Annotated in this window: 42 protein-coding genes and 6 pseudogenes; 30 read left to right on the top strand and 18 right to left on the bottom strand. The window is 69.3% G+C overall.

Annotated features, from left to right (window positions below; all coding sequences use genetic code 11):
- Positions 1-24: 24 nt before the first annotated feature.
- Complete coding sequence (locus FCI23_RS32380) at positions 25-906, bottom strand: ABC transporter ATP-binding protein (protein WP_136727587.1); 882 nt, start codon at positions 904-906, stop codon at positions 25-27.
- Positions 907-1,056: 150 nt separating this feature from the next.
- Between FCI23_RS32380 and FCI23_RS63970 the strand changes: the two are divergent.
- Positions 1,057-1,274, top strand: a pseudogene (locus FCI23_RS63970) (Tn3 family transposase); the annotation flags it as partial.
- 83 nt (positions 1,275-1,357) lie between these two features.
- Here FCI23_RS63970 and FCI23_RS32370 read toward each other — a convergent pair.
- Positions 1,358-1,681, bottom strand: a complete 324-nt coding sequence (locus FCI23_RS32370) for a helicase associated domain-containing protein (RefSeq protein WP_407646061.1) — start codon at positions 1,679-1,681, stop codon at positions 1,358-1,360.
- 209 nt (positions 1,682-1,890) lie between these two features.
- On the opposite strand from FCI23_RS32370, the gene FCI23_RS32365 reads away from it, so the two are divergent.
- Both FCI23_RS32365 and FCI23_RS32360 read left to right on the top strand, forming a co-directional pair.
- Positions 1,891-2,253, top strand: coding sequence for a hypothetical protein (locus tag FCI23_RS32365; RefSeq protein ID WP_136727586.1), 363 nt, complete (start codon positions 1,891-1,893; stop codon positions 2,251-2,253).
- A 146-nt stretch (positions 2,254-2,399) separates the two neighbouring features.
- Positions 2,400-2,942 (top strand): hypothetical protein, encoded by a 543-nt coding sequence (locus FCI23_RS32360; protein WP_136727585.1) that lies wholly within the window; start codon positions 2,400-2,402, stop codon positions 2,940-2,942.
- 378 nt (positions 2,943-3,320) lie between these two features.
- On the opposite strand, the gene FCI23_RS32355 is transcribed toward FCI23_RS32360, so the two are convergent.
- Entirely contained in the window at positions 3,321-3,965 is a 645-nt protein-coding gene (locus tag FCI23_RS32355; protein WP_136727584.1) for a dihydrofolate reductase family protein, read from the bottom strand.
- Between the two features lie 105 nt (positions 3,966-4,070).
- Here FCI23_RS32355 and FCI23_RS32350 point away from each other — a divergent pair, with 105 nt between their 5' ends.
- Positions 4,071-4,568: a winged helix-turn-helix transcriptional regulator gene (locus FCI23_RS32350; protein WP_136727583.1), complete on the top strand. Its 498-nt coding sequence runs from the start codon at positions 4,071-4,073 to the stop codon at positions 4,566-4,568.
- Between the two features lie 112 nt (positions 4,569-4,680).
- Here the strand turns inward: FCI23_RS32350 and FCI23_RS32345 are convergent, their stop codons facing one another.
- Positions 4,681-5,490: a hypothetical protein gene (locus FCI23_RS32345; RefSeq protein ID WP_246144264.1), complete on the bottom strand. Its 810-nt coding sequence runs from the start codon at positions 5,488-5,490 to the stop codon at positions 4,681-4,683.
- Between the two features lie 86 nt (positions 5,491-5,576).
- On the bottom strand, positions 5,577-6,131 hold the full coding sequence (locus FCI23_RS32340; protein ID WP_136727581.1) for a C40 family peptidase: 555 nt from the start codon (positions 6,129-6,131) through the stop codon (positions 5,577-5,579).
- A gap of 265 nt (positions 6,132-6,396) precedes the next feature.
- Between FCI23_RS32340 and FCI23_RS32335 the strand changes: the two genes are divergently transcribed.
- Positions 6,397-7,101 carry a GntR family transcriptional regulator gene (locus tag FCI23_RS32335; protein ID WP_246144263.1) on the top strand — a complete coding sequence of 235 codons (705 nt, stop codon included), beginning with the start codon at positions 6,397-6,399 and terminating at the stop codon, positions 7,099-7,101.
- Between the two features lie 115 nt (positions 7,102-7,216).
- On the top strand, positions 7,217-7,981 hold the full coding sequence (locus tag FCI23_RS32330; protein WP_136727579.1) for a sulfite exporter TauE/SafE family protein: 765 nt from the start codon (positions 7,217-7,219) through the stop codon (positions 7,979-7,981).
- A 134-nt stretch (positions 7,982-8,115) separates the two neighbouring features.
- On the opposite strand, the pseudogene FCI23_RS32325 reads toward FCI23_RS32330, so the two are convergent.
- A pseudogene (locus FCI23_RS32325) lies at positions 8,116-8,601 on the bottom strand (transposase); the annotation flags it as partial.
- Between the two features lie 429 nt (positions 8,602-9,030).
- Between FCI23_RS32325 and FCI23_RS32320 the strand changes: the two are divergent.
- The gene (locus FCI23_RS32320; protein ID WP_136727578.1) at positions 9,031-9,423 is read left to right on the top strand and encodes a hypothetical protein; all 393 of its coding nucleotides are present in this window, start codon (positions 9,031-9,033) and stop codon (positions 9,421-9,423) included.
- Between the two features lie 114 nt (positions 9,424-9,537).
- Here the strand turns inward: FCI23_RS32320 and FCI23_RS32315 are convergent.
- Positions 9,538-9,888: pseudogene (locus tag FCI23_RS32315) on the bottom strand (tyrosine-type recombinase/integrase); the annotation flags it as partial.
- 101 nt (positions 9,889-9,989) lie between these two features.
- Between FCI23_RS32315 and FCI23_RS60360 the strand changes: the two are divergent.
- The 4 genes from FCI23_RS60360 to FCI23_RS63185 all read left to right on the top strand — a co-directional run bounded on the left by FCI23_RS60360 (position 9,990) and on the right by FCI23_RS63185 (position 11,837).
- The gene (locus FCI23_RS60360) at positions 9,990-10,340 is read left to right on the top strand and encodes a hypothetical protein (RefSeq protein ID WP_246144262.1); all 351 of its coding nucleotides are present in this window, start codon (positions 9,990-9,992) and stop codon (positions 10,338-10,340) included.
- 290 nt (positions 10,341-10,630) lie between these two features.
- Positions 10,631-11,119: a hypothetical protein gene (locus FCI23_RS32305; protein WP_136727577.1), complete on the top strand. Its 489-nt coding sequence runs from the start codon at positions 10,631-10,633 to the stop codon at positions 11,117-11,119.
- A 28-nt stretch (positions 11,120-11,147) separates the two neighbouring features.
- Entirely contained in the window at positions 11,148-11,567 is a 420-nt protein-coding gene (locus FCI23_RS32300; protein WP_246144261.1) for a hypothetical protein, read from the top strand.
- A gap of 39 nt (positions 11,568-11,606) precedes the next feature.
- On the top strand, positions 11,607-11,837 hold the full coding sequence (locus FCI23_RS63185) for a hypothetical protein (protein ID WP_136727576.1): 231 nt from the start codon (positions 11,607-11,609) through the stop codon (positions 11,835-11,837).
- A 74-nt stretch (positions 11,838-11,911) separates the two neighbouring features.
- On the opposite strand, the gene FCI23_RS32290 is transcribed toward FCI23_RS63185, so the two are convergent.
- Entirely contained in the window at positions 11,912-13,009 is a 1,098-nt protein-coding gene (locus tag FCI23_RS32290; protein ID WP_136727575.1) for an integrase core domain-containing protein, read from the bottom strand.
- A 91-nt stretch (positions 13,010-13,100) separates the two neighbouring features.
- On the opposite strand from FCI23_RS32290, the gene FCI23_RS32285 reads away from it, so the two are divergent.
- Both FCI23_RS32285 and FCI23_RS56885 read left to right on the top strand, forming a co-directional pair.
- A complete protein-coding gene (locus FCI23_RS32285; protein ID WP_136727574.1) occupies positions 13,101-14,204 on the top strand; it encodes a tyrosine-type recombinase/integrase in 1,104 nt (367 codons plus the stop codon).
- Positions 14,205-14,438: 234 nt separating this feature from the next.
- Entirely contained in the window at positions 14,439-14,654 is a 216-nt protein-coding gene (locus FCI23_RS56885) for a hypothetical protein (protein WP_169317034.1), read from the top strand.
- Between the two features lie 103 nt (positions 14,655-14,757).
- Here the strand turns inward: FCI23_RS56885 and FCI23_RS32275 are convergent, their stop codons facing one another.
- From FCI23_RS32275 to rhaI (FCI23_RS32260), 4 genes are all read right to left on the bottom strand, one after another.
- The gene (locus tag FCI23_RS32275) at positions 14,758-18,222 is read right to left on the bottom strand and encodes a glycosyl hydrolase (RefSeq protein ID WP_136727572.1); all 3,465 of its coding nucleotides are present in this window, start codon (positions 18,220-18,222) and stop codon (positions 14,758-14,760) included.
- 430 nt (positions 18,223-18,652) lie between these two features.
- A complete protein-coding gene (locus FCI23_RS32270) occupies positions 18,653-20,182 on the bottom strand; it encodes a rhamnulokinase (protein WP_136727571.1) in 1,530 nt (509 codons plus the stop codon).
- A 251-nt stretch (positions 20,183-20,433) separates the two neighbouring features.
- Positions 20,434-22,479 (bottom strand): bifunctional aldolase/short-chain dehydrogenase, encoded by a 2,046-nt coding sequence (locus tag FCI23_RS32265; RefSeq protein ID WP_136727570.1) that lies wholly within the window; start codon positions 22,477-22,479, stop codon positions 20,434-20,436.
- Positions 22,480-22,597: 118 nt separating this feature from the next.
- Positions 22,598-23,764, bottom strand: a complete 1,167-nt coding sequence (rhaI, locus tag FCI23_RS32260) for an L-rhamnose isomerase (protein WP_136727569.1) — start codon at positions 23,762-23,764, stop codon at positions 22,598-22,600.
- A 911-nt stretch (positions 23,765-24,675) separates the two neighbouring features.
- On the opposite strand from rhaI (FCI23_RS32260), the gene FCI23_RS32255 reads away from it, so the two are divergent.
- The 9 genes and pseudogenes from FCI23_RS32255 to FCI23_RS32215 all read left to right on the top strand — a co-directional run bounded on the left by FCI23_RS32255 (position 24,676) and on the right by FCI23_RS32215 (position 35,630).
- Positions 24,676-25,695 (top strand): LacI family DNA-binding transcriptional regulator, encoded by a 1,020-nt coding sequence (locus tag FCI23_RS32255; protein WP_136727568.1) that lies wholly within the window; start codon positions 24,676-24,678, stop codon positions 25,693-25,695.
- A 921-nt stretch (positions 25,696-26,616) separates the two neighbouring features.
- Positions 26,617-28,134: a sugar ABC transporter ATP-binding protein gene (locus tag FCI23_RS32250; protein WP_136727567.1), complete on the top strand. Its 1,518-nt coding sequence runs from the start codon at positions 26,617-26,619 to the stop codon at positions 28,132-28,134.
- Complete coding sequence (locus tag FCI23_RS32245) at positions 28,131-29,165, top strand: ABC transporter permease (protein WP_136727566.1); 1,035 nt, start codon at positions 28,131-28,133, stop codon at positions 29,163-29,165. Before FCI23_RS32250 ends, FCI23_RS32245 begins: the two co-directional genes overlap by 4 nt.
- Positions 29,155-30,195, top strand: coding sequence for an ABC transporter permease (locus FCI23_RS32240; protein ID WP_211265534.1), 1,041 nt, complete (start codon positions 29,155-29,157; stop codon positions 30,193-30,195). Before FCI23_RS32245 ends, FCI23_RS32240 begins: the two co-directional genes overlap by 11 nt.
- A 58-nt stretch (positions 30,196-30,253) precedes the next feature.
- A complete protein-coding gene (locus tag FCI23_RS32235) occupies positions 30,254-31,333 on the top strand; it encodes a substrate-binding domain-containing protein (protein ID WP_246144260.1) in 1,080 nt (359 codons plus the stop codon).
- A 67-nt stretch (positions 31,334-31,400) separates the two neighbouring features.
- A complete protein-coding gene (locus FCI23_RS32230; protein WP_136727565.1) occupies positions 31,401-31,754 on the top strand; it encodes an L-rhamnose mutarotase in 354 nt (117 codons plus the stop codon).
- Positions 31,754-33,208: an L-fucose/L-arabinose isomerase family protein gene (locus tag FCI23_RS32225; RefSeq protein WP_136727564.1), complete on the top strand. Its 1,455-nt coding sequence runs from the start codon at positions 31,754-31,756 to the stop codon at positions 33,206-33,208. Before FCI23_RS32230 ends, FCI23_RS32225 begins: the two co-directional genes overlap by 1 nt.
- A gap of 66 nt (positions 33,209-33,274) precedes the next feature.
- The gene (rhaI, locus tag FCI23_RS32220; RefSeq protein ID WP_136727563.1) at positions 33,275-34,441 is read left to right on the top strand and encodes an L-rhamnose isomerase; all 1,167 of its coding nucleotides are present in this window, start codon (positions 33,275-33,277) and stop codon (positions 34,439-34,441) included.
- Between the two features lie 158 nt (positions 34,442-34,599).
- A pseudogene (locus FCI23_RS32215) lies at positions 34,600-35,630 on the top strand (LacI family DNA-binding transcriptional regulator).
- Between the two features lie 165 nt (positions 35,631-35,795).
- On the opposite strand, the gene FCI23_RS56880 reads toward FCI23_RS32215, so the two are convergent.
- Positions 35,796-35,936 carry a hypothetical protein gene (locus FCI23_RS56880; RefSeq protein ID WP_169317033.1) on the bottom strand — a complete coding sequence of 47 codons (141 nt, stop codon included), beginning with the start codon at positions 35,934-35,936 and terminating at the stop codon, positions 35,796-35,798.
- 515 nt (positions 35,937-36,451) lie between these two features.
- On the opposite strand from FCI23_RS56880, the gene FCI23_RS32210 reads away from it, so the two are divergent.
- Positions 36,452-39,091 carry an alpha-L-rhamnosidase-related protein gene (locus tag FCI23_RS32210; protein ID WP_136727562.1) on the top strand — a complete coding sequence of 880 codons (2,640 nt, stop codon included), beginning with the start codon at positions 36,452-36,454 and terminating at the stop codon, positions 39,089-39,091.
- A 165-nt stretch (positions 39,092-39,256) separates the two neighbouring features.
- Here FCI23_RS32210 and FCI23_RS32205 read toward each other — a convergent pair whose 3' ends face one another.
- Entirely contained in the window at positions 39,257-41,449 is a 2,193-nt protein-coding gene (locus FCI23_RS32205) for an alpha-L-rhamnosidase-related protein (protein WP_136727561.1), read from the bottom strand.
- 312 nt (positions 41,450-41,761) lie between these two features.
- Between FCI23_RS32205 and FCI23_RS32200 the strand changes: the two genes are divergently transcribed.
- Together FCI23_RS32200 and FCI23_RS64650 are read left to right on the top strand one after the other, a co-directional pair.
- Positions 41,762-45,748, top strand: coding sequence for a family 78 glycoside hydrolase catalytic domain (locus tag FCI23_RS32200; RefSeq protein ID WP_136727560.1), 3,987 nt, complete (start codon positions 41,762-41,764; stop codon positions 45,746-45,748).
- 355 nt (positions 45,749-46,103) lie between these two features.
- Positions 46,104-46,340, top strand: a pseudogene (locus FCI23_RS64650) (transposase); the annotation flags it as partial.
- Between the two features lie 88 nt (positions 46,341-46,428).
- On the opposite strand, the pseudogene FCI23_RS32190 reads toward FCI23_RS64650, so the two are convergent.
- Positions 46,429-47,229 (bottom strand): annotated as a pseudogene (locus FCI23_RS32190) (IS701 family transposase); the annotation flags it as partial.
- 880 nt (positions 47,230-48,109) lie between these two features.
- On the opposite strand from FCI23_RS32190, the gene FCI23_RS32180 reads away from it, so the two are divergent.
- From FCI23_RS32180 to FCI23_RS32170, 3 genes are all read left to right on the top strand, one after another.
- Positions 48,110-48,319 (top strand): hypothetical protein, encoded by a 210-nt coding sequence (locus tag FCI23_RS32180; RefSeq protein WP_136727557.1) that lies wholly within the window; start codon positions 48,110-48,112, stop codon positions 48,317-48,319.
- A 59-nt stretch (positions 48,320-48,378) separates the two neighbouring features.
- Positions 48,379-50,157 (top strand): SGNH/GDSL hydrolase family protein, encoded by a 1,779-nt coding sequence (locus FCI23_RS32175; RefSeq protein WP_136727556.1) that lies wholly within the window; start codon positions 48,379-48,381, stop codon positions 50,155-50,157.
- A gap of 474 nt (positions 50,158-50,631) precedes the next feature.
- Positions 50,632-53,685, top strand: coding sequence for an alpha-L-rhamnosidase-related protein (locus tag FCI23_RS32170; protein ID WP_136727555.1), 3,054 nt, complete (start codon positions 50,632-50,634; stop codon positions 53,683-53,685).
- Between the two features lie 106 nt (positions 53,686-53,791).
- On the opposite strand, the gene FCI23_RS56875 is transcribed toward FCI23_RS32170, so the two are convergent.
- The gene (locus FCI23_RS56875) at positions 53,792-53,959 is read right to left on the bottom strand and encodes a hypothetical protein (RefSeq protein ID WP_169317032.1); all 168 of its coding nucleotides are present in this window, start codon (positions 53,957-53,959) and stop codon (positions 53,792-53,794) included.
- A 66-nt stretch (positions 53,960-54,025) separates the two neighbouring features.
- A complete protein-coding gene (locus FCI23_RS62515) occupies positions 54,026-54,154 on the bottom strand; it encodes a hypothetical protein (protein ID WP_265737781.1) in 129 nt (42 codons plus the stop codon).
- A gap of 166 nt (positions 54,155-54,320) precedes the next feature.
- Between FCI23_RS62515 and FCI23_RS32165 the strand changes: the two genes are divergently transcribed.
- Positions 54,321-54,806: a hypothetical protein gene (locus tag FCI23_RS32165; protein ID WP_136727554.1), complete on the top strand. Its 486-nt coding sequence runs from the start codon at positions 54,321-54,323 to the stop codon at positions 54,804-54,806.
- 72 nt (positions 54,807-54,878) lie between these two features.
- Positions 54,879-56,954, top strand: coding sequence for an ISKra4 family transposase (locus tag FCI23_RS32160; RefSeq protein ID WP_136727553.1), 2,076 nt, complete (start codon positions 54,879-54,881; stop codon positions 56,952-56,954).
- On the opposite strand, the gene FCI23_RS32155 is transcribed toward FCI23_RS32160, so the two are convergent.
- Entirely contained in the window at positions 56,855-57,526 is a 672-nt protein-coding gene (locus tag FCI23_RS32155) for a heavy metal-binding domain-containing protein (protein ID WP_246144259.1), read from the bottom strand. The genes FCI23_RS32160 and FCI23_RS32155 overlap by 100 nt on opposite strands.
- Positions 57,527-57,671 lie beyond the last annotated feature (145 nt).

Here is a 57,671-nt window from a genome sequence, read left to right as displayed (position 1 = left end):
TCTCCTTCAGAGATGTGGGCGTGGTCAGCGGGTGAGGGCCAGCACGGCGTCTTCGAGGTCGGCGCCGCCAACCTCGAGATCGGGGACCTGGTCACGAGTGGCGAACAGGGCACGGACGGTGGCCTCGACGTCGGTGGTCCGCAGCGCCACCGTGCCACCGTGCACCTCCACGACCCTCACGCCGGGGAGCAGATCCAGGCCCGCGCACGATTCGCCGCCCAGGGTGAAGCGCACACTACGGCCGCCGGCTGCCGCCTTGATCTCGGTGGGGGTGCCGTCGGTGACGACCCGGCCGCCCGCGATCACGACGATGCGATCGGCGTTCTCGTCGGCCTCCTCCATATAGTGGGTCGCGAACAGCACCGTGCGACCACCCGCGGCGTAACCGCGGATGGTCGTCCAGAACGCGCGACGGGACTCCACGTCCATCGCGGCGGTCGGCTCATCGAGCACCAGCACCTGCGGGTTGCCCGCGATGGCGAGCGCGAAGCGCAGCCGCTGCGCCTGGCCACCCGACAGCCGGTCGGTCCGCCGACTGGCGATCGAGATGAGGTCGGCGTCGGCCAGCAGTTGCTTCACCGGCCGAGGGCTCGGGTAGATCCGGCACGCCAGACTTACCAGCGCGCCGACCGTGACGCCGGGCATCAGCCCGCCGTCCTGCAACATCGCCCCGATCCGGCCCTCGGCCACCGCCTGGTTCGGGCTGCCGCCGAGCACGCTCAACTGCCCTGCCGTGGGTTCCAGCAGCCCCAGCAACATGCTGATCGAGGTGCTCTTGCCGGCACCGTTCGCGCCCAGCAGCGCGACAGTCTCACCCCGGTCGAGGGTCAGATCCAGCCCGCCGACCGCCCGGACCGAACCGAAAGTCTTGGTGACGCACTGAAAGGAAACCGCGTGTTGTGTCATGCCGGCAACTCTAAAAAGCGGCAATGGCCACCGTTAGTCCCCACCGATCACAACATCCGTATGACAGAAGTCAGACCCACCCGATCCTGAAACCAGATCCCAAGCTCACGCCGGCAACGCGCACCCGGAGACATAGATCGGCGCTCTCGGCTTCGCCTCAACGCCCTGGCCCTGTTCAACACCCGGTACATGGACGCCGCGGTGACCCTGCGGCGCGCGGACGGGTTCGAGGTCCGCGACGAGGACGTGGCCCGTCTCTCGCCGTTCGTGCGGCACCACATCAACTGGGCCGCTACTCCTTCCAGCTCCCGGACCTGCCCGGCCGGATGCGGCCTCTTCGCGACGCGGGTGCCACCGAGGAGGAGTGAGCGGGTGCCGGCACGCCGCCGGGAGGCCTGCGCCCGCTGCTCGGCATCCCCGCTCCGCGGGGCGGGCTTGATGCCCAGCCGGGTCAGCCGCTCCTGCTGCTCAGTCGACAGCTGCGCCCAGAGTTACCCGATTGCCGCTCCACCCACCTCCCCAGATCATCACCCTCGAAGAGGACCCCGGGCTGGATGTCGGGCAGGGTGCCGTCGGCGTCGACCAGGTCGGCCAGGACGCGGAAGTGCCGCTGCCACTCCAGCGGCCAAGGGCAGTTCCAGTCCGGGTCGATGGCCGTCAGCTGCTTGACGCGGTCCTCTGCCCGCTCCGGGTCCTTGCCCAAGCCACCCTTCCTACGGAGATTGGCCATATGCTGCCCGACCGGCTGCTGGTCGGCCTCCGTCTCGCCCCACACGGCGTCCTGACGCGGGGCAAGATGCCCGCGCGCGCGGCGGTACGAGCGAGGGTGCGTTCGGCGACGGCCGCATCCAGTCCGCCACCTTCCGCGGCGGAACGCTGTGGGCGGCGGCAGGCGACTCCTGCCAGCCCAGCGGCCAGCCCACCCTGTCCTGCCTGCGGGTCATCCAGCTCACCAACGCCACCGCGTCCACGCCGACCAAGTCGGTGGACACCGACCTGTACGAGCCGAACACCTACCTGTTCTACCCGGCGGTCACCCTGGACGACAGCAACGACATCTTCCTGGTCGCCAGCGCGTCCTCCACCTCCATCAACCCCTCCCTCGGGCTGTTCTCCGCGCAGTCCGGCGGCACCAACATCTCCGGCAGCCTGATGCAGACCGGCCTGGGCCCGCTGTCCTGCACCAACTGCAACAACCTGGTCCGCTACGGCGACTACAGCGGCATCTCCCTGGACGGCTCCTCCCTGAGCAGCAGCGTCATATGGGTCGCCGGCGAGTACGGCAACGCCGTATCCACCTCGCCCTCCGACGTGTGGGGCACCGAGATCGGCGAGTACAACTACTGACCGGCCCCGCCCGCACCACCGAGTTCGGTGCCCGGCCCCGCCACCGCGCGGCCGGGCACCGGCATGGAGGGAACCACGGTGCACGTCGGCCCGTCATATCGGCGTGGAATCGGAGTGCGCCGCCCTGAGCGAGGAGAAGCGCCGCCATGCGTGAATTGATCCGCCGACCGGCACAGACCTGCGCAGTCCTCGCGGCGCTGATCGTGCTGTGCGGCTGCGGCGCAGCTCGGATCGCCACTGAGGGACGCTCGGGCGAGACACCGATCGCCACCGGCGTCATCATCCCTGACGGCACCACCGGGCCCTCCAACACACCGGCCGAAGCCCCCGCGGCGCCGGGAACCGCAATCCTGCTCCAGAACCGCAGCGTCAGCTACACCCCCGCCGTCGCCTCCCACCCGAGCGCCTACCGCCAGCTCGACCCCATCCACCCCACGCTCACCGTAGCCCGCGGAACCGTGCTGGAACTGCGCTTGTCCGCGACCTGGTTCACCCCGCCCACCAGCAGCGACCCCCAGGTGCTCCGCCCCACGCAGGCGAGGTGGAAGTCCACCACGGCCAACGCCCGCTTCCTCGCCGCGAGTCAAGGCCAAAGCATCCTGACGGCGCAAGCCTTGCCCTGCCCGAAGGCGCCCGTCGCCTGCCCCTCCAGCTACCGCCTGATCGTCGTGGTGACGCCCGGCGGCTGAAGACGACCATGAACACGCCGGGGCACTGATCCCCACTCATGCCCGCCTGACCGGCCGGGTATGTCCGCGAGCCCCGGCCGGCAACCGCCACCGAGCGCGCCGCCGCGGCCGAACGCGCCGCGGCCGCTGCCCGAAGTGACAGCCGACCTGCCCGCGGCACCGCCAGACCCTGGACGCCGCGAGCTGGGCACCGGATCGCACATCATCGGGCACCCATAGCCAGCCGCACGTCGCCGGACCAGAGTCGGCGGCCCACGATCAGCGTCCCGGCGCTGGACCTGCGGTGGTGAGTGCACGGAATCCCGAACTCACCACGGGTACGGGCGACTCACTACGGACTCACCACGGTCATCGCCGTGCGCTCTATCGCGCGGTGCCCTACGGCTTCGTGAAGGTCATGTGTGTGACACCGCTGGGGGTCGTCACGGACTCGATCTGGAAGCGCTTTTCGAGTCCTTCGAGACCGTCCCACAGTCGCTCGCCGCGGCCGAGGACGATCGGGACGATGGTGATGTGCAGGTGGTCGATCAGGTCCGCGGCCAGGAATTCGCGGATCGTGGTCGGCCCGCCGCCGATTCTCACGTCCAGGCCGCCTGCGGCCTCGCGCGCCTGGCGGAGTGCCTCTTGTGGGGTGGCATCGATGAAGTGGAACGTGGTGCCCCCCTCCATCTCAACGGAGGGGCGAGGGTGGTGGGTCAAGACGAACACCGATGTGTGGAATGGCGGGTTCGGGCCCCACCACCCGGCCCACGCGTGGTCCTCCCATGGGCCGCGTTGCGGCCCGAACTTGTTTCGCCCCATGATCTCCGCGCCGATATCGCCGCCCCACGCGCGGGCCACGGCGTCGTCGACTCCGGTGGCACCGCCGCTCTTCTCGTGCATGTCGTGGAAGGTCCGGGTCTGGAAGAACCAGTCGAGGAGCCGTTCGCCGGCGTGGCCGAACGGCGCATCGAGACTCTGTCCTTCACCGGTGCTGAAGCCGTCGAGGGAGACGGAGAAGTTGTGGACCCGCACACGGGACATAACGTGACCTCCTGCTTCTCACCAGAGAAGTGATTGCGTATTGCAATCACCCAGGTAGGCGAGCGTAGGCTAGGTGATGGCGGAATGCAATCACCGGGAGGTGGCATGCGAGACGGGCCACGGTCAGGGTGTCCGATCAACGCGGCGGTGGAGGCCCTTGGGGACCGGTGGAGTCTCATCGTCCTGCGCGACGTGATCTTTGGGGGGCGTCGGCACTTCCGTGAACTGCTCGTCCACTCCGAGGAGGGGATCGCGTCGAACATCCTCAGTAGCCGCCTCAAATCCCTCGTCGCGGGAGGTCTCCTCACGAACGAGGAAGCGGGGCGAGGGCGACGAGCGACCTACAGTCTCACCGAGGCAGGCATCCAGACAGTCCCGATCATGGTTGCGCTCGGCTCGTGGGGATTGCGGCATCGTCCGACGACACCCGAGTTGAGCGTCCGCGCACGACTGCTCGAAGAGGCCGGCCCGCCCTTGTGGCAAGACCTGATGGACGAACTGCGAGAGGTGCACCTGGGCATCCCCCGCCTTGACCCTGACCGCCCCCTGGCATCCGAGCTATTGCACGCGGCCTACGAACGCGCCATGGCGGAGCCATCCTGACCTGCCTCGAGGCCCCGAGTACGGCGGTCAACTGGCTCCCCGCCCATCACGCCTACGTGGTGGCCGTCGACGATGCGCATATCGCCATCGACATGTGAGAGGAGAGGGCGGCTCAGTCACAGTGCGCTCGGGGTGCGGTGGGCGTCCATGCGGGTGCGCACCTGGCGGGCCGGGGCTGGCCGAGGTGCAGGTGCTCCCGCAGGGCCCGGATGCTGATGGGCTGTCCGGTGCGGGAGAGGTGCTCGGTATCCAGGGCGAGTGCGCGGGTGAACAGGTCGCCGTCTACGGCCGGTCCGGCGCCGGGCTGGGGCGTGGGGGTGGTGGGCGGCGGCTGCGGGCCGTCGTCGGGCGTGTAGGGCCCGTAGGGCGCGGTGATGCTGCGGTTCTGGCCGCCGCTGTGCGGCACCATGCTGCCCGGCGATGGTTCGGCGGCGCACCTCGCACCTCGACAGCCGGGTTCTGCGGGAAGGTGCGCGGATCTGTCCGGTGAGGCGGTGCTTCCTGGTTGGGGTGCACCGGGGTGCGTGGTGTGGACCTCGGTGATGCGGCGGCGGTAGGCCGCGACGGTTTCGGTGAGGCCGATGAGGAGCAGGGGCGGGATGGCGTGCAGGAGCACCCCGGCCGGGTCCGCTCGGCGGGGCCAGCCGATCGGTCCGGTCGGCCAGAGGGAGGTCCACACGTTCATGGTGGTTGCGGCCAGGCCGGTGCCCCAGCGCAGGGCGGCCGACCAGCCCGGTGGGCGTACGCCCCAGGAGGCCAGGCGCGCGTCGGCCAGGAGTGCCGCAGCTAGGGCGAGCGCGACCATCGGGTCCAGGAGCAGGGCAATTGGCCAGATCACCCCGTGAGCTGTGGCGAACAGGGTGACGTTCACTGCGGTGAACACCAGCGCCAGCACGCCTACCGCGCACAGTGTCCGGGTCAACGACCGTAGGAGGGCCGCTGCCTCGCCCGCATGCGGTGCCTTCCCAGCCCGGACGTCGGTGGCTGTGGCGGGCGGGATGCTGTGCTTCATCGCACCGCGCCGGTGCTGGGCCGGGTTGCGCCGCGGTAGTTGGGGCTGGTGAGGCGGGCTGGTTCTTGGCGGACGCGGGTGTGGGGGCGGGGTGCGTTGATCATGTTGCCGCCTCCGGTGTAGATGCCGACGTGGGTGATGTGGTGTGGGCTGGTGCCGAAGAAGAGCAGGTTGCCGGGGAGGAGCGGGATTCCGGCGGGTACGTGGGGGCCCGCGTCGTACTGGTCCTGGGCGACGCGGGGGAGGCGGATGCGGGCGGCGGCGTAGGCGGCTTGGGTGAGGCCGGAGCAGTCGAAGCCGCCCTCGGCGGGTCCGTCGCCGCCCCAGAGCTGGCGGGCGTAGGCGTAGGCGACGGCGGTTGCAGCGGCCGGGTTCGGGGCCGGGTACCCGCCCGGGTCGGTGGCGGCGTACTGGGCAGCGGTGCGCAGGACGTGGTCCACGTAGGCGGTGGAGTGGTTGTAGGCGAAGACGGCCTTGCGCAGGTCCTTGCCGTGGCGGGCGCCGTTGGCGCACAGCAGGCGGGCGGCGGCGCACACGGCGCGAGTAATCACATGAGGGTTGCGTGGGCAGGGCGGGCTGTCGGGTGGCGGAGCGCGTGGTGACTGTAGTAGATCCGCAGGTCATGCGTTTCAGCATGTCAAAGCAGGTGGCGTAACTCTGGCGTAATACGTGCCCGGTAGCGTGAACGACATGAACCGCACCGCGGACGTCACATCAGGGAAAGGCGAGCGACCGGTGGTACCGGGCCCGTCGTCCGGTCGCAACGTTCCGGCCGACTGGGTCTCCTCACGGCCTCGCGCGGAGCGGGCACGGCGGGTGGCTGATGCGTTGCGGCAGCAGATCACGACCGGCGGGTTCGTCGACGGTGTACTACCGGACGAGCACAGTCTGGGCCGACAGTTCGGTGCTTCTCGTAACGCGGTGCGAGAAGCGTTGGGTCTGCTGCGTCAGGAGGGGTTGATCGCCCGGCGACGCGGGGTGGGCACCACGGTGGTGATGCCGAAGTACGGCCACGGGCTGGACCGGCTGGCGGGGTTGGCCGAGGCGCTGACCGGATATGGCACCGTCATCAACGAGGTCCGGGTGGCCGAGATCGTGCCTGAGCTGCCGGCCGCGATCGCCGAGCGGCTCCAGGTCCCCGCCACGGCGGGCGGGGTGCATCTGGAGCGGGTGCGGTGGCTGGACGGACTGCCGTTGTCGCTGGACACCACCTACCTCACTGCCGATGTCGGCGCCGGTGTGCTGGCCGGCGACCTGGCCGGCCGGGATGTGTTCACCCTCCTCGAGGAGACCACGGGCTGCCGGCTGGGGCGCGCCGACGTTGTGGTACACGCGGTCACCGCCGATCCGGATACCGCCGCGCTGCTGGGGATCGGGGTCGGGGCGGCGGTGTTCGCGCTGGAGCGCCTGACCCACCTGTCCGATGGACGTCCGGTGGATACCGAGTCGATTCGTATCCGCGCGGACCGGATGGCCCTACGCGCCACGATGCACCGCGGCCAACCGGCAGTGTCCGACTGATCCCGGGCGTCCGTCCTTGCGCCGTCGTTCTTTACTGCACTGTCTTCGTTTGGGAGATCGCTGTGTCGTCAACCTGTTCCGGACCGCGCCTGACGCGAGTGAGGGGAGGCCGGTGATGGCCGGGCTGACGATGCCTGTGCTGATCGCGCTGGGCCTGTTCGGGCTCGTCGGCGGGGTCGGCATCACCGCTGTCGGCCCTGGCGGGGTCCTCCCCACCATCGGGCTGTTCGCCCTGACCGGCCTGTCCCCGGCCGAGGTGGCCGGCACCGCCATCGTCACCCATATCGCCACCGGGGCGCTGGCCACTGCCGCCTACACCCGGTCGGGCCAGCTGCGCGAGCCCGAGACCCGGCGCACGGTGCTGATCCTCGCCGCGAGCGCCGTCGTCGGCACTCCGATCGGGGTGGTCATCAATACGTTTGTGTCCAAGCGGGCCTTCGGTCTGGTGCTCGGGGTGTTCGTGGCGGGTGTGGCAGCACTGGTGTGGTACCGCGAGCGGCACCGTCCGGCGGCCACGCAGGCTCACCCGCCCGCGCCGCTGCTGGCCGGGCTTGGCTTCGCTGTGGCCCTGGCTGCGGGCATCGTCGGCATCGGCGGACCGATGCTCACCGTCCCGCTGCTGGTCGCCCTCGGCGTGCCTGTGCTGGAGTCCCTCGCCTCGGCCCAGGCCCAGTCGATCGTCATCGCTGGCGTGGGCACCCTCGGCTATCTCGCCCACGGCACCATCAACTGGCCCCTGGCCGCCCTGGTTGGCATTCCGGAGCTGGCCGGGGTGCTTTTGGGCTGGAAGATCGCTCACGCGCTGCCCACCCGCAGCCTGAAGCTTGCTTTGATCATTACCCTGTTCGCCCTCGCGCCGTACCTCGCTTTGCATGGCTGAACAGTGAACAGTCGCACCGGGTCTATCCACCGTGCGGGTGCCGGAAACCCCATCCATGGCCTGTGACGTGCAGGTTCTTGTGAACGGCCTTTGATCGCCGGGTAGGCGTGTCAGACACCCCATGTCGTTTGAGGTCAAGCGGCATGGGTGTGTGCGTGCTGCGACCAGGCGGTCGCTTCGTCGTAGTGGGTGCGGGTTTTGAGGCAGCCGTGGAGGATGCCGACGAGGCGGTTGCCGAGCTGGCGGAGTGCGGGGTTGTAGCCGGCCTCGCGGGCTCGTTGTTTGTCGTAGTAGCGGCGGGCGCCGGGTGAGGCGCGCAGGGCGGCGAACGCATGGCGTTGGAGGGCGTCGGCGAGGCGGTTGTTGCGGACGTGGCGGGCCTGGACGGTGTGGCTCTTGCCGGAGGCCCGGGTGATCGGGCTGGTGCCGGTGTAGTTCTTGCGGGCCTTCGCGCTGGCGTATCGGGTGGGGTCGTCTCCGAACTCGGCGAGCACCCGAGCACCGGTGATCTCCGCGATGCCGGGCATCGAGAGGTAGATCTCAGCGTCCGGGTGCGCCAGAAAATGGGCCTTCACCTGCACTTCCATCGCGTCTATCTGCTCGTTCAGCGCGGTGATCAGGCGGGCGTGGGTCAGGGGAGCAGATTCCGAGATCGTTGCGTTCGACATTCCCTCTGATTACGCGGACAGGATCACCTCTTCCGTTGCCCCGCAGCGCAAGCCCCGTGGCTGGCCTGGATCTCAACGAGACTGGAATAGGTACGTATAGTCGAGCGTGCAGCAATTGGATGAGCCCGGCTTGTATGGAATACCCGGCAGCATGCTCGATGAGCTTCAGCGTATGATCACCCCTGGGTCCGGTCGAATAATTGGTGGAGGTGGATCGTGATGCCAGAGTCGGCCAGTAGCGAGTTGCGCCGCATCCGTGGTGGGGCGTCCGAGCAGGTGCCCCCCAGGGCCATCGCTGCGATTGAGGTAACGGTTGACCAGGGCATTAGTCCGTCCGAGTACCTGGCTAGGGTGAGGGGGGTACTTGCTGCCGCCGTGTCCATGGCGGAGACGAGCGACTTCGATAGCGAGGAGCTCCCTGAGGATTCGATTCCTGGATGGTTCACTGATGTTTCGCGCGAAGATGCGAACTTTGGAGCGCTTGCTGGCCAGGCGGCTATTCGCGGTGACCGCAGGTATCAGGACTCTCATAATGAAGACCCATGGGAACTGCAGGAATGGCTATTCTCGTTCGATCCTGAGCGGCGACCTTGGGCCTGGTGGGATGGCGTAGCCGCACAAGACAAGGTAGTTATTTGGGTTGACACCAATGGCGATCCTGTCATTGCCTCCCATAATCTTCGGTGGCTCGTCTATGTTCCAGGGGCAGTTTCGGCCAGTCGGTTGGATCTGCAGGACTCTATGAACTGGCGAATGCAGCACGATGATTTGTAGCGGGCTGCATGAAATGGGTATGTGAAGTAATCACCATGGCCCCACCGGAATGATGTTCCGGTGGGGCCATGGTGGCTTGCGGTGGGCGCTTGACGGCAGTAGTTGACGGCAACGTCAGCGGACGGGTGTTGCACGAAGCGGCGGGTGACCTCCGTCGTGGGGCTCGGTCATCGTCTCGGCGAGGTTGCTTAGGGCGTGGCCGAGGAGGTCGATGGCCTGGCGCTGGAGGCGGAGGCGGACGTGTGCGTACACCGTCGCGGTGACGCCGATGTGGGCGTGTCCGAGGAGTTCCTTGATGACGACGAGTTCGACACCCTGCTCCAGGAGCAGGGTCGCGGTCGAGTGTCGAAGGTCGTGAAAGCGGATCGGCCGTAGGCACGCGTCGCGGAGCAGGGCGTTGAAGTGCCGGGTGAGCGTGGCGGGCTCGATCGAGTGCCCGTCCGGCCGCGTGAACACGTAGCCGCTGGCCACCCTGTGGGTGCCGAAAACCCCATCCATAGCGTGTGACCTGCATGTTTTCTGATACGGCTGAGGAGCGCCGGATACGTACGCCCGGATGATCAGTCGTGCTGCTGCGACTGCCGTACCTGATGCTCACGAGCGTGTTCACGTTCATACGGTTGCTGCCGATGAGCGACATCGACAAGAACATCGAAATTCTGACGCTACGCCACCAGCTCGCCATCCTGCAGCGCCAGATCGACAAGCCCCGCCTCACCCAGTCCGATCGGGCCTTCCTCGCCGCCCTCCTCCACCGACTCTGCGCCTGCCGACAACCCCATCCATGCAGATCAAGAGTACCGATACGGTGCTTGAGTTGCAGCGATGACTTTCCGAGCCCCACCGTCTCCGTCAGTGCTGCTGCCTTCACAGGTCGTCCAGTTTACCGACCGCAGGAGCTCGAATACCGGCTCTGAACTGCGACGATTCATAGACTACATGTCCGTGACAGTTCCTCACCATCGCCTGTTGTCGTCCGTTGGAGTGGTTCTCGACCACCTCGCCTGAATCCGTCACTGAACTCCCTGCGCCGGACCTGCCGGAGCGAATCGACGGCGGCAGCCAAGCCGAGGGATCGGTCCAGGTCGCGACGTTGAGGAACGGGGGGAGAGACGCCGCCGCTACCACTACGCGGCGAGGGCAGTCATCGGCATGCCGGGCGGGCTCGGTAGATTGTGCGCCCTGGACCGTGGAGGACGGAGATGAGATGAAGACGGTCAGCGACTTCGTGCCGCTGCTGGGGGCGCCTGTCCGCCAGGAAGAAGGACATCTGATCGAGAAGATCGCGAGGTCCTGGTCCGTGACGCTTCCTGAGGACTTCGTCGAGGTCGCCGGGGCCTATGGCGACACGGCGATCTCGGAGTTCATCTTCCTCTGCGGTGCTCGCACGCTGCAGTCGTACTCGGACGGGATGGGGCGGAAGTTGGAGCAGTCGTCTTCTGTGCCCCACCTCGTGCTTCCGTCCGCTGACGGAGCACTGGTGTGGGGAAACACGATCGAGGGTGATCAGCTGTTCCTCGTGCCGCGCGGGGGCAGCACCTGGACGGTGTCAGCCTTCCGCCGTGGCTGGGGTGACTGGTATGACTCTGATCTCGGGTTCAGCGACTGGTTCCACCTCGCCCTCACCGGCGAGATTGCCACAGACTGGCTGCCCGAATGGGAGCCCTTGCCCCACCCCCTCGAACTGGTCGACTGACAGTGGTGGGGAACGGCGAGGAGTCCGGGTGATCACGCAGGGCGTGGAGATAACGTCGAGCTGCAGCGACTGCGGGGGCCTGTTGGTCCGTGATGTCGGGCAGTTCATCGTCGGCGGGCAGCTGTGCTGGGGCATCGAGGGCTCGTGTCGAGCCTGCCCCAACGGCTGGTGCGAGGAAGGCGGCGGGGAGACTCCGGAGGAGATCCGGCAGGCTTTGCTGACAGCGCATGGCCCCACCCGACTTCGCCTGCTCGACGCGCGAGCGAGCCTGGTCCCAGTGCTCAAGGCTCTGCGGGAAATCTGGGACCTGCCACTGCCTCAGGCCCGTGAGAGAGCTGGCGAGCTGATGGAGCACGGCCTGGTCGGCACGCTGGTCGAGATGGAGTTCGTGGCTTCACGACTGCGCGGCCGCCAGGTTGCCGTGGAGGTCCAGAGAGGATCCGGCTGACGGCCGGATGGCTCGCATGACAGCGAGCTCGACGACCACATGATTGATTTCCAGAACAGCCTGACCAACGCCGGTTCCGGAGGATCAGCGGGAACGTGCCCGGATCTGCTGGCGAGCGGCTGTCCAGACACCTTCGAACTCCTCGGCCCTCAGCCACTGGGGATCGTGGCCTTCCCACTCCGAGAAAAGCCCCTCTGCGGTCAACCCGTACTCGGCTTCGTACTCCGCCAGACGGCCGGCTTCCTGGGCGCGCTGCCACTCGTCGAGTGACGCTGCGGCCAGGGGGGTCCGCTCGGGTTCCTGCAGCTCGACCTTGTGCGTGCCGAAAACTACGTCCGTGCAGCTCAGGCGGCATGTTGGTACTCTTGGAGGATGCCGCGGAGGCGGTCGTGTCGGCGTATGTCGAGGTGGGTGATTTGCCCGGGTTCGTTGATCGGTTCGGGGAGGGCGCGCAGCGGGGCGGCTGCTTGCAGTGAGCGGTGGGTTCGGTGCTCGTTGTAGAACTGCTCGTACTCGCGCAGGGCATGTCGCAGGTGCTGCTCGTTCCAGACCAGGGTGCGGTCGAGGAGTTCGTAGCGGAGGCTGCGTACCCAGCGTTCCATGATCGAGTTCATGCGCGGGACGCGGATGCCGGTGAGGACGGTTTGGATGTCGGCGTCGGCGAGGACTTCGTCGATCAGGGCGGGGTATTTCGCGTCGCGGTCGCGGAGCAGGTACTTCACCTTGGCTCCGGTGTCTTCCAGGTCCATGGCGAGGTTCTTGATCGTCTGGGTGACCCAGGCCGCGGTGGGGTGTGCGGTGGTGCCGAGGACTCGGATGCGGGGGGTGGTGTGCTCGATGGCGGCGAGGATGTACTGGCGTTGTCCGGTCAGGGTGAGGGTCTCGATGAAGTCCATCGCGAGCAGCGCGTCGGCCTGGGAGCGCAGGAAGCCGGCCCAGGTGGTGTTGCCGCGTTCCGGTGCCGGATCGATGCCCTCCTGCTTGAGGATCTCCCAGATGGTGGAGGCGGCGATCTTGATCCCGAGCGTGGCGAGTTCGCCGTGTACGCGGCGGTATCCCCACGATGGGTTCTCGCGCACCAGGCGCAGGACGAGTTGCCGGATGGAACGGAGGGTTGGCGGTCGGCCGGGCCTTGTGGGCCGGGAGGCGTTCGCGTGCCGCTGTTTCATCAGATCGCGGTGCCAGCGGAGCACGGTGTCTGAGCGGACCAGAAGCCGTAGGCGGCGCAGCACCTCACGGGGCAGGGGCGTGAGGAGCGCTGCGAGGAAGGCCCGGTCCTCGACGGCGAACTGCACCTTTCCATGGCCGAGCTGCCGTTGCAGGACGGTGATCTGGTGGCGCAGGGCCAGGATCTCCACGTCCTTGTCCCGGTCGCTCACCGGCACCAGGCGCAGCGCGGCGAAGGCGTTGGTGACCGTGAGATAGGCAAGTCGAAGCAGCACGAGTGATCATCATGCCGCGCTTCGGGCTGGATGCCGCAACCGGGATGGGGAGGGCCCTCCGCAGGCGAGTGCAGAGCTGCAACCAGCATGGATGAGGTTTCCGGCACGCACAGGGCCGGGGGCCAAAGAGCGCCAGCCGAGCTTCGAGCTGAAGTCCCAAGCGGACGCGTTCGCCGCGAAGTTGCGCCACGACCGTTACGAGGGTGTGTTCCTGGACCCCAAACGCGGCGAGATCACCCTGCGTGCCTACGCCGCCGACTGGCTGGAGCGGCAGGTCGTCAGCGACGGCACCTACCGCAACTACGAGAGCTTCCTGCGCATCCACCTCCTCCCCGCGCTCGGCGGCAAGACGGTCGCGGGCGTGCAGCACAACGACATCGAAGCCTTCGTCGCCGCTCTCAGCAGGCGACTGGCGGCCAGCACCGTGTGCGACCGGATGAAGCTGGTCACGCACATCTTCCAAACCGCAGTCGAGGAGAAGCGGCGGGCCGAGGACCCCACCGAGGGAGTCAAACTCCCCCGCCGCGCGACGCACGCGGTCGACGAAGACGCGATCCCCACCCTCCACGAGGTCGACCTGATCGCCAAGCAGATCTCACCGCAGTACCGGCTGACCATCTACCTGCAGGCCGGAGCGGGGCTGCGCATCAGCGAGACCCTGGCCTTCACCGCCGACTGCCGCCGACCCGACTTCCTGCGGGTTCGCCGGCAAGTGAGCTCCAAGGCGAACCGCGAAGACTGCCAGACCCGCTTCATCCCGCTCAAGCACCGGGCCGAGGGGGAGTACCGGGACGTTCCCACGCCCGCGTTCCTCGCCGAGGAGATCGACGCACACCTGAGGGAGTGGGGCACGGTGACGGCGGCAGGCATGGAGGTCCTGTTCGCACCGCGCGACCGGGCCAAGGGCACCATGCCCACCGCGACGACCTACGCCTACCACTTCAGACAAGCGCTCAAGGCCGCGGGAATCGTCACACCCGACGGGAGCCCGAAGTACACGCCGCACTGCCTGCGCCACTTCTTCGCCTCGACCGCCCTCGCGTCCGGCATCCCGATCCACGAGGTCTCCCGATGGCTCGGCCACCGATCGATCAAGACCACCGTCGACGTATACGGCCACCTCGTCCCCGCCTCATGGGACCGCTGCCGCACCACGATGCAGGCCGCCCTACGCCCCGGTACGCCCTGGTCGTAGCCGGTAGGGACGGTGCCGGGCTGGTTACAGCCGGGCACCGGCGGCCGGTCGGCCCCGTTTGGATCACGCTGGATCCTGTCCGCAACGGGCGATGGACGCAGACCATAGCGGAGTCGTCGATGATCCGCTTCAACGTGTGAAGGGCCCCATGGCGTACTCCGGCTGGTCTGGCAAGCCAGTAGGCGGCCGCCCGAAGTGCGGTTCCTCCGCGAGGACCAGGAACAGCCGTAACTGATGGGTACTGGGTTCGCGCCGCGCGTCCGGATCGGGATCAGGCGCCTGCGGCCCGGTCTCGTCCTCGCGATCTCGATCCATGCCCAAGAGGGTATCGCCGCCGCGCACTTCGTCATCGCCGTGCGGCTGTCCCGGCCGGGCCAGGGGCCGCACAATCTACGGGTCAGGGCGACGGGCGCGGACGGGGGCGCGGTCCGGTGGGCGGGGGCGTCCTGACACTGCTGCCTCATGTTTCGGACGGACCTTCGCCCGCATCTCGAAGCCCGGCTCGGGGCACGGCGACATCCGCGTGCCCCGAGCCGGGGTCACGGCTGCGGGTTCAGTGCCGCACGGGGGACAACCGGACCCGTTCCAGGCGTTCGGGGCGCAGGAAGACCGGCCCGAGCAGCCCGGACACCTCCGCGTCGCCGTGCGCGTTGGCGCCCGTGTTGGTGACGCGGACCCGCACGACGTTGATGCCCTTGCGGAGCGCGTCGGTGACGTCGACCCGGTACGGCGCCCACAGCCGGTAGGCCAACTGCACGCCGTTCACGGTGATTTCCACGACGTCGTGCACCTCCCCGAGGTCGAGGGTCCAGACGCGGCCGGACAGCGTCTTCGCATCGAGGGTGAACTGGCGCTCGTAGAAGGCAGATCCGGAGTACGAGGCGTTCAGACCGGTCCAGGAGCCGAGCGGACGGTCGCTGGCCTGCGCGCCGTCGGTGTCGAAACGGAAGCTCCAGTTTCCGTCGAGCGGCACGACGGTCAGCGCGTCCGTGGTGGCGAGGCTGCCCGCGTACTGGCGGTTGCCGTCCTGTGCGACGACCCGGGTGGTCCCCTTCGCGGACACCCGCACGGTGGCGGTGGCGGTGTTCCCCTTGACCGTCAACTGCTCTACGGGCGCGTTCGATTCGATCGCGTGCGCCAACCCACCGCGGGGCGCGGCGCGGAAGACGACCAGGACCGCCGCCTTCGACTCCAGCCGCAGCGAAACGGCGGTACCCGCGCCCGGCGTGCCCGCGAACGACGCCGTGCGCCACACCCCGGCGGCCGAGGTCTTGCCGGTGTCCGGGTCCCAGAACTGCGGGGCGCCGAGCGCGGGGAAGGTCGCGGTGACCTCGACGACGTCGGCGTGCTCGTTGGTGACCAGGAAGGCCTGTTCGCCGTCGCGCTCCAGACGCAGCACGCGGATGTCGGGCGTGGCTGGCGACAGGATCGCCGCGGCGCCGCCCGCCGCCACGACCAGCGGGGCGGCCGCCGTCACGTCCGCCGCCCGGTGCGCACGGGACGTGTGCCCACCCGTACCGGAGAAGAGCTTGCCCAGCGCCCGCGCCAGCTGGTCGTCGTCGCCCGCCGCTTCCTGCGCCGGCAGCGTGCCTACGGCGATCAGCGTCCCGCCGCCGTTCACGAAGTCGGTGAGCGTGTCCACGGCGCCGGCCGACAGCATCGGCGTCTCCGGCAGGACCAGAATGCTGTACTCCTGATGCCCGACGACCAGGACGCCGCCCCGGGGCCGCGCGTGTTCGATCAGCGCCGGGTCGCCCACCAGCGCGCCCTCGTCGACGAAGTCGAAGTCGATCTGGCTGTCCTCCAGCGCGTGCACCGCGCCGATGAACGCGTCGTCGATGGCGGTCTGTTGCGGGTAGTCCTGGAACGCCTCGGCGGCGCGCTGCGGCTGGAGCAGCGCGGTACGGGCCCTGGGCGTGGCCCGCGCCGCCTCCACGACGCGCCCGATCCAGTCGTTCAGCGGGGACGACAGGTCCCACCACGGGTTCACCGGCTGGAACGGCGGCGCGAAGATGATGTCGTTCTCGTCGGAGAAACGGGCGTGCAGCAGCACCTTGTTGATGCCGCGGACGACGAACGCCCCGATCACCTCACGGGTGAAAGCCGGGGTGACCTGCCACCCCGTGGCGCCCATCGCCTCCAGGTACACCCGGTCGCGCCCGACCTGGTGGGCGGCGCTGGCCGGCCAGCGCGGCAGGATGCGGTGGTAACCGAGCTGGTACTGGTTGGAGATGAGGTCGGTGCCCGGCACCTGGGCCCACTGGTGGGCGGTGTTGAGGTTGCCGGTGCTCTTGACCTGCTCGGCGGGACCGTACTCGTCCCACAACGGGTTGGAGATCAGCTCCAGCCCGTGGTCGCCCATCCAGTTCCCGACGCCCTTGTAATAGGCCGCGGAGAAACGGTTGGAGACGGCGCGCCAGAAGATGCCGCGCAGGTCGCGTCCCTGCTCGCCGAGGTCGTCGTGGACCGCGGACAGCACGACGCCCAGGCCCTGCTTCCCGCCGAGCTTCCTGACCTCGCCGGCCAGGCTCGCCGACCAGGGCACCTGCGCCCACTCCGCGTCCGCCGACGCCACGAAGGGCTCGTCGTCGGCGAATCCGAGCAGCACATGGCCGACGGCCCACGGGAACCTGCGGACGTATTCGCCCGGGATCGTGTCCATGAACAGGCTCACGGCCTCGTCGTCGAGGAGGTCGAGGTAGTTGCGCCGGCTCCCGCCGGTGTCGGCGAGCAGCCGGGAGGTGAAGACGTCCACCTGCCACTGCCCGGCCGGTGCCTGCCACATCCCGTCGCCGAGCACGGTCGTGGTGAGGTCGATCATCTGCGGGACCACGGCGCCGGTCGCGCCGACCGGCCGGGCCGCGGCGGCGAACGGCTCGCCGAGGTCGTCGGGCGTCTCGAAGTCGCCGACGGCGGAGGCGTCGTCGAAGGTGTCGGCGAACAATTGGCCGCCGTCCGCGCCGACGACGGTCAGGCTGTTCCAGGACGAGTGCTGCGTCGCGGTGGCGCGTACGCCGACGGTCCCCGTGGTGAAGGTCGCGTCGGTGACAGGCGCGAGCGCGGCGCCGTCCAGCGAGGGGACGATGCTCTGGCCCTGCCTGGTGACCTTGAACTCATGGTCGGCGGTGGCGTCGAACCCCGGGGTGCCGCCGCCCTGCCGCAGCAGCGTGAAGCCGCCGCCGTTCTGGCGCCAGATGTCGATGCCGCCGTCGGTCCGCAGGTCCGCCAGGTAGCCGTTCTTCGCGTCGGAACAGCACACCATCAGACCGGCGCTGCCGACGTCCACCCGGACGGTGGCCGTGACGGTGTAGTCGCCCCAGCCGGTGCCGCCCTTCAGGACCCGGACGCCGTCGTACGTGGCGGCGTCCACGATCAGCCGGCCGTCCACCACGCTGAGCGCCCGGCCCGCCAGCGGTACGGACGTGCCGCCGGTGACCTGGGTGCTGCTCCGGAGCACGCTCTTGGTCCGCAGGTCGGGGCGCGGCTGGTACGTCCGGTCGCCGACCGTGCCGCCGTTCACCACGAAGCCGCCCGCGCGGCCGCTGGGGAAGAAGTCGTCGTTGAAGAGCCACACGTGCATGTGGTGGCGGTCGGCCTCGCGGAGCGTGTGCTCGATGATGTCGAACCACGCCGCGGTGAAGAAGGCGGGCTGGAGAGCCGTGGTGTCGAAGGGGAAGACCAGGACCTCGGTCACGCCCTTGTCGCGCATGTCCGCGAGCGTCGAATCGACCAGGCCGGGGGTCACCGTGCCGTTCCAGAACCACAGGATCAGCGGCATGCTGTCGGCGGCGGGACGGGCGAACCGGTCGGCGGAGAAGGCCCCCCGGCCGGCGGGCTCCGCGGCGTACGCGGGCTGCCAGAAGCTGGCGGTACCCCCGGCGGCCGCCGCGGCGGCGGCGATCTGCAGCACCCGTCGGCGGGACAGCGGGAAGCCCCCGCCTCCGCTGCCGGTCCCAGTGCCCGGCGCGGCCTCCGGAGGGACCGCACCATCGGTCGCCGGGTACACGCGGTCGTTCATCGGATCTCCCTCAAAGAATGACTTCGAAGCCCAACCGGTCTGCTGGCAGGTCGGGTTCGGCGCGCCCCGGGCTAGGGCCTGTCGGTGGTGAAAGGATTCAATATCGCCTCATGGACGCTAGGGCAGGCTGCCGGTGAACGTCAATGCTCGTGCACCGAGCTGTCGTCGCCGTCAGCGGATCCTTAGGCCACGGCTGTTGAACGACGCACGGGGCTTCTCGCCTGGGCGCGGCGGCAGTTGGGCAAGTGAGGTAGAACGATTCATGCCCGAGGGCGCAGCCGCCCCCGACGCGGCGAGCGGCCCGGCGCCGGGGGACTTCTACGGAAGTTCGCGCCCGAGATCCCGACTTTGGCGCGGAGGAACTTCTCCCGCAGATGCAGCCTGGCTCCCTCGGTTCGTTCGGGTGGGGCAGGGGATGGAGATGCGGGACTCATCGGGTGGACCCGGATTCGAGCACCGGGTCCGGGTCCGACAGCGGCCCGCCGACCCTGGCGTCGGCCGCGTCCCAGGCCCGCCGGCCGCCTTGCGGACTGTACCGGCGCAGGTGCTGGGTGTCGGCGACGAGCCGCCGCATCTCCGCCAGGTCGCCGACCAGCCCGTGGGCGCGGGCCTGGACCAGGATGTTGCCGATCGCGGTGGCCTCGGTGGGCCCGGCGACGACCGGCAGGCCGGTGGCGTCGGCGGTCAGCTGGCACAGCAGATCGTTGCGGCTGCCGCCGCCGACCAGGTGGACGTGGGTGATATCGCGCCCGGCGAGTTCCGCGGCCCGGCGCAGCACCCGGCGGTGGGCCAGCGCCAGGCTCTCCAGGATGCAGCGGACGATCGCGCCCTGACTCGTCGGCGGCCGCTGGCCGGTACGCGCGCAGTGGTCGGCGATGGCGGCCGGCATGTCGTCCGGTGCCAGGAACTCCGGGGCGTCCGGGTCGATCAGGGCGGCGAACGGTTCGGCGCGGGCGGCCTCCGCCAGCAGCGGCACCAGGTCGGCGGGCAGCCCGCGCGCCGACCAGCTGCGGCGGCACTCCTCCAGCAGCCACATGCCCATGATGTTGCGCAGGTAGCGGATGGTGCCGTCGATGCCGCGCTCGTTGGTGAAGTTCGCGGCCCGGGCCTCCTCGGTGAGCACCGGCGCGTCCAGTTCGAGGCCGGCCAGCGACCACGTACCGCAGGAGATGTACGCCGACCCCGGCTCGGTGGCGGGCACCGCGACCACGGCGGACGCCGTGTCGTGCGAGGCGACGGTGACGACGGGGGTGGTGGTGGGCAGCCCGGTGAAGGCGGCGACGTGCGGCAGCAGGCTGCCGGCGAAGGCACCCGGTTCCCGCAGCGGGGGCAGCAGGCGCGGGTCGAGCCCGATCAAGGCCGCGATGTCGTGCGACCAGGTGCCGGTGCCTGCATCGAGCAGGCCGGTGGTCGAGGCGTTGGTGATCTCCGCGCCGACGGCCCCGGTCAGCCAGTATGCCAGCAGGTCGGGCACGAGCAACAGCGTCTTGGCGATGCCTAGTTGGGCCCTGTCCTGCGCCGCCGCGAGCTGGAAGACGGTGTTGAACGGCAGGTGCTGCAGACCGGTGACGCTGTAGAGGTACTCGGCTCCGGCCTCGTCGCGCACCCGCTCGGCGAGGTCCTGGGTGCGGTCGTCGCGGTAGTGGTGGGGCAGGCCCAGCAGGGCGCCGTCCGCGTCGAGCAGTCCGTAGTCCACTGCCCAGGTGTCGATGCCGATCGACGCCACCGCCCCGGCCTTGGCCGCTTCGCGCAGGCCGTCGAGGACGCCCTGGTACAGGCCGGGCAGATTCCAGTGCAGCCCGGTGGGCAGCCGGGTCGCGGTGTTGGGGAACCGGTGCAGTTCGGTCAGGTCGAGATTGCCTCGCCCGACCCTGCCGATGATCACCCTGCCGCTGGTCGCGCCGAGGTCCGCCGCGGCGAAGGCGTACGGGAAGGCGGAGGACGTTGCGGTCGTGGTCACGGAGTTTTCCTTGGTCAGCGGACAGAGCGGTCGACGAGGGTGGGACGAGTATGCCGGGAACGGTCGCGTCGCATCGGGGTCCGGATGCGGCGCGACCGCCCCTGGCCGCAGTCGCTCCGGTCCCGGTGCCTCGGGTTCAGCCGAAGTACCGCCCCCATGTCCGGCCGGGCCGTGACCCGGAGCGACTGGTGCCTGCCCGGCGCCGCCCGTGGAAGGCGAAGAAAAGCGCCCGGCAGGAGCTTGCGGAGGCCTCAGCGTAGGAACGCCGCGGCGACCCCCGCGTCGACCGGGATGTGCAGCCCGGTGGTGTGGGTGAGGTCCCCGCCGGTCAGCGCGAACACCGCGTTGGCGACATGCTCGGGCAGCACCTCGCGCTTGAGCAGGGTGCGCTGGGCGTAGAACTCGCCGAGCTTCGCCTCCTCCACCCCGTAGACGGCGGCGCGCTGGGCGCCCCAGCCGGCGGCGAAGATGCCGGAGCCGCGGACCACACCGTCGGGATTGATGCCGTTGACGCGGATACCGTGCTCGCCCAACTCGGCGGCCAGCAACCGCACCTGGTGCGCCTGGTCGGCCTTGGTGGCGGAGTACGCGATGTTGTTGGGGCCGGCGAAGACCGCGTTCTTGGAGGCGATGTAGACGATGTCGCCGCCGAGTTCCTGCTCGATCATCACCCGGGCGGCCTCCCGCGCGACAAGGAACGAGCCGCGGGCCATGATGTCGTGCTGGAGGTCCCAGTCCTTGGCGGTGGTCTCCAGTAGCGGCTTGGAGATCGAGATGCCCGCGTTGTTGACCACCAGGTCCAGGCCGCCGAAGGCGAGCAACGCCTGCGCGAAGGCCGCCGCGATCTGCTCCTCGGAGGTGACGTCGACCGCCACCGCGACCGCCTTGTCCGGGCCGCCCAGTTCCTCGGCGACCGCCACGGCGTTGTCGGCGTTGAGATCGGCGACGACCACGCAGGCGCCCTCGGCGACGAGCCGGTGCGCGATGGCCTTGCCGATGCCGGAACCGGCGCCGGTGACCAGCGCGATCCGGGTGGCCAGCGGCTTGGGCTTCGGCATCCGCCGCAGCTTGGCCTCCTCCAGGTCCCAGTACTCGATCCGGAACTTCTCCGACTCCTGGATCGGCCGGTACGAGGAGACCGCCTCGGCGCCGCGCATCACGTTGATCGCGTTGACGTAGAACTCGCCGGCGACGCGGGCGGTCTGCTTGTCCTTGCCATAGCTGAACATGCCGACGCCCGGGACGAGGATGATCGCCGGGTCGGCGCCGCGCATGGCGGGGGAGTCCTCGGTGGCGTGCCGCTCGTAGTAGGCGGCGTACTCGGCGCGGTACTCCTCGTGCAGGACCCGCAGCCGAGCCGTGGCGTCCTCCAGCGGCGTGCCGGCCGGCAGGTCGAGGACGAGCGGGCGGACCTTGGTGCGCAGGAAGTGGTCCGGGCAGGAGGTGCCGAGCGCCGCGAGCCGGGGGTGCTCGGCGCGGGCCAGGAAGTCCAGCACCTCGGGGGAGTCGGTGAAGTGACCCACCTGCGGGCGGTCCTTGGAGGCGATGCCCCGCAGCGGCGGAGCCAGCAGCGCGGCACGCGCCCGGCGCTCGTCCTCCGGCAGGGGCTCGTAGCCGGCCAGCGGCGGGCCGAAGGGCTCGGCTTTGCCGCGCTGTTCCAGGAACGCCTCGGCGGTGCGGATGATCTGCAGCGAGTTGCGCTCGCACTTGTCCGCGGTGGAGCCCCACGCCGTGATGCCGTGGCCGCCGAGGATGCAGCCGATCGCCTGCGGGTTGGCCCGCTTGACGGCGGCGATGTCCAGGCCGAGCTGGAAGCCGGGGCGCCGCCACGGCACCCACACCACGGCGTCGCCGAAGCACTCCTTGGTCAGCGCCTCGCCGTCGGCCGCGCAGGCCAGCGCGATACCCGAGTCGGGGTGCAGGTGGTCGACGTGCGGGGCGTCCACCAGGCCGTGCATGGCGGTGTCGATGGAGGGTGCGCCGCCGCCCTTGCCGTGCAGGCAGTAGTCGAAGGCGGCGACCATCTCGTCCTCGCGCTCGACGCCCGGGTACACATCGGTCAGCGCCCGCAGCCGGTCCAGCCGCAGCACGGCCAGGCCGGGACCCGTGAGGGTGCCCAGGTCGCCGCCCGATCCCTTGACCCACATCAGCTCGATGTCGGCGCCGGTGACCGGATCGGGCGCGGTGCCCTTGGCGGAGGTGTTGCCGCCGGCGTAGTTGGTGTTGCGCGGGTCGGCGCCCAGCCGGTTGGAGCGCGCGAGCAGCGCGCTGACGACGGGATGGGGGGCGGTGGCCATGTCGGTGTCCTTTGCGGGTCCTGGTGAGCAGCGGCTCTGCGGATACGGATGGTCGAGTGCGGGCCGGGCCGCCGTCAGGTCAGGGATCCGATGGCACGGCCCGCGGTCCGGCCGGAGGTCAGGCGCCCCAGCCGGCCTGTTCGCCGCCGACCCGACCGGCCACGATCTGTTGCTGCCACCGGGAGTCCCGGTAGGCGGCCATGGGGTCGGGGTTGAGTCCCTGCTCCTGGCGGATCTCGGCGAGCAGCGGGCGCACGTCGGTGTTGTAGGCGTCCATCAGTACGGCGTTGGCTGCCAGGACGTCACCGGAGCGCTGGCCGGCGGTCAGGGCGTCGAGGTCGACCAGCAGGGCCTTGGCGGTGGCCTCCTGGACGTTCATCACGGAGCGGATGACGGCGGGGATCTTCGCTTCGATGTTGTGGCACTGGTCGAGCATGAAGGCGACGCCGGTCTCGGCGGCCAGCCCGTTGTTCTTGGCGACCTCGTGCAGGATCCGGAACAGCTGGAACGGGTCCGCGGAGCCCACCATGAGGTCGTCGTCGGCGTAGAAGCGGGAGTTGAAGTCGAAACCGCCGAGCTTCTTCTCCCGCAGCAGGAACGCGACGATGAACTCGATATTGGTGCCCGGAGCGTGGTGGCCGGTGTCGACCACGACCTGCGCCTTGGGGCCGAGCTTGAGGCAGTGCGCGTAACTGGTGCCCCAATCGGGGACGTCGGTGGTGTAGAAGGCCGGCTCGAACAGCTTGTATTCGAGCAGCATCCGCTGGTCGTCGCCGAGCCGCTCGTAGACCGCGGCCAGCGCTTCGGCGAGGCGGTCCTGCCGGGCCCGGATGTCGTCCTGGCCGGGGTAGTTGGTGCCGTCGGAGAACCACAGCTTCAGGTCGCGGGAACCGGTCTGGTCCATGATGTCGACGCATTCCAGCAAGTGGTCGAGCGCCTTGCGGCGGATCGCCGGGTCGGCGTTGGTGACCGAGCCGAGCTTGAAGTCGTCGTCCTGGAAGACGTTGGAGTTGATCGCCCCGAGCGTCAGCCCGTGCTTCTTCGCGTGCGTGCCGAGTTCGGCGAAGTCGTCGACCCGGTCCCACGGAATGTGCAGGGACACCACGGGAGCCACACCGGTCGCTGCCTGCACCTGGGCGGCGTCGTCCAGCTTCTCGTACGGATCACGCGGCACTCCGGCCTGCCGGAACACCTTGAAGCGGGTGCCGGAGTTGCCGTAGCCCCACGAAGGGGTCTCGATTCGCTGGGACTTCAGCGCCGCCTTCACGGCAGACAGGTCTGTCATGACAACCTCTGTGAATCGTTTCATTAACCGGCCTAACCGTAATGCCGCGGATGGCTTCTGTCAATGATTCCTGGAGTGATGAAATGGTTCAGATGCGCCCAGAAGCGTGCGGGATGGCTCCCGGGGCGTACTGCCACCGCCCGTGCCGGGCGGTGCGAGCCCGCTCCCCGGACTTCGTCACGCCCGCTCTGGAGTGCTCTTCGGACCGGGCGGCCGAGCTCCGAAGGGGCGTTGGGCCAGCGGGGCTGCAGTGACCCGAGCGCTGCCGATGCTAGCGGTCCGGCCGTGTGGTGGCCCATCCGATGTCGGGCCGTTATTGAATCGTGTCATACGGCATCGGTGCTGCTCGGCGGTGGCTTCCGGGTTGCTGTGGCGGGATTTTGAGGGCGAGATCGGGGGTGGTTCCCGCTCCTGAGGTGCGGCAGAGCTTGTTCTGGCGGGGCTTGCGTGGCGGCAACGTGATTGAAACATTTCACCGCTATGAATGGTGGCGCGCGCGGAGACGTTGCGAGTGGAGTCGCGACTCGGTCGGACGGGAACGGGTCCGGTGGTCAAGTGAGTTGGGGGCGATATGCGGGGCGGGCGCCGGTCGCTGGAGGGCTGCGGTCGGCGGCGCCCGGGTATTTCCCCAAGCCGGGCGCGGGGTGTGCGTTCTTATGGATTCCTTCGGGGTAACCGCATACTCTTCCCCTCTGATGATGTCCGCGCCGGGATGGCCGAGACGCTTGGCCTGCGCCCTTTCTGAAGCGATTCATTCACCGGAAAATCCGCCTGCCTATGGGTATTGGGGCCTTCGGCGTCGCTTGGTTGCCCCCGTGTGATTGAATAGGTTCAAGCAGGGTCCTGACCACAGCTCAATAGAGCATCGGCCCGAGCACGATGCACCTTGGCTGCGGTAGGTGGGACGGAGCATGGAGTCCATGGTTGGGATCAAAGACGTAGCGCGTCAGGCCGGTGTCTCGGTGGGAACCGTGTCCAACGTGATCAACCGGCCCGAAATGGTGGCGGAAGAGACCAGGACGCGCGTCCAGTCGGTGATCACCAGACTCGGATACGTCCGCAGCGAATCCGCCCGGCAGTTGAGAGCGGGCGCCAGCCGGATCATGGCCCTGCTCGTGCTGGACATGGGCAACCCCTTCTTCGTCGCCGTCGCGAGCGGGGCGGAACGCACCGCCCGGCAGACCGGTCTCCGGGTGATGGTGTGCAATAGCGCGCAGAGCGTGCGGGAGGAGATCGACTACCTCTCGCTCTTCGCCGAACACCGCGTTCGCGGGGTGCTGGTCACCCCCGCCGATCCGACCGGTCGCAGCCTCGACGGGCTGCGCAGCCAGAACATTCCCTTCGTCCTGGTGGACCGCGTCGCCGGGGACACTATGGGGTGCTCGGTCTCGGTGGACGACGTGGTCGGCGGACGGCTCGCGGCGCAGCATCTCATCGCGGCCGGCCATCGCGTGATCGTCTACGTCGGCGGGCCGTCCGACGTGCCGCAGGTCCGCGACCGCCGGGCCGGTGCGCTGTCCGTGCTGGCCGAGGCGGGGCTCCCGCCCGAGGCGCTGATCGACGTGTCCACCGAGCGCCTGGACGTCGCCGCCGGACGCGACGCCGGATCACGCCTCCTCGGACTGTCCCCCCGGCCCAGCGCCGTCTTCTGCGCCAACGACCTCCTGGCGCTCGGCGTCCTCCAGTCGATGTTCGCGGCCCGGATCAGCGTCCCCGACGAGATGGCGATCGTCGGCTACGACGACATCGAGTTCGCCGCGGCCGCCGCCGTACCGCTGACGTCCGTCCGGCAGCCGGCCGTCGCGATGGGCCGCCTGGCCGCCGAAATGCTGGTGGACGAGACCGGCCCCAACGCCGAGGAGCACGAACACCGCCAGGTCGTCCTCCAGCCCGAACTCGTCGTCCGCAGCTCCAGCTTGCGCGCGCGCTGAGGGGGCTTCGCGGAGCGGGGGTGGGCGGCCGGAACCCCGGCGAGCGCTTGGGCCGCTCCCGGCAGGCCTTGGCTCCGGGAAGATCCGCCCATGATCGACACTCGAAGGGGCCGTGCCGCGTAGAACGCCAGCTTCCCTGCGGCCGCAGGAACGCGGCTGGGGGAGACCGTGGGTGCGGTATCGCGACGTCCCTGGCCTGTCGGGGACGGCAAACGCAACCGTCCGTGTGCTCGATCGAGAGCGACTGTCTCCCGGCATGGTGTCTGTCGCGCTGAGCGTGTGGTCCGTCCGTGTCCACGGCACCACACGCCGGCGCCGCAGGACCCCTCAACGGCCGCGATCCGAGCGCCTTCGGGCGGCATCGGCCGATACCGCCGGGCCGCTCATTTCGACTACGCACAGGTAGATTTTTCGGGTCGGACTCTAGACGCCCGCACGATGCAGGACATAGTCTTCGATCGGCCTGATGAAACGATTCAGTTGGGAGGGTTAATGTCTCACTCAGCACGAGGGGACCCCGGCGGCACCTGTTCATCGCAGTGCTCAGCCAGCTGGCTCTGACGGCGCGGAGCCCCGGGCCGCGGTGGATGCGCCCGACCGGCGCCGGCGGCCTGGTCGAGGGGCCGGCAGAGCCTACGGGTGTACTGCAATGGGACGGCTGAAACGTCTGGACCGGACCGGCGGGGCGGACGCCGGCCCACGGGCCGGGAGGACCAGCGCGTACCGCGGGGTCGGCGCAAACAGCGGTCAGGCCCCACTCGGTCCTGGCGCCACATCACGGAAGAGTCGAGAAATTGGTAAGAGCCCTGATCGTCCAGACGGACGTCACTACGAGTTCCGGACGACTCCATGGAGGGGGAGTGGGCACGAGTTGCGAGCCCACCGCGGAAAGGCTTCACACCGAGGCGAGGACCTAGCACGATGAACGATCCCATTGACAAAGACCCGCTGCTCGTACTCGAGAAGGCGACCAAGCGCTTCGGTGCGGTCCGCGCACTGGAGGACGGGTCGGTCACCCTTTACCCGGGTGAGTCGCATGCCCTGCTGGGCGAGAACGGCGCGGGTAAGTCGACTCTCGTGAAGATCCTTGCCGGAGTGCACCAGCCCGACGGCGGTCAGCTGCTGATCGACGGACAACCGGTCGTCCTGTCCGGGCCGGCCGCGTCCCGGGCCGCGGGTGTGTCGATCATTTACCAGGAGCCGACGCTGTTCCCCGACCTCAGCGTCGCGGAGAACATCTTCATGGGCCGCCAGCCCCGCCGGGCGGGCCGCCGTATCGATCGCCCCGCCATGAACAGGGCGGCAGCCGAAGTCTTCGGCCGCCTCGGGGTCCAGCTAGACCCCGAGCGCCAGGCCCGCGGCCTGTCGGTCGCCGACCAGCAGATCGTGGAGATCGCCAAGGCGCTGTCGCTGGACGCCAAGGTGCTGGTGATGGACGAGCCGACCGCCGCGCTCACCTCCGTCGAGGTGGAACGGCTCTTCGAGGTGATGCGCACCCTGCGCAGCCAGGGTGCCGCGGTGCTGTTCATCTCGCACCGGCTGGAAGAGGTGTTCGCCAGCTGCCAGCGCGTCACGATCATGCGCGATGGGCGGTTCGTGAGCACCGCGCCGATCGAGGACGTCACGGTCGACACCATCATCCGGTCGATGGTCGGCCGCGACCTGGAAGCGCTGTTCCCCAAGACGGAGACCAGCCCCGGCGAGGTCGTGCTGGAGGTCGAGAAGCTCACCCGTCAGGGCGTCTTCCACGACATCAGCTTCACCGTGCGCAAGGGCGAGATCGTCAGCCTGGCCGGTCTGGTCGGCGCGGGACGCAGTGAGGTCGCGCGCGCCATCTTCGGCATCGACAAGTGGACGTCCGGAACGGTCCGGGTGGACGGCAACGAACTCCCCAACGGGGACCCGGCCGGCGCCATGGCCGGCGGGGTGGCCCTGGTCCCGGAGGACCGCCGCCAGCAGGGCCTGGTGATGGACATGGGCATCGACCAGAACGTCGCCCTCGCCTCCCTGGTACGGCTGCGCAAGTACGGGCTGATCCGGCGCGGAGCGGAACGGGAACTCGCCTCGACCTGGGCGGACCGTCTCCAGCTGAAGTTCGGCCGGATGAAGAACCCGGTCTCCACCCTCTCCGGCGGCAACCAGCAGAAGGTCGTGCTGGGCAAATGGCTCGCCCGGAGCCCCTCCCTGCTGATCATCGACGAGCCGACCCGGGGGATCGACGTCGGCACCAAAGCCGAGGTGCACCGCATCCTCGACGGGCTCGTCGCCGACGGAATGGCCGTCTTGATGATTTCGTCCGAACTGCCGGAAGTCCTCGGCATGGCCGACCGCGTGCTGGTACTGCACGAGGGCCGGATCACCGCCGAACTGAGCCGGGCCGAGGCCGACGAGGACTCGATCATGCGTGCCGCCACCGGTCTCACGGCGGTGGCGTCATGACCGCACTGGCCACACCGCCCCCCGTGACCGAGCGCGCCGCCCGTGGCGGATCGCTGCTGCGGGCCCGGGAACTGGGCATCGGCGTCGCGATCATCCTGGTGTTCGTCGCCACGACGCTCAACAACCACGCCTTCGCCAATGCGCACAGCATCGAGCAACTGCTCACTGGCGCTTCCCTGATCGCGCTCCTCGGAGTCGGCGAGACGCTGGTCATCGTCACCCGCAACGTCGACCTGTCGGTCGGCTCGGTCGTCGGACTGTCCGCGTACATCGTCGGCGACGTGTTCAAGCACAACCCCGGCTTCCCGGTCCCGCTGGGCTTCCTGCTCGGCATCGCGATCGGCGCCCTGATCGGTTCGGTGAACGGGCTGATCACCACCGTCACCCGGGTACCCAGCCTGGTGGTGACGCTCGCGATGCTCTACATCGTGCGCGGCATCGACGGTGTGATCGTCGACGGCAAGACCATCGACCCGGCGGCGATCCCCAAGTCCTTCACCGAGATCGGGTACATGACCATCCTCGGGGTGCCGTGGCTCGCCATCATCGTGGCGGTCGTCGTGGCGATCGTGGGTTACGCGATGCGCTCCTTCCGGGCCAGCCGCGACCTCTACGCGATCGGCTCGAACCCGGAGGCCGCCGCGCTGGCGGGCATCCCCACCGGGCGACGGGTGTTCACCGCGTTCCTGATCAGCGGTTCGCTGGCCGGCTTCGCCGGGGCGCTGTTCCTGGCGCTGCACGCGCAGATCGACGTCACCGGCGGCAACGGCTACGAGCTGACCGTCGTCTCGGCGGTGGTCGTCGGCGGCGTCGCGATCTTCGGCGGCAGCGGCAGCGTGCTCGGCGCCGCCCTCGGCGCCCTGCTGCTGAACACGATCAACCAGGCGCTGGTCGCCACCAAGATCTCGTCCTTCTGGAATGAGGCGATCGCCGGCGGGCTGCTGCTGGCAGCCATCGCCTTCGACCGCTGGCTGAGCCTGCGGGTCGCACGAAGCCTGCAGTCCGCACAGGGAGCCCACCGTGACACCTGATATCACCACGAAGCCGTCGGCTCCCACGTCCTACCGCGGCACCGACGGCAGCAAGCAGCCCATGTGGCGCGAGCTGGTGCGCTGGGAGAGCGCGCTGGTGTTCGTCCTGATCGCGGTGCTGATCTTCGGCTCCGAACAGTCGGCGAACTTCCTCAACAGCACGAACTTCTTCTACATCGGTCTGAACATGGGCGAGATCGCCATCATGGCGCTCCCCATGACGCTGATCGTGATGACCGGCGAGATCGACCTGTCGGTCGCCTCCATGCTCGGCCTGTCCGGCACCGTGATGGGCTCGCTGTTCAGCGACGGCTGGTCGATCTGGGCGGCGATGGCCGCGGCCTTGGTCGTCGGTGCGGCCGGCGGCGCGCTCAACGGCCTGCTCATCTCCAAGGTGGGACTGCCATCGATCGCGGTGACCATCGGCACGCTGACCCTGTTCCGCGGCATCTCCGAGATCATCCTCGCGCCGCGGACCATCACCGGCTTCCCGACGTCGCTCACCAAGATCGGCGTGATGCCGGTCGGGGGCACCGAAATAGCCTGGTCGGGGCTGATCTTCCTGATCCTGGCCGTCATCTTCGGCGTCGTGCTGCACGCGACCCCGCTGGGACGTTCCATCGTGGCGATCGGCCTGCAGCCCGAGGCGGCACACTTCTCCGGCGTCCGGGTCAACCGGATCAAGTTCGGGCTGTACGTCGTCTCCGGCATCTTCTGCGCCTTTGCCGGCATCCTCTTCACCCTCAAGAACTCCTCGGTCAGCTACGACGCCGGCACCGGACTCGAACTCACCGTGGTGGCCATCGTGCTGCTCGGCGGCGTCTCGATCTTCGGCGGCCGGGGCACCGTCATCGGGGTCGTGCTCGCTGTCATCATCGTGGGCTGCCTGCAGCAGGCCCTGACGCAGATGGGCGTTCAGCCGGAAGTCCAGAACATCGTCACCGGCGTACTGCTGCTGATCAGCGTCGTTGTACCCAACAGCGGCGAAGCAGTCCGCAGGATCAGGGCCCGCGCCCAGCGCGCACGGTGAAGACCGGCCAGCCCCGATCGCTCCTGTTCCCATCCACTCACTCAAGAAAGAAAGTCACGTGACCATTAGCAGAACGGTGCGCCGCAGAGCGACCGCCCTCCTCGCACTCACCGTGGCCGGCCTCACCCTCGCGGCCTGCAGCTCCTCGTCCAACGCCGGGGCCGACCCGACGGGTGCGCCCACCGCGACTGGCGTCAAGAAGGGGCAGACGGTCTACTTCATCCCTAAGGACACCCAGAACCCCTACGAGGTCCTCGCGGACGTCGGCGGCCAGAAGGCCCTCAAGGAGCTCGGCGGCAAGGTCGTCATCAGCAGCGGTACCGCCGACACGGCGGCCGCCCAGATCCCGTCGATCCAGGCCGCGATCCAGGCCCACGCCAACGCCATCGTGATCGCGGGCAACGACCCGTCCGCGCTGTGCCCCTCGCTCAACCAGGCGGCCCAGGCCGGCATCAAGATCGTCGCCTTCGACTCGGACATCTCCTGCGGCACCAGCCCGAGCCACCTGTTCATCAACCAGGCGGACACGGCGTCGGTCGGCACCTCCGAGGTCGACCTGCTGGCCAAGGAGATCAACAGCACCGGACAGATCGCGATCCTGTCGGCCGCCGCCAGCGCGACCAACCAGAACGCCTGGATCGGCTACATGAAGAAGCAGCTGGCGGCCAAGTACCCGAACATGAAGCTCGTCAGCACCGTGTACGGCAATGACGACCCGGCCACCTCGCTGACCGTCCTGCAGGGTCTGCTCTCCGCGTACCCGAACCTCAAGGGCATCATCTCGCCGACCACCGTCGGCATCTCCACCGCGGCGCAGTACCTGTCCACCCACAAGGACGTGGCCTCCAAGGTCACGCTCACCGGGCTCGGCCTGCCGTCGCAGATGAAGTCCTACGTGAAGGACGGCACCGTCAAGTCCTTCGAGCTGTGGAACCCGAGCAACCTGGGTTACCTGGCTGGTTACGCCGCCGCGTCGCTGTCCTCGGGCAGCGCCAGCCTGCAGACCGGGTCCTCCTTCAAGGCGGGCACGCTCGGCAGCTTCAAGGTGATCGGCCCGACGCCCGGCGTCGGTCCGTCGGTCGTGCTCGGCCCGCCGACCGTGTTCGACTCGTCGAACATCGACCAGTTCAACTTCTGATGTCGATCGGTGCCTGGGCCGGTCTCAGGGGGACCGGCCCGGCACCGACAGCACAAAGAGAGCTCGATTGAACCGCTACTGCTTCCTGCTACAGGTCAGGCCCGAGCTGCTGGACGAGTACCGCGAGCGGCACGCGCACGTCTGGCCGGACATGCTGAGCGCGCTGGCCGCCGCAGGCTGGCACAACTACTCGATCTTCGCCCGCCCCGACGGACTGCTCGTCGGGTACGTCGAGGCCGACGACCTGGCCGCCGCGCAGGCGGCGATGGCTCGCACCGAGGTGAACGCCCGCTGGCAGGCCGAGATGAGCCGCTACTTCACCGGTCTGGACGGGCAACCGCCGGACGAGGGATTCCTGCTGCTCCAGCAGATCTTCAACCTCGACGACCAACTGCATGCACTCGGAGAAGGACCCCGCTGATGACCACGACACTCGACTCCTCTCCCCCCTCGCCCGGCCTGGAACGCATTGCGGCCCGGCGGACGAAGGTGGGTCTGGTCTCCGGTGGACTCGGCGCCTACTGGCCCCAGTTCCCGGACCTGCTGCCGCAGCTGCAACGATCCGCCGACCGGGTGGCCGAACGGATGCGGGCACTCGGCTGCGAGGTGGTCGATGTCGGGTTCATCTCGGACGCGGAGGACGGCGCGCGTGCCGCCGAGCAACTGCGCGTGGCCGGCTGCGACATCATCGTCGGATTCCTCACCACGTACATGACCGCCTCGATGCTGGTGCCCATCGCGCAGCGCAGCGGGGCGCCGGTGCTGCTCATCAACCTCCAGCCCACCGAGGTGATGGACCACGCCACCTTCGACACCGGGCAGTGGCTGGCCTACTGCGGCGCCTGCCCGCTGCCGGAGATGGCCAACACGTTCCTGCGCTGCGGGATCGACTTCCGCTCGGTGTCGGGTTACGTCGAGGACGAACGCGCCTGGACCCGGATCGGCCGCTGGATCAAGGCAGCCGGGGTCAGGGGCGCGCTGCGGCACGGCCGGCACGGCCTGATGGGGCACCTTTACCCCGGCATGCTCGACGTGTCGACCGACCTCACCCTGGTCCCCGCCAACTTCGGCGGCCACATGGAGGTCCTGGAGTTCGACGACCTGCGGGTACGGGTCGCCGCCGTCACCGACGCCCAGGTCGAGGAGCGGATCGCGCTGGCCCGCGAGGTCTTCGAGCTCGACCCCACCGTCCAGGAGGAGGACTTCCGCTGGGCCGCGAAGGTGTCGGTCGGCCTCGACCGGCTGGCCGCCGACTTCTCGCTGGACAGCCTCGCCTACTACCACCGCGGCCTGGAGGGCGAGCAGCACGAACGCCTCGGCGCGGGCATGATCCTCGGTTCGTCCCTGCTCACCGCCCGGGGCATCCCCACCACCGGCGAGTACGAGCTGCGCACCTCGCTGGCCATGCTGATCGTCGACCGGCTCGGCGGCGGCGGCTCGTTCACCGAACTGCAGGCCCTCAACTTCCGTGACAACGTCGTGGAGATGGGCCACGACGGCCCGGCGCACCTGGCGATCAGCCAGAAGCGGCCGCTGCTACGCGGCCTGGGTGTCTACCACGGCAAGCGCGGCTGGGGCGTGTCCGTCGAGTTCGACGTGGCGCACGGCCCGGTCACCACGTTCGGGATCGCCCAACTGCGCGACGGCGCCTTCCGGTTCGTGGCGTCCAAGGGCGAGGTCGTCCCCGGGCCGCTGCTGGAGATCGGTAACACCACCTCACGCGTCGACTTCGGCTGCGACCCGGGCGAGTGGACCGACGCCTGGAGCGCGACGGGTATCTCGCACCACTGGGCGCTGGGCGTCGGCGATCTCGTGCCGCAGCTGCGGGCCACCGCGGACCTGCTCGGCGTCGAGCTGGTGGAGGTCGCGGTATGAGACCGGGCCGTTCCACCGCAGCGTCCGTCCGCAGCCGTCAATTCGAACTGGAAAGCAGGTCCTCTCATGACCGGTCGTGAGGCAGCCAAGAGCGTCCTTCGCGCGCAGAAGATCGAGTTGCCGTCGTGGGCGTTCGGCAACTCCGGCACCAGGTTCAAGGTCTTCGCCCAACAGGGCGTGCCCCGCGACCCGTTCGAGAAGATCGCCGACGCGGCACGAGTCCACGCGCACACCGGTGTGGCGCCGAGTATCGCGCTGCACATCCCGTGGGACGCGGTCGACGACTACGCGGTGCTCGGCCGGGCCGCGGCGGACGTCGGCATCAAGCTGGGCACGATCAACGCGAACGTCTTCCAGGACGACGACTACAAGCTCGGCAGCGTCACCAACCCAGACCCGGCGGTCCGCCGCAAGGCGCTCGACCACCTCTTCGCCTGCGTCGACGTCATGGACCGGACCGGCTCGCGCGACTTGAAACTGTGGTTCTCCGACGGCACCAACTACCCTGGGCAGGACGACATCCGGGCCCGGCAGGACCGCCTGGCCGAGGCGCTGAGCGCGGTGTACGAACGGCTCTCGGCCGACCAGCGGCTGATCCTGGAGTACAAGCTGTTCGAGCCGGCCTTCTACACCACCGACGTGCCGGACTGGGGCACCTCGTACGCGCACTGCCTCAAGCTGGGCGAGCGGGCGAAGGTGTGCGTCGACACCGGCCACCACGCGCCGGGCACCAACATCGAGTTCATCGTGGCCTTCCTGCTGCGGGAGGGAAAGCTCGGCGCCTTCGACTTCAACTCCCGCTTCTACGCCGACGACGACCTCATCGTCGGCGCGGCCGACCCCTTCCAGCTGTTCCGCATCCTGTTCGAGGTGGTGAACGCCGGCGGTCTGGCCGCCGACTCCGACATCGCCTTCATGCTCGACCAGTGCCACAACATCGAGCCGAAGATACCCGGCCAGATCCGTTCGGTGATGAACGTCCAGGAGGCCACCGCCAAGGCCCTGCTGGTCGACACCGAGGCACTCGGCGCGGCGCAGGCCGCCGGTGACGTGCTCGGCGCGAATGGCGTCCTGATGGACGCCTACAACACTGACGTCCGTCCGCTGCTGGCCGAACTCCGCGAGGAGATGGGGGTCGACCCCGATCCGATGGGCGCCTACGCCCGGTCGGGATACGCCGAGCAGATCACCGGCGACCGGGTCGGCGGCCGGCAGGCCGGCTGGGGCGCCTGAGCCGCAGCAAGCCCACCGGGCCGTGTCCGGTGCCGGCCTCCGAGCCCAACTCGCGGAGGCCGGTCCGCCCCCGGCCGTTCAGGACTCCGGCCGGCCGGGGGCGCCACGACCGGCCGGACGTACCGGGGCGCAGTCCATCGGGCGACGGGAGGGACCGCATGTTGAAGCCCCGGATCGGCATCAAGGACGTGGCACGGGAGGCCGGTGTCTCGGTCGGCACCGTCTCCAATGTGATCAACCAGCCGGAGATCGTCTCCGAAGTGACCAGGGCCCGGGTGCAGTCGGCGATCGCCCGGCTCGGCTACGTCAGGAGCGAGTACGCCCGGCATCTGCGGGCCGGCGCCAGCCGCCTGGTCGCGCTGCTCGTCCTCGACATGGGCAACCCGTTCTTCGTCGACGTGGCAGGCGGCGCCGAGCGGCCGCCCGGCAGGCCGGCCTCGGTGTGATGGTCTGCAACAGCGCGGAGAGCCAGAGCGAAGAGGCCGAGTACCTCTCGCTGTTCGCCACCCAGCGGGTGCGGGGCGTGCTGGTCACCCCCGCCGATCCGACCGGACGCAGCCTCGACGCGCTCCGCGGGCAGGCGATCCCGTTCGTCCTCGTCGACCGGGTGTCGGCCGACGACGCGGTCTGCTCGGTCTCGGTGGACGACGTGGTGGGCGGACGCCTCGCCGTGCAGCACCTGATCGCGGCCGGGCACCGCTCGATCGTCTACGTGGGCGGGCCCGCCGACTGGCCGCAGGTCAGGGACCGGCGGGCCGGCGCGCTGGCCGCGCTGGACGAAGCCGGGGTGCCGCGGTCCGCGCTCACCGTGATCACGGCCGAGCGGCTGGACGTCTCCGCCGGCCGGGACGCGGGGGCCCGCCTGCTCGGTCTGGTGCCCCGGCCCAGCGCCGTCTTCTGCGCCAACGACCTGCTCGCGCTCGGCGTGCTCCAGGCCGTCTTCCCCGCCCGGCTCCGCGTTCCCGAGGACATGGCGGTCGTCGGCTACGACGACATCGAGTTCGCCGCCGCGGCCGCCGTGCCCCTCACCTCGGTGCGTCAGCCGGCCGCGGCGATGGGCCGGCTGGCCGCGGAGATGCTGCTGGAGGAGACCGCCGACGAGTCGGGCCACCACCAGCACCGGCAGGTGGTGCTCCAGCCCGAACTCGTCGTACGGGGCTCCAGTCTGCGGCCCGCTGACGCCGATTAAGGGCTGTCAGGGCCGCCACTTCCGAGGGCGTCAGCACGACGTCTGCCGCTCCGGCGGCGCCGAGCGCCTGGTTCACCGCGCCGTGCGGCGCCGGCAGCGGCCCGGCGAACGCGCGGGCGGGCAGCCCGGACCTGGTGGGCCCGGACCGGCCGCCCGCGAGCGCCGCTACTTGATGCTGATCTGGGTGCGCAGCGGCAGCTGGGTGGAGGAGGTGCCGACGTAGATGCCGTAGGAGCCTCCTGGCATCGGTCGGGCGCCCTCATGAGGCTCCGAGTGGGGGGTGGACTCCTGCAGCGTTGGCTTCAAAGCTTGAATGCATTCACCAGCAGTAAGGCTGATCTAACGTCCCCGTAACCGGGAGCGTCAAAAGGAGTGGCAGTGACTTCCGTTGGGCCTGCGACGGACTCCGAAACCGCCGAATTTGGTCGCATGACCCCAGATCAGGACCGCAGGTGATCGTCGGGGGCCGAACCCGGAATGTGCGGTGCGCGGGTCGTGAGGTGTCCGGCCGACGTCAAAAGAGGCCAAAGGCCGGGTAGTGGGATTTAACTGAATCGGTTCTATTTCTTGGACGTGGACCGGGAGGCGGACGGTCGCGGTGGCCTCGGGTCAGCCGCGTGCGGGGCCGGAATCCGGCCGACGTTCTCCTGGCCGATGTGGCGAGAGGGTAAGTAACGATTCAAGCCATGGGTGTTCGAGCGGCAAAGGGAGATCGCTGGGCGGTTCAACACTCTGGACGCAGCAGGAAGGCGCTTGTAGTCTCTCCTCGCCAAGTGCTGTTGAATCGTTATAAGCAGCAACGAGCCAGTCGGGAGTCGCACATGCCCAACGTCCCCACCGGAGAAGAGCCCCGCACCCCCGGGGCGCAACGGCGCACCATCCTGAAGGCCGGCCTCGGCGGAGCCGCGATCGCCGCCACCGGCCTCACCCTCGGCACCGCCGGGCCGGCCGCCGCGGATGCCGCCCACCATCCCGCCCCGCCGCGGCACGCGCCGAAGAGCTGGCAGTCGTACGTGCAGGGCCCGTCGAGCCGCACCGTACGCCCCACCGGTGTGCAGCGGACGAGCGGCGCGGTGACCGGCGCGGACGCGCTGCTGAAGCCGGGCGGCGGCGTCACCGTACTGAAGCGGCCGCAGCCGCTGGCGCCGCCGCGCTGGCCGGACGGGACCACCGCCACCGCCTCCTCCGCGCACGCGCCGAACGGCGGTAACAACGGCCAGCCGCGCACCTACGACGCCGCCAACGCCATCGACGGCAACACGGACACCTTCTGGAACGACGACACGATGGCCGCGTACCCGGACACGCTGACCGTCACCACGGCCGGCGCCGTGTCGCTCGCCGGCATCACCCTGCTGTCCAACTCCGACGGTGTGCCCAGCGACTTCACCGTCGAGACCTGGGACGGCAGCGCCTGGCAGCCGGCCGCCACCGTCACCGGCAGCACCTCCGTCCGCAAGGCGGTGCCCTTCGCCAAGACGGTCTCCACCACGCAGGTGCGGATCAACGTCACCGCAGACCAGAACACCCCGCAGGGCGAGTTCACCCGGATCAACGAGGTCTACCCGGGCGTCCTGCCCGACGACGACATCCCGCGGGTCGTGGTGGACTTCGGCAAGGTCGTGGTCGGCTACCCGCACGTCCGCTTCGCCTCGGCGTCCGGTAACAGCCCCGGCGTGCGGCTCGCCTTCTCCGAGACGCTGCAATTCCTCACCGACCGAAGCGACTTCACGCGCGCAGACCAGTCCGGTGTGGCCTCCGGGGGCACCGACCAGTTCGCGGTGCCGGCCGGCGGCGCCGACTGGAAGGACACCAAGGGCTACCAGAGCGGGACCCAGGTCTACGCGGACGGCCTGCACGGCTTCCGCTACCTCCAGATCACCCTGGACGCGCTGGCCACCGACGCCCCGGCTGCGCAGCCGTGGGGCGAAGTGGCCATCGACGCGGTATGGCTGGACTTCACCGCGTACCTCGGCACCCCGGACTCCTACGGCGGCTGGTTCCTGTCCTCCGACGACGAGCTGAACCGCTACTGGTACGGCGCGGCTTACACCAACGAGCTGGTCACCGACACCTTCCGGCCCGACGACATCGACCCGCGCGGCGCCGACTCGCCGACCCTGGACGGCAAGCTGGTCCTCCAGGACGGCGCCAAGCGCGACCGCGACCCGTACGTCGGCGACCTCGCGGTGTCCGCCCGCACCCTCTACCTCACCCACGCCGACGCGGCCGCGGCGGCCCGCAACGTGCTCGCGGACCTCGCCGACCACCAGCGCGCCGACGGCTGGATCCCGCCCGCCTCGATCAACGACTACACGCTGCCGCTGTTCGACTATCCGCTGTGGTGGGTGACGTGCAGCTGGGACTATGTGCTGCACACCGGCGACCATGGTTACGCGGCCCACTACTACCCGCAGCTGACCAAGCTCCTCGACAGCTGGTACCCGTCTGTGACCGACACCGACGGCCTGCTCAGCAAGGGTCTCAACGGCACGTCCGGGTACGGCGACTACGCGTTCCTGGGCCGCAGCGGGCAGATCACGTACTACAACGCCAACTACGTGCAGGCGCTCAACGACGCCGCGAGCATCGCCCGGCTGCTGGGCCACCGCACCGACGCCAACCGGTGGGCCGCCAGAGCCCGTACGGTCGCCGACGCGGTCAACGCCCACCTGTGGGACGCCGACGCGGGCGCCTACCTGGACTCCAGCACCGGCGCGGTCCGGCACGCGCAGGACGGCAACTCCATCGCCATCACGGCCGGCGTGGCCGACGCCACCCGGGCCGCCGCCGCGCTCGCCCACCTGGACGCCACCACCGCGCTGCCGTACGGCAACGCCTTCATGGACAACGACACGATCTTCGACGGGGCCTCGCAGCGCGTGTACGCGTTCACCTCCTACCCGGAGCTGGTCGCGCGTTTCTTGAGCGACCAGGCGGACTCGGCGCTCGACCAGATCCGCCGCACCTACGGGTGGATGGACCGCAACGACCCCGGGACGACGCACTGGGAGGGCATCGGCCCGGACGGCTCGCTGTACGAGGGCGCGTACACGTCGATGGCCCACGGCTGGTCCACCGGTGTGCTGCCCGCGCTGACCAACGAACTGCTGGGCATCCGGGCGGTCTCGCCCGGCTTCGCGGACTGGTCGGTGCAGCCGCGCCCCGGTTCCGTGGAGTGGGCGCGCGGCCAGGTCCCCACCCCGCACGGCCCGATCACGGCCGACTGGCAGCACTCGGGCCACGGTTCCTTCACGCTGACCGTCAAGGCCCCGCACGGCACCAGCGGCACCGTCGCGGTCCCGACCGACGGCCGTGAGGTCACCGTCGAGGTGGACCGCCACCAGGTGTGGAACGGCAAGAAGGGCACGGGCTATCAGGCCGCGTTGCACGGCGGCTACGTGACGCTGGAGGGTCTGGGCTCGGGCACCCACACGGTGACGGTCCGGCCGGCCCGCTGAGCACTGCTTGAGCTGCCGCTGCCGGCCGGTCAGAAGGTCCGACCGGCTGGCAGCGGTTTGTCAACATTGCTCACTCCAGGGCGAGTCAGGCAGCACGACGGCGCCCGGCGGCTGAAGAGCCGCTGGGCGCCGAGGCGTTCAACCGTGCCGTGACCGGCAGTCGGATCAGCGCTTGCGGACCGTCACCGTACGGCTGCCCGCCGGGACGCCGGTCAGGACCATGTAGCCGCCGTCCACCCGGGCCGAGTAGGCGCGGGAAGTACGGTCCCAGGCGGTCTTGTTGTCCACCCGGACGACGTAGTTCTTGCTGTCCTGCACGGGCACCGCGATCTCGCTGACCGCGCCGCTGGGCGCGTCGACGCTGAGGTCGAACCCGCTGGGCCCGCGGTCCTGCCACGACGCGGCGATCACGCCGACCGGGGTGGTCAGCTGGCCCTCGGCGTGGCCCACGCCGCCCGGGTGCGGGGCGACCCGGTAGGTGGGGGCGCCGTCGGCGTCGGGGGCGATGCCGAGCAGGTAGAACGTCAGGGCCGAGGTGGGTCCGGTGGACCAGCCGTGGGACGCGCTCATGTACGACCCGGAGTAGTCAGAGCTGCCGTCGGTGCGGTAGCCCTCCCAGAACGTACTGGCCGTGCCCTGGGCCGCGTTGAGCATGTAGCCCCACTCCAGCCGGATCAGGTCCAGCGCATTGCTGTCCAGTCCCGCCTGGAAGTGGGCGTGCACCTCCATGCCGCCGGGGAAGGGGTGCACGGAGGAGGCGCTCTTCTCCGGGGTGAGCGCGCCGACCTTTGTCCAGCGGGCGGTGAGTGCCTTGCTGATGGCGGCGGTCCGGGTCGCGTCGTCCACCAGGCCGAACCACACGGCCAGCGAATTGCCGTCCTGCGGGTAGAGCGTGGAGCCCGGCTTGTCGCGGTAGAGCCCGGCGCTCGCGTCCCAGTAGCCGCCCGCCTCGATGGCGGCCTTCAGGGCCACGGCCTTGGTGACGCAGGCCGCCGCCGTTGCGGTGTCGCCAGCCGCGCGGGCGAAGGTGTCCGCGGTGAGCAGCGTCCGGTACATGATGGCGTTGGCTTCGAGGTTCTCACCGTCGGCGTCGGCCCGGGCCCAGTCGGCGGCCGCGGTGACGCTCATCAGGCCGTTGGACCCGATCTTGGCGGTGATGTAGTCGAGGGCCTTCTTGAACTTGGGGTAGATGCCCGTCGCCCACGCGGTGTCGCCGCTGAACTGGAGGTAGGAGGCGGTTCCGATCAGCGTCCACAGGTGGTAGGCGTCGGAGTTGCCGATGAAGTTGACCGCCGGGCCCGCGTACGGGAGGGCGCCGTTGGACGCCTGGTGGTTGTAGAGCGTCTGCAGCGAGTTCCGCACGGTCTGCATGTCGCCGAGCGAGACGTAGTCGGTCAGCACCGATATGCCGAGGTCGCCCGGCCACACCGTCCGGTCGCGCTTGGCGCCGTCGACCAGCACCGTGTCGCCGGACTCGCCGATCCGGGCGCCGTTGTTCCAGCCCACGTTCGGCGGGCCCCACACACGGCCCTGGTTGCTCGCCACGATGTTGGTCTGCACGGTGTAGGCGCCCGCGTACCAGACGCGGGTGAGCAGGTCGTCGTCGCAGGAGAAGTAGTTGGGGTAGGCCCGCAGGTCGGCGACGTTCGGCGCGAAGACGATGTCGAGCGAGACGTCGGTGAGGTCCACGGCGCCGGCCGTCTGATTGACGACGGTCAGGTAGCGGAAGCCGCCGCGCAGCTGGCTGACCGGGGTGCCGGCCGAGTCGGTGCCGCCGGTCGGGACCGACGTCTGGGTGCTCAGCCGGCCGGCCGGCGCCACCGCGTAGGTCACCGGGGGCTCGTTGTTGGAGCCGCCGTTGGAGCCGTCGCTGGACGTGGTGCTGATGAAGGTGGACAGCTCGGAGTACGTCAGGCCGATCGTCTGGTTGCTGTCCGAGGCGTCGCCGAAGGTCAGGGTGACGTAGCCGCCGACCTCCTTGCCGAAGTCGAGGGTGACCGAGGCGCCGGCGCCGTTCAGCCGGGTGTGGGCCGAACCGGATTTCTGGATCAGGTACTTGGGGTTGTCGATGCTGCCGGTGGTGGTGTGCACCGCGACCGGCCGCACCGTGCGGGCGGCCGGCGACAGCTTGAACCTGTCCCACGTGCCGCTGGGGGCGGCCCGGTGTCCGGAGCCGCTCGCACCGCCGTGGTCCTGTCCGCCGGGCTGGGGCGCCGCGCCCCCCTTCGGGGCGGTGCCGGCCGGCACTGCCTCGGCCGTGACGCTGCGCATTCCGGCGGCGACCACCACCGTCGCCGCGCCCGCTCTGAGAAGCGCGCGCCGATTGGGCCCGGCGCCCGGTTCCGTCGTGTTCGACATACTCTGCTCCCGCTTGCAGTAGATACGTTGCCGCCCGCTAGGCCCTCCGCAGGCCGTGGCATTGAAATGATTCATGCTCAGACGTGGCACACGCTATCCACGGCCACATCGGGATGGCAACCATGTTGAGCCATCGGATCCCCGGTGAATTGACGGTAATAGCAGGGAATCTTGTGAAACGTACGAGGTAAGTACCGCCGAGCGGAGGACATCGGCTCACGGGGTTCTTTGTTACGACTCTTGCCCCGGGGCAGATCGGACGGTAAGACATCCCAGGGTAATGAAACGTTTTTGTCCTGAGGAGGCGTCACCATGACCGCAGCCGGACACTGGAGAGGCCGACGTAAACGCGTGGCGGTGCTGTCCGCGTTCGTCGCGACAGCTCTGGCCGTACCCGCTGTCGCCTCGGCCCAGTCCCCGTCCCACCACGGAGCTGACGGCACGACGCTCGCCCCGGCCAATCTGCGCGCGGACGGGCAGGCGTCCAACGTGCTGCTCGACGTGGCGCGGCCGGCCTTCGCCTGGACGGTCCGCGACACGGGCCGCGCCGAGGCGCAGACCGCTTACGAGATCCGCGTCCAGCCCCGCTCGTCGGGCCACGCCGACCAAGTGCCCGCCACCTGGGACTCCGGCCGGGTGCGCTCGGCCAACTCGACCGACGTGACCTATGCCGGGCCGGCGCTGGTCAGCGATCACACCTACACGTGGTCCGTCCGGACGTGGAACAAGCAGGGCCAGGCATCCCTCTGGTCCGCTGCGGGGTCCTTCGACACCGGACTGCTCAACCCGTCCGACTGGTCGGCCTGGTGGCTGCGCACCGACGACGGCGCGCTCACCCGCAGCGACTTCGACGTGGCCAAGCCGGTCGCCCGCGCCCGGCTGTACCTCGGCGCGCAGGGCATCGTCGAACCCCACCTGAACGGCGCCCGGGTGGACCCGACCGAGGTCCTCGACTCCTCGGTCACCGACTACAACTCCCGGGTCCTCTACCGCGACCTGGACGTCACCAAGCAGCTCCGCAAGGGCCACAACACCCTTGCCCTGATGGCGGGCAAGGGCCAGTACAGCGGCTCACCCGTGGTCATGGCGCAGGTCGACGTCACCTACACCGACGGCACCACCGCGACCTTCGGCACCGGACCGGCCACCAAGACCACCGCGGGCCCGGTCAGCGGTGTCGACTTCTGGTACGGCGAAACGTACGACGCCCGCAAGCTGCCGGCCGGCTGGGACACCACCGGCTTCGACGACGCGTCCTGGGCGGCCGCGCACGCGCTGTTCCCGGTCACCCACGACAAGAGCCTGGCCCAGGGCAAGCCGGTCACCTCGCTGGACACCACGACCACCGCCGGCTGGTCGCCGGCCGCGCTCACCGACGGCATCGACGCCTCGACCGACGCCTCGGAGGGCTACCACTCCGCGATCGAGTCGACGGCCGACGTCACCAAGTGGGTGCAGACCGACCTCGGTTCGGACCAGAAGCTGCGCACGATCACGCTCTTCCCGGCCCGGCCCACCAACGACCCGGCCGGTGACTTCATCGGCGCGGGCTTCCCGGTCCGCTACAAGGTCCAGGTCAGTGACGACCCGACCTTCGCCACGTCGACCACCGTCGTCGACCGCACCGGCGCCGACCAGCCGAACCCCGGCACCACCCCGGTGGCGATCACCACCGACGTCACCGGCCGGTACATCCGGCTGACCGCCACCAAGATCCCCTGTATCGGCACCAGTTGCACCTTCCGGATGGCCGAACTCGGCGCCTACGGCCAGCACTCCACGAGCGCCTTCGACGCCATGACGGCGCTGCAGGCCGACGTGACGCCGCCGACCCGGGTCGTCCAGACGCTCAAGCCGGTCAAGGAGACCACCCTGGCGGGCGGCCAGCGCGTCTACGACTTCGGCCAGAACCACACCGGTTGGACCACCCTCCAGGCCACCGAGCCGGCCGGTACCAAGGTCGACATCAAGCAGGGCGAGATACTCGACGCGAACGGTGAGGTGTCCACGGCGAACATCAGCTTCGCCGCCTCCGACCCGTCCCGGCAGACCAACCACTACACCTTCAGCGGCGCCGGCCAGGAGTCGTACACACCGCACTTCACGTACGCTGGCTTCCGTTACGCCGAGCTGACCGGGCTGCCCGCCGACGCGAAGGTCACGGTGGCCGCGCAGGTCGTGCACACCGACGTCCCGGCCGCCGGTTCGTTCAGCACCTCGAACCCGCTGCTGAACCAGATCCAGAGCGCCGTCAGCCAGACCCAGCTCAACGACCTGGAGTCCATCCCGATGGACTGCCCGACCCGCGAGCGGCACGGCTGGCTCGGCGACGCCGGTGACTCCGACCAGGAGGCGATGAGCAACTTCGACATGCAGTCGTTCTACGACAAGTGGTTCGGCGACATCGTCACCAGTGCCAACGCCAACGGCAGCATCCCGTCGGTGGCACCCGCCAACGGCGGCCAGAGCTCCTGGGCCACCGACCCCGCGTGGGGCAACGCGTACCCGCAGATCATCTGGGACTCCTACACCCAGTACGGCACCACCCAGCCGATCACCGACAACTACAGCCAGGTGAAGGCCTGGGTCGACTACCTGGCCACCATCAGCGACAGCGACCACATCGTGGTCAACTCGCCGACCTCGTGGGGCGACGACTGGCTGTCCACCGTCAGCACGCCGCACAGCTACTTCCAGACCGCCTTCTACTACCTCGACGCGACGCTGCTGGCGAAGATGGCCACGGTCGTCGGCAACAAGGCCGACGCCGCGCAGTACACCACGGTCGCCGACCAGGTGAAGGCCAGCTTCCTCAAGCGGTACTTCAACGCCTCCACCGACGTCTTCGGCAACGGATCACAGCTCTCCTACGCGATGCCGCTGGTGCTCGGCCTGGTCCCGGCCGGCCACGAGCAGACCGCCCTGAACCGGCTGGTCCAGGACATCGGCGTGCACAACAATCACGTCACCACCGGGTTCGTCGGCACCACCTACGTGTTCCAGGCGCTCGGCAAGTACGGCCGCAACGACGTCGCGCTGGCCATCGCCGAACGCAACGACGCCCCGAGCTTCGGCTACATGGTGAGCCAGGGCCCCGGCACCATCTGGGAGAAGTGGGACAACTCCTCGTCTCCCGACGGAACTTCGTCCAAGGACCACATCGGTCTCGGCGGCTCGATCGGCCAGTGGTACTACCAGCAGCTCGCCGGCATCCAGGCCGGTGACAGCGGTTCCGGCTTCAGCAGCCTCACGCTGGCGCCCAGCGTCGTCGGCGACCTGACCCACGTGTCGGCGTCGCAGCAGACCGTCCGCGGCACTGTCGTGAGCTCCTGGCAGCGCAATGGGAGCACGCTGACCTACCACGCCGTGGTGCCGGTCGGCGCGACGGCCACCGTCAAGCTGCCGCTGCTGGGCGGCACCGGGTCCACGGTCCGCGAGAGCGGCCGCACCGTCTACGACGGGGGCCGCCACGCGCAGTCCGACTCCGGCCTGACCGTCGGAAAGGCCACCGGCCAGACGCTGAACCTGACCGCCGGCTCCGGCGACTACACCTTCACCGTCACCGCGCCGCGCACCGCGGTCACCCACCTCACGGTGACGGCGGGCACCACGGCGCCCGTCAAGGCCGGTACCTCCGGCGACGTCAGCGCCGTGATCGAGGGCGCCTCCACCACCTCCGGCGCCGCCACGCTCGGCGCCCAGGTGCCCAGCGGCTGGACCGTGTCGGCGACCCCGGCGCAGATCCCGCTGACCCCGGCGTCCACGGAGACCCTCGGCACGGTCCACATCACCGTGCCGACCGAGGCCAAGAGCGGCGTCTACCCGGTGCCGGTGACCGTACGGGCCCCGGACGGCACGGTCGCCACCAGCACCGTGCAGATCTCGGTGTTCGGCAGCTGGCCCACCGGCAGCACCGCGGCGGCGTCCAGCTTCCACGCCCCCAACGTCGTCAGCGGAGCGACCCGCACCTACGACCCGGCGAACGCCATCGACGGGAACACCGCCACCTTCTGGAACGACGATACCCAGAACGCCTACCCGGACAGCCTCACCATCACCTCCCCGTCCGCGGTGACGCTCGACAGCGTGGCCCTCGTCTCGATCTCGGACGGCGTCCCCACGGACTTCACCGTCCAGGCCTGGGACGGGTCGCAGTGGACGACGGAGGCGACCGTGACGGCCAACTCCTCGCTCAGCCAGCGGATTCCGTTCACCGCCCCGGTGACGACCACGCAGCTGCGCGTGGTGATCACCGGGACCCAGGACGGCTTCTCCCGGATCGCCGAACTGGCACCGTAACCCCGGGGAGCGGATCGCCTCACGTTCGATCCCGTCGACCGGCACCGTCCAGCGGCCGGTCCGAGCCCACCAGGCCCGGGCCGGCCGCCGTCGTTCCGGAAAGTCCGGCGTTCACCCGGACAGGCCCTGGTGACTGGTGTTAATCGTGTGCGCTCGCGTTGGGTCTTCGGCCTGTGCGAGGCTGACGGTCGTTGGTCGCCGGGAGCGGGGAGAGGTTGAGCGATGGCACTGGGCCGGACTCCGATGCAGCCGGGGGTTGCTCTCCTCCGCGGCGAGTTTCTGCGAGGGTCGGCTGGCGCCGAACTCGATCTACGCGGTGCTGCACCGTGAGTGCCACAACCTGTTTCCGGACGGAATGTTCGCCGACCTGTTCGCCGAGGAGGGCCGTCACTCGGTTCCGCCGATGATCGTGGCGGTGGTGATGGTGCTGCAGCGGCTGGAAGGGCTGTCGGACCGCGAAGCGGTGGACCGGTTCGCGTTCGATGTGCGGTGGAAGTACGCCGCCGGCGGCTTGGACTTCGACCATCCGGGGTTCGTGCACACGGTGCTGGTGGACTTCCGGGCCCGGCTGGCCGCCTCCGGGCACCCGGACCGGATCTTCGCCACCACGGTGGAGGTGGCCGGCGAATCCGGGCTGCGAGCGCATGGCGGCGCGCGGGTTGCGGGGGCCGGTCTTGGTGCCGTGGCGCCAAGTGACGGTGCGGGCGGCGGCGCTTCCGGCGGCCAGGGCCAGGGCCCGCAGGGTGGTGTGCGGCTGCGGGTAGGCCGGTCGCGGTGGGCGGCCCCGCCCGGAGTAGGGCGGGCGTTGGGGCCGCGTCGCCGGGGTGGGCGGTGGTGGTGCCTTTGACTGCGACCGCGTAGGCCAGGCCCCGCATCGTCAGGCCCAGACGGAAGCCGGTCGCGTCACCGTACCCGGCGTCGGCGACCACCGGCAGGTCCGGCAGCTCCCATTCCTCGCGGGTCTCCTCGAGCATGTCCAGGGCCAGGCGCCACTTCTCGCGGTGGCGGACCTGGTCGGGGATGCCGGCTTGCTGCCGACGGCGGCGGATCGCCCCGGCCAGGAGCTCATCGTCGGTGCAGGTGTCGTCCCAGCTCTCAGGGATGAACAGCCGCCAGTCAACGGCCGAGGACGCCCGGTCGCTGACCAGGTTGACACTGACGCCTATCTGGCAGTTGCCGCCCAAAGCGCCGCAGTACATCCGGGCCACCCCCGGCGAGTCGTAGCCGTCCTTGGGAAAGCCGGTGTCGTCGATCGCATACGCCTCGGGGGCGATGTGCGCGGCCGCCCACCGGGCGATCCTGCGACGGACCTCGGTGTAGTCCCAGGTCGAGGAGGACACGAACTGCTGAAGCTGCTAATGGTCCACCCCCAGGCGCCCGGCCATGGGCTGCATCGACTTGCGCTTGCCGTCCAGCATGAGCCCGCGCACATACAACTCGCCCTTGGCCCGCTGGTCCCGCCGCTTCAGCGAACCGAGCATCTCCGCGGCGAACGCCTCCAGACGCGGGCGAACCTCGTCCATCTCCTCAGGTGTCACACCTGACAGAACATCACAACACTACCTACGAAGACACATCCGGACCACCTAACAAAGCCCTACTAGAGCAACACCACAACTGCGGAACCCAGGCAGTCGCGAATCATATTTCGAGCGGGACACGCCTGAAGCCGCTGGTGGATCATTGCTCGCTTCGCCACTGACTGGGACCACTACGGCTCCACCGCCACCGGGGATGAACCGGACTGTCCGTATTTCAAAGACGTTTCAAGTGTGTGGTGCGGATTATTTCTACACGTCTATTGACCACAGATGTGCGCGGACTTAGGTTTTGCTGCGCGACCTGATTGAAACGTTACAGCTCCGAATGATCCTGCCTTGGAGTGCGGAAACGCTGTGGCTTCACCCTGCCCGGATCGGGGTTGCGTTTGCGGGCGCGGCCGCAAGGAGCCTGGCGAGGGATCAGAAGCAGTCCGAGTTTGCCCGTCGTGCGAGAAGCGCCTGAGAGGACCACGCATGCCCCTTCTCACCGAACACCGACCGGGCCGGATGCCGCCTCGTGGGCGGCTGTCCGTCGGGGGGCTAGCGGACGCGTTGCTGCTCGCCGTGACGGTGGGACAGATCCCCGTGGCGGGGCCGGCTGCCGCCGATGCGGGCGGCGTGACTTGCTCCTGCCCGTGGCTACACTCGAAGGCCGCACCGGAGAAGCGGGCGGCGCAGGTGCTTGCCGCGATGACGACGGACGAGAAGCTGTCGATGACCCACGGCGGCGTCGGTCTCGTGCCGGGGCAGCCCGTCGCCCACGGCCCGGTCACCTTCACCTGGCCGACCGCCACCGCGGGCACCCAGGACCCCGAGCACCGTGCTGCCCGCGAACGAACCCGTCGCCGCCGCCCCCCGGTGGAACCGCCCCCCGAGCAGCAGCTACCCGGCCGACATAGCGGTGAGCGTCTACGCGGCGAAAGTGCCGCTGGACGCGAGCCGGACGGTCGCGTACATCACCCTGCCCACTGCCGTTACCGGCGACCAGGCCGGCACCCGGCTGCACGTGTTCGACCTCGCCGTCGAGTGACGACGGATAAGCACCACTTCTGCCCGCCCCCCATCCGAACGCCGTCAGGAGCGTAAGAGATGAAACGCATCGTGTTCGTGGTCGCCTTACTGGTCACCGCCCTGGCACCACCGGTGTTGGCTACCGCCGAGACTGGCGGCCGCCCCTACGCGAGCCTCGGCGCCGCCTTCGACAACGTCGGGATCAGCGAGGCCGCCGCACCCGGCACCGCCGACCTGGACGGCTTCGGACACAGCTTCGTGGCCGAGGACCTGGCGGCCGCGGGCTGGAAGCCCGGCACCAACCTCACTGTCGCCGGCACCCGGCTCCGGCTGCCGGCCGCCGCGCCCGGCCGGCCAGACAACGTCGTCGCCAACGGCCAGCGCATCCGGCTGCACGGCAAAGGCTCCGCGCTGTCCTTCCTGGTGACCAGCTCGGTCGCGGCCGCCTCGGGCACCGGCGTGATCGACTACGCCGACGGCAGCACCCGTAGCTACCAGCTGGGGGCACCCGACTGGTACAGCGGGCCGACCGACGCGATGGCGGTGATGACCCCGCGTTGGAACGGCCCGACCGGTCCCTCGCCGCTCGGTATGAAGATCTACTCCGTGTCCGTGCCGGTCGACGCCCGCAAGGAGGTGGCCGCGGTGACGCTGCCGTCGATCAGCCCGACCGGAACCACTCCCGCCCCGGAGCTGCACGTCTTCGCCCTCGGCCTGCGGCCGGCGCAGAGCCGGTGGACCGCGAGCTGGTCCACCGCGATCGACGACGGACTGGCGCCCTGGCAGTGGACGGACCGCACGCTGCGGATGGTCGAGCACACCAGCGTCGGCGGCCGGCAGGTGCGCATCCGGCTCGACAACGCCTTCGGGCCCGCGCCCCTGACGGTCGGTCACGCAACCATCGCTGTAAGGAAGTCGGGCGCCCAACCCGCCGCCACCCCGGTGACGCTCACATTCGGCGGCAAGCAACAGGTGACCATGCCCGCCGGCGGGCAGGCGTACAGCGATCCGCTGCCGTTCTCCGTGCCCGCGCAGAGCGACCTCCTGGTGAGCCTGTACCTGCCCGGCACCGTGCAGTTCGCGCCCATGCACAGCCAGGGGCTCCAGGAAATGTACTCCAGCGCGGACGGCGGCGGCGACCACGCGGCCGACGGAGCCGACTTCCCGATCAATAACCTGTTCGGCTTCTGGACGGTGCTCTCCGGCGTCGACGTCGTCGGGTCCGGGCACGGCACCGTGGTGGCCCTCGGCGACTCGATCACCGACGGCTACGCCTCCGCGGTGAACGGCGACCAGCGCTGGCCCGACTACCTCGCGCAGCGCCTGATCGCCCAGCGCGGACCCACCGCGCCGGGCGTCGCCAACGAGGGCATCAGCGGCAACAGGGTGCTCGCCGACGCATTCAGCGGCGTCCCCAACTCCGGCAACAGCGGCATCAAGGCGTCGGCCCGGCTCGACCGCGACGTGCTCAGCCAGAGCGGCGTCCGTACCGTGGTCGTGCTGGAGGGCATCAACGACGTCAACTCCGACGCGTCGGCCACCGACGTGATCGCCGGGCTGAAGCAGATCGCCGCCACAGTCCACTCCTACGGGCTCCACGCGGTCGTGGGCACCCTCACCCCGACCGGAGGCTGGTGCTGCACCACCCCCGCCCGGGCGGCGGCCCGCGACCAGATCAACGCCTTCATACGGAACAACGGCGGCGCCTTCGACGCGTGGGTCGACTTCGACGCCGCGGTCCGCAACCCCGCCGACCCAGAGACGATGCTCCCGCAGTACGACTCCGGCGACCACCTGCACCCCAACGGGGCCGGATACCAGGCCATGGCCGACGCTATCGACCTCGACCAGCTCTGATGCCTGGGACCCGTCGTTCAAGCCAAACACGACGTTCTCCCACGCCTGGGGTTCCGCACCGGGCAACGTCGTCGCGCGGCATGGGCTCGGCGTGCAGGTCACCGGCCCTGGTGCGAGCACGATCCTCGTCCACCCACGTCCGGACCCGCTGTCCTGGCTGCGTGGCACGGTGCCGACGATCCGCGGCGGCGTCACAGTCTCGATCGATCGTCGGCAGCAACCGCGGATCGAACTCGAGCTGTCACCCAACACCGAGACCAGGCTGGCTGGAGCTGGACGGCGCCGAACTCGGCGCCGACCGGCGAAAGCTGTACGTGCGATCCGCGCCGGGATCAACCCGCATCTCCGTGAGCGGATCGGTACTGACCTTGGACGGGCTGGGGTCCGGCACGACAACGGTCGAGGCACGCCCATGACATCAACACATCCGCCGTCGGCCCCCGACGGCACACGAAGAGCAGGGGAGAAGCGCGCATGAATCGCAAGCATTGGCGAATACCCCGCCGGCAGGCCGGTGGGGCGATCGCCGCGCTGGCCCTGGTCGTGGCGATTGCCGGCAGCGCCCAGGCGGCCAGGCCCGACGGTGACCACCGGCTGCAGCCGAAGAGTCCGTGGAGCGACCCCACCTACACACCGACGCCAGGCGACTGGCAGCCGTACGTGCTGGCGCCGAGCGGCCACACGGTCCGGCCGGTGTCGGTCTCCTCGGCCGACCCGCGCGGGGGATCGATCGCAGGCGATCCCAAGGCCGCACTCGGCGGCAAACCGACAGTCAGCTTGGTTGGCACCGGCCCGCGCACGACTTCGCCCCTGCTCACGCTGGACTTCGGCAAGGAGGTCGGCGGCGAGATTCAGGTCCATGTGCTCTCCGCCTCCTCGCCCGCGCCGCAGTTGCACGTCTGCTTCAGCGAATCCAAGGCCGAGGAGGCGCTGACACCGGCGCAGAACAATGGCGAGGCGGCGTACGCGCCGGGCTGCGACACGGCCAACATCTGGAACGGCTACCCCGGGGTGGCCTATACCTCCGACTCGGACAGCCACACATTGCCGCTGACCGGCAGCACCGCGCTACCCGCGACCGTCAAGGACACCCAGCCCCGCGGCGGTTTCCGCTACGCGACCCTTTTCCTCGACGGCCCGGGCACGATAACGCTCAACGACATCTCGCTAGACTACCAAGCCGCACCGCTGCAGGCCCATCCGGCCGACTACAAGGGCTGGTTCCTCAGCAGCAGCAACGAGCTCAACAAGCTCTGGTACGCCGGCGCGTACACCGTGCAGTCGGACACCTGGATGTCGAACACCGCCAAGAGCTGGCCCTACACCGCCGGAGAGTCCGACCAGTCCGACGCCCAGGTTCCGCACGCCGACGCCAGCAAGGAGGTGATCTTCGACGCCGCCAAACGTGATCGCGTCGTCTGGCAGGGCGACCTCGCGGTCGAGGCACCGGTCACCTATCTCAGTACCGACGATGTGAGCGCCGTCGACAACTCGCTCACCTCGCTCGCCGCACAGCAGCTGCCAGACGGCTACGTCCCGGCCGAGAGCCTGGTCGGGCAGCACAATCTCGACGAGGAGCGAACCTACGGCGAATACGTGACCTGGTTCGTCTACAACGCCTACGAGCACTGGCTCTACACCGGAGACCGCTCCTACCTGGCCGCCAACTGGTCCGCGTTGACGAAGGCGATGAATTGGCTGGAGTCGGTACGCGCACAGGACCCGCAAGGCCTGATAGCGTTCGGCGCCGTCGGGTCCTGCGGCCACTACGGCTACAGCGACTGCGGACACGAGACCTACGTCAACGCCCTGTACGTCCGCAATCTGCGCGAGATGGCCGAACTCGCAACCGAGCTCGGAGACAGCAGTCAAAGCGCGATCTACGCGGCCCGTGCCACCACGGTCGCGAACGCGATCAACGCGCAGCTGTGGGCCCCGACCGTCGGCGCGTACCGGCTCTCACGCGAGATCCCGAACGCCTACCCGCAGGACGCCAACGCCACCGCGATCCTCACCGGTGTCGCGTCCCCCGCGCAGGCCGCCGCATCGCTCAGCTACCTGCGGAAGAACAACTGGAGCACCTACGGGTCGCTGACCGTCTCGCCCTCCACCCCCAACCCCTCGATCAGTCCCAGCTACGAGCCATTGCCGAGCGGCTTTGAGGCCGAGGCACGGCTGGGCAGCGCTGACACCACCCGGCTGAGCCAGCTCCAAGGCGAGCAGTTGCTCCAGACCTTCTGGGGCTACCAGCTCAGCCAGGACCCGGGCAGCACCTACTGGGAGAAGGTCGACACCTCCGGGCAGCCGACAATCGGTCAGTTCACCAGCCTGGCCCACGGTTGGGCATCCGCGCCGACAGTGGCGCTCACGAACGACGTGCTCGGCGTGACTCCCACCTCCAGCGCTTACCAAACCTTCGACGTCGTGCCCCATCCCGGCGATGTGACGTGGTCGCAGGGTGTCGTGCCGACGCCCCACGGCAAGATCAGCGCTTCCTGGCAGTCCTCGCGGACGGGCTTCACGCTGCGGACCACGGTGCCGGGTCACACGACGGCGCGTCTCGCCGTTCCTACGGACGGTGCCCGCGTGGACGTGACACTGGACGGACGCCTGGTGTGGAACGGCAAACCGGTCGGCGACACTCAGGCCACGAGCCAGGACGGCTACATCTACGTCGCGAACGTCCCGGCCGGGAACCACACCCTGCGCGCCGTCCACACCTCTACCGTGCCCACCGCGCTGGCGATGGTGGCCAACGCGGCACCGTCCTCGACGTTCGCGGGCGGCAGCACGTCCGTCCAGACGACGATCAGCGGTATCGCCCAGGGGCATCTCGCGGCCACGGTGTCGGCCGCAGTACCGGCCGGATGGAGGGTCACTCCCGCTCAGCAGACTGTCACGCTCACCGGCGAGGGCAGTCCGTCGTCCCGTACCGCCACTCTCACGATCGGGGTCCCGACGTCGGCCAAACCGGGCAGCTACCCGGTCGAGGTGACTGCCGCAACGCACGGCGGCGTGACGGCCCATGACACCGTGACTGTCACCGTGGAGCCGCCGGGCTACGACTTCGACAGCGGAACGATGGGCTGGCAGGCGGGCCAGAACGCTACCGGCGTCGCCCAGGTGACCTCGATCGCCAACCGGCCGGGGACCTGCGTCTCGGGCGGCTGCCTCCAGGTCTCCGGCGCCCAGGTCGCGGCGGCGAGTGAGCGCAGCGCCTACGTCACTCCGGCGCAACCCATCGACATGTCCCGTGCGTCGGCCCTCACCCTGGACTTCGACTGCTGGGGCGGTGTCCCGGGCGCCACCGGCTACCAGGCTGTGGTGACCCTGACCGGCAGCGACGGCAGCACGCTGACGAAGACCTATCCTGTCTCCTCGGACATCTGGACGACCCTGTCCCTGGATCTGAGTGGCTGGTCCGGTGCGTCTGCGGTCAGCCGGATCGAGGTCGGCTTCCGGGCCGTGGGTACCACCTACTCGCCGTGGGGCGGGGACTTCCAACTCGACAACGTGACCTGGAGCTGAGCGCTCCGGTCACAGGGCCCGTCACGTGAAGCCAGCTCCACAAGCGATCTTGTGTCGCGTGAAAACCCCGGTTCGGGTCGTTGACCAGGTCGTTTGCGTGATCGGGTTAGGCTGCTCGCTGGTACTCGTTGATGAGGCCGCCGAGTAGTTGAGTGCGGCGGATGCGGCCTCCCAAGGAGATGACAGGTGCCGTCTGGTCGGTCTCTGCAGCCTGGGGGTCGTTGGTGGAGGGATTGGTGGGGGCGGTGCCGGTTGTAGTGGTCGGTGTAGACACCTCACGGTGCTAACTCGTCAAGCTGCGGTGGCGAGGGATGCGTTTCCGCACCCCCCGGACAGTCGCTCAGCCGCCCAGCACGAGCTTCTCCAGTGCGGCCCGCGCCCGAGCGTCCGAGCGGGCCCGCTGCGTCATGGCTGCTGCCAGCTTTCGCGCCCATTCATCCAGCGGTACCGGCTTGCGGGACAGAACCACTCCTCGCACCACCGTGGCGACCTCGCCTGCGGGGCGGCCCTGCGCCAGGCTCAGGATCAGCCGCTGGTCGTCCGGGTGCGTTTCTCCTGAGGTGACGGGCGTGTCTGTTGGTGTCGCTGGTTCGTTTCTGTAGCGGATTGCTTGTGCTGCTCGGAGAGGTGGGCCGGTGGGCTGCGGGTCTGTGGAGCGGGTGCTGGAGGAGTATGTGGCGGCCTGTCGGGGCGAGGTCGAGCGGTTGCGGGGCGAGGTCGAGCGGATCGGGCTGCTACTGACCGATCGGGAGGGCGAGTTGGAGCGACTGCTGACGGCTCAGCAGGTACCGGCCTCGCTGCCGGGGGTTCATCCGCCGACTGAACTGGTCGTACTGCCCGCTGCTCGGGCCGGGCAGCGGGAACCGGGAAGCGGCGGCGCCCCCGCGCGGGCCGTGGAGCGGGAGCGGTTCACCGCGGTGCTGCTGGACGTGCTTTCGTCCAAACGCAGGCCGATGCGGTGCAAGGACCTCGTGCTCGCGCTGGACGGGGACCCGGAGGTGCCACGGGAAGTGGAGAAGGTCCGCCACCACCTCAAACGTGAGATGCGGGCCGGGCGTGTCCTCGAACACGAGCCCGGACAGTTCACCCTCGCGCGTGGCGTCGCCGTGGTGGACGGGTGAACTAGCCGACAAGTAAAGGGTCTTCTCCAGTTGGTGAGGTGTCTAAGCCAAACCCTAACGAAAGAAGACCCGATGGAAGCCTATGCGCCCGCCGAGACCCCTGCCTGCGACACACCCGCCCACGGCGCGCGGGACGCGTTCGGTCGTTCCCGGGCCCTGCTGGAGCAGATGACCGCGGCGCTGGCCGACTCGGACCTGCTCGGCGCACCGGCGGACCGAGTGGAGGACTTTCTCTCCCGGCAGGGACGCGAACTACAACGACTGCTGCTGCAGGACCATCTCGACCTCCGCGCCGTGCGCGAGGAACGCCTGCCGGCCCTGACCGACACCGACGAGGTCACGCGCCGCCGCGCCGAACCGGGACGGGTACACCAACTCGCCACCACCATAGGGCGCGTGGAGGTCTCCCGCATTGCCTACCGGGCCCCGGGCGCCAGCGCCCTGCACCCCGCCGACGCTGTCCTTGCCCTGCCCCGGACCCTGCACTCCTACCCCCTGCGACTCCAGGTGGCCTATGAAGCAGCCGCCGGTTCACTGCGCCAGGCCCAGGACGCGCTCAACCGCTCCACCGGCCAGCACCTGGGCACCCGCCAGCTCATGGAAATCTGCACCGCCGCCGTCGCAGACGTCGACGCCTTCTATGGCCTCAGCGAGCACCGACTCGCCACCCGGGGCCGGAACCTAGCCGAATCAGACGAACTCGCCCTGGTACTGAGCGTGGACGCCACCGGGATCAACATGATCCCCACTGACCTGAATCCCGCCGTCCGCGCCGATGCCGCAGCCCAGGCCGAGCGTCGACAACGGCCCTCAGCCAAACTGTCGGCCCGCGAGAGGACCGGACGGCGCCGGATGGCCACCGTCACCGCGGTCTTCGACTCCCACCCCGCTCCCGGCACCCCGGCCGACATCATGCCCGCCACCGCCACCGAACGCAGCAGCCGAAACCCGGGACCGGTCACCAGCGGACGCGTCGTCCACACAGGGGTCACCACCACCACGACCAAGATGATCCACGAGATGTTCCAGCAGGCCAACGCCCGCGACCCGCAGCACCGACGCCGCTGGATCGCCCTGGTCGACGGCAACAACCACCAGATCGACCGCATCCACGCCGAAGCCGCAGCCCTCGGCGTCGAGATCACCATCTACATCGACATCATCCACGTCATCGAATACTGCTCGCGCGCGGCAGAAGACCTGCACCGCAGCCAGCACGCCCGCGCATCCTGGGTCAACGACACCGTGCGCACCATCCTGGAAGGCCGCAGCGCCCGCGTGGTCGGAGAACTACGCACCGAACTCGCGGACCGCACCACCAACCCCGACCGACCGCGCACAGCCGGCATCGCCCGCACACTGGCCTACCTCGACGCCAAACAGCCCTACCTCGCCTACCACATCGCCCTGACCATCGGCCTTCCGATCGCCACCGGCGTCATCGAAGGATGCTGCCGATTCCTGGTCAAAGACCGACTCGACGTGACCGGAGCACGATGGAGCCTGGACGGCGCCCAAGCCGTCCTCACCCTGCGCGAAGTCATCACCAACGGCGACATGGACCAGTACTGGGCCTTCCACCTCGAACGCGAACACGAACGCACCCACGCCACCCCGCTACCCCGGACAACTCGCCCTCGCAGCCTAAACCGCAACGGCCATCACCTCAGGAGAAACGCACCCTGGTCGTCCAGGGAGACCTCAACTTTCTCCACCCTGCCCGTTCGGCCGGCGAGCCGATCGCTCAAGCTACGTCGGCGCTCCAGCACGACCGAACCAGGCGGTAGCGCCTCGGACAGCGAGCCGGTCAACACTTGGGCGTATATCTCCAGGTCCGCCGCGTCCCGGCGTAGCGTCGCGGCCAACATGTCGATCGAACCGGCCCCGCTGTCGGACTCGCCATCGAGGGACTCGTGGCCCAGCGCCGGCAGGCCGTCCCGTCCGCTCGCCCCTTCGGTTCCCGGCAACGGCTCACGGTCGCTCATGGCACTTCCCCACGTTCTGTCGTACCTCGACGTTCACGTTCAGCGACATCCTTCACCAGGTGGTTACCCGTCCAGGCTGAGCACCATCGTCGGACGTTCGATCTGGTGGTCCTCGCGCAGCGGTCGCACCGCCGTGCCAATCGAGAAGAACTCCGTTGTGTGACCGCCCCAGCGATGGTTGTGCGCGTTCAGCTGAACACCCACGATGCCCTCGGCAGCCAACTGCTCCGCCTCGGCCTGCATACGCGTCATGGCCAGCTCCCTGGCGTCGTAGAGCGCCTGCGTGAACTGCTCGATCTCGACGTTCTTTCCGAAGTTGGAGAAGGCCGCACCCATCCTCTGGTGGGCGATGTGGTACACGCAGGTGCCCATGACCATGCCGAGCGGCGCGTAGCCGGCCCGGATGAGCGTCCAGAAGTCCTGGCCCGACAGATCCGAGGTGAAGGGCAGCCCCTTGTTGTTGTGCCAGGTCGAACCCCCGGGCGCCGGGTGGTCCGCCTTCACCGCCGTACCGATTGCGATGAACTCGGCGATGTCGTTGCCGAAGTCCCGCGCCTCCACGCTCAACCGTACGCCCACGATGCCGTCGGCCCCCAACTGCGCTGCCTCGGCTTCCATCCGGGTCATCGCCAGTTCCCGGGCGTGGTACATCGCCTGACTCAGGGTGTCCAGCTCCTGGTTCTTGCTCCAGCGGCCGATCTGGATGCCCACGTGGTAGATCGAGCTGCCGAGCACCAGACCAATCGGCTTGAAGCCCGCCTTGTGGGGCTCGTAAAGTCATCGCTGCAGGTGAGCAGCGGTGTCCATGGTTGTCGGTGGTGGCTGAGAGGCTGTCCCGATGATCGTGTCGCTGTTGTACCGCGCTGCTCGCACGATGGTG

Origin of the sequence: Actinacidiphila oryziradicis (assembly GCF_005047355.1) — a bacterium.
Taxonomy (GTDB): domain Bacteria; phylum Actinomycetota; class Actinomycetes; order Streptomycetales; family Streptomycetaceae; genus Actinacidiphila; species Actinacidiphila oryziradicis.
This window is presented reverse-complemented; position numbering and strand designations above follow the sequence as displayed.

What these genes read in the sequence shown, in the direction of transcription:
- FCI23_RS32170 (WP_136727555.1), top strand. Translation starts at nt 50,632, where the DNA reads ATGAATCGCAAGCATTGGCGAATACCCCGCCGGCAGGCCGGTGGGGCG.
- FCI23_RS32275 (WP_136727572.1), bottom strand. Translation starts at nt 18,222, where the DNA reads ATGAACGACCGCGTGTACCCGGCGACCGATGGTGCGGTCCCTCCGGAG.
- FCI23_RS32360 (WP_136727585.1), top strand. Translation starts at nt 2,400, where the DNA reads ATGCGTGAATTGATCCGCCGACCGGCACAGACCTGCGCAGTCCTCGCG.
- FCI23_RS32175 (WP_136727556.1), top strand. Translation starts at nt 48,379, where the DNA reads ATGAAACGCATCGTGTTCGTGGTCGCCTTACTGGTCACCGCCCTGGCA.
- FCI23_RS32255 (WP_136727568.1), top strand. Translation starts at nt 24,676, where the DNA reads ATGGAGTCCATGGTTGGGATCAAAGACGTAGCGCGTCAGGCCGGTGTC.
- FCI23_RS32210 (WP_136727562.1), top strand. Translation starts at nt 36,452, where the DNA reads ATGCCCAACGTCCCCACCGGAGAAGAGCCCCGCACCCCCGGGGCGCAA.
- FCI23_RS32205 (WP_136727561.1), bottom strand. Translation starts at nt 41,449, where the DNA reads ATGTCGAACACGACGGAACCGGGCGCCGGGCCCAATCGGCGCGCGCTT.
- rhaI (WP_136727563.1), top strand. Translation starts at nt 33,275, where the DNA reads ATGACCGGTCGTGAGGCAGCCAAGAGCGTCCTTCGCGCGCAGAAGATC.
- FCI23_RS32355 (WP_136727584.1), bottom strand. Translation starts at nt 3,965, where the DNA reads ATGTCCCGTGTGCGGGTCCACAACTTCTCCGTCTCCCTCGACGGCTTC.
- FCI23_RS32350 (WP_136727583.1), top strand. Translation starts at nt 4,071, where the DNA reads ATGCGAGACGGGCCACGGTCAGGGTGTCCGATCAACGCGGCGGTGGAG.
- FCI23_RS63185 (WP_136727576.1), top strand. Translation starts at nt 11,607, where the DNA reads ATGATTGATTTCCAGAACAGCCTGACCAACGCCGGTTCCGGAGGATCA.
- FCI23_RS32320 (WP_136727578.1), top strand. Translation starts at nt 9,031, where the DNA reads ATGGCGGAGACGAGCGACTTCGATAGCGAGGAGCTCCCTGAGGATTCG.
- rhaI (WP_136727569.1), bottom strand. Translation starts at nt 23,764, where the DNA reads ATGACAGACCTGTCTGCCGTGAAGGCGGCGCTGAAGTCCCAGCGAATC.
- FCI23_RS32305 (WP_136727577.1), top strand. Translation starts at nt 10,631, where the DNA reads ATGAAGACGGTCAGCGACTTCGTGCCGCTGCTGGGGGCGCCTGTCCGC.
- FCI23_RS56885 (WP_169317034.1), top strand. Translation starts at nt 14,439, where the DNA reads ATGGGTACTGGGTTCGCGCCGCGCGTCCGGATCGGGATCAGGCGCCTG.
- FCI23_RS32265 (WP_136727570.1), bottom strand. Translation starts at nt 22,479, where the DNA reads ATGGCCACCGCCCCCCATCCCGTCGTCAGCGCGCTGCTCGCGCGCTCC.
- FCI23_RS32225 (WP_136727564.1), top strand. Translation starts at nt 31,754, where the DNA reads ATGACCACGACACTCGACTCCTCTCCCCCCTCGCCCGGCCTGGAACGC.
- FCI23_RS32250 (WP_136727567.1), top strand. Translation starts at nt 26,617, where the DNA reads ATGAACGATCCCATTGACAAAGACCCGCTGCTCGTACTCGAGAAGGCG.
- FCI23_RS32330 (WP_136727579.1), top strand. Translation starts at nt 7,217, where the DNA reads ATGGCCGGGCTGACGATGCCTGTGCTGATCGCGCTGGGCCTGTTCGGG.
- FCI23_RS32380 (WP_136727587.1), bottom strand. Translation starts at nt 906, where the DNA reads ATGACACAACACGCGGTTTCCTTTCAGTGCGTCACCAAGACTTTCGGT.
- FCI23_RS32160 (WP_136727553.1), top strand. Translation starts at nt 54,879, where the DNA reads ATGGAAGCCTATGCGCCCGCCGAGACCCCTGCCTGCGACACACCCGCC.
- FCI23_RS32200 (WP_136727560.1), top strand. Translation starts at nt 41,762, where the DNA reads ATGACCGCAGCCGGACACTGGAGAGGCCGACGTAAACGCGTGGCGGTG.
- FCI23_RS32285 (WP_136727574.1), top strand. Translation starts at nt 13,101, where the DNA reads ATGAGGTTTCCGGCACGCACAGGGCCGGGGGCCAAAGAGCGCCAGCCG.
- FCI23_RS32245 (WP_136727566.1), top strand. Translation starts at nt 28,131, where the DNA reads ATGACCGCACTGGCCACACCGCCCCCCGTGACCGAGCGCGCCGCCCGT.